This window comes from Patulibacter minatonensis DSM 18081, from assembly GCF_000519325.1.
Lineage (GTDB): Bacteria > Actinomycetota > Thermoleophilia > Solirubrobacterales > Solirubrobacteraceae > Patulibacter > Patulibacter minatonensis.
On sequence record NZ_KI912613.1, the window covers coordinates 5216239 to 5273045 of the forward strand.

A 56807-nucleotide genomic window follows, 5' to 3' on the forward strand; every position below is an offset into this window, starting at 1 on the left:
TCGCGCTCCAGCCGCGCGCCCGCCGGCCCGGCGGCCTCGCGGACGGCGACGGCGACGTCGTGCCACTCCAGCGCGAGCTCGTCGACGGCGGCCAGGAGCTCGTCGGCGAGGGCCTCGGCCTCCGCCCGCGCGCTGCCGCCCTCGACGAGCACGACGTCGTCGAGCGTGGCGTCCGGCGCCGGCCCGTCGTCGTCGCCCCGGGGCTCGAAGAGCCGGCGCTCGAGCCGGCCGCGACCGCCCTCGCCGCCGGGCGGCGCCAGCGCGACCTCGTGGGTGCGCAGCGCCGCGATCGCGACCTCCCGGAGCTCGGGGGACCCCGCGGTCAGCGGCAGCGCCCCGGTCGAGCCCTGGGCCCGGCCCGCCGACTCGGAGGCCACCGCCCGCAGCTCGGCCACGACCTCGCGGCGGGCGCTCGTGGCGACGCGGTCGTCCTCGTGCGGCAGCGAGACGACCACGTCGGCGGCCCGCGCCAGCGTCCGGACGAGGGCCAGCTGCGCGAAGGTCAGGTCGTCGAAGCCGTAGAACGCGACCGGCCGGCCGGCCCAGAGGCCGGGCTCACCGGCGAGGCGCAGGCGGACCGCCCGCGCCTGCGCCGCCGGGGACGGCAGCGGGTGCCCCTGTCCGTCGACGAGCCCCGCCGACGCGGAGGCGACCCCTTCGAGGACGGCCCGGAGGTCGTCGACCAGCTGGCCGTCGACGCCGTGCTCGACCGGGTCGAGCCGCTGGAGGTCGTCGTGCAGCTGCTCCGGGCCGAACCCGCGCTCGGCGAGCTCCTCGAGCAGCCCGTCGAGCCGCCGCCGGACCCCGGGCCGGTCGGCGGTGCGTCCCAGCGGCCGTCCGGGCGGGACGGCGGACAGGGCCGTGGCGAGGAGGCGCTCGCGGGCCAGCGGGCCCAGGGTGGCGGCCGGGATCCCGACCGCGCGGCGGACGAGCTCCGTCAGCCGGGCCGACGTGCCGACGGTCACGCCCACGGCGACGCCGCCGGAGACCCGCAGGAGCTCGCGCCGGTAGCGGTCCGCGTCGGGCCCCGTAGGGACGACGAGGACCGGGGAGCGGTTCTCCGCTCCCCAGCGCCGGACGAGGCCGAGCACGACGCCCGCCTTGCTGGCGTTCGTCGGCCCGGTGACGAGCTGCAGGGTCACCCGTGGACCGTCTCAGGGCGCCCGGACGGCGTGCACGGCCCGTTGCGGCGGGCGTTCCGGGGGTGCACGACGTCGGACGCCACCCCCGGGACGCGGCCTACGCCGCCACGTCGGAGCCGTCGGCCGAGGCGGCCTCCGCCGCGACCGCGACGGCGGCCTCCCCCGTCGCCGCGGCCGTCGCGGCCTCGGCGGCCTCCACCTCCTGCGGCGTCGGGGCCTTCAGGCCGTCCTGCGCCCACGGCTCGTCGAACTCGACGCGCCACTTGCCCTCGTCGGTCTGGTGCAGGGCCAGGCGGGACCGGAAGCTGCGGCCCGCGCGGCTCTTGAACCCGGTGACCGGCTTGACCGTGCGGCCCGTCTTGATGAGCTCCTTGGCCACCACGGGGGCGAGCGTCTTGCCCGCCTTGTTCTTCCAGATCACGAAGCCGCACCCCGGGTCGTCCTTCGACCAGCACGAGAAGCCCTTGCGGTTCTCGCTGATGTCGCGCCCGCACACCGGGCACGGCCCGAGGTTGGCGCGCGGGATCCGGACGTCCTTGAGCTTGGCGTCGAGCTCCTCCACCGTCGACTTGGCGAAGCCGGCGATGGCGTCCATGAACGCCTTCCGGGACTCCTCGCCCGACTCGATCTTCGCGAGCCGGTGCTCCCAGTCGCCGGTCAGGGACGGCGAGGTCAGCTGGTGCCCGTCGAGCAGGCGGATGACGTTCTGCCCCTTCTCCGTGACCATCAGGGCACGACCGTCGCGCTCGACGTAGCCGACGTCGATCAGGCGCTCGATGATCGAGGCGCGCGTGGCAGGCGTGCCGATCCCGGCGTCCTTCATCGCCTCGCGGGCCTCGTCGTCGTCGACGAGCTGGCCGGCGGTCTCCATCGCCCCGAGCAGCGAGGCGTCGCTGTAGCGCCTGGGCGGCTTGGTGACCTTCTCGTCCGACGTCGACTTCGTGACCTTCGCGTCCTCGCCCTTCGCGAGCTTCGGCAGCGTCTGGTTGGCGCCCTCGTCGTCGTCCGAGCCGGAGCCCTCCTCGAGCTCGCCGTAGACGCCGCGCCACCCGGGCACGAGCAGCACGCGGCCGCGGGTGCGGAAGACGTGCGGGCCCTTGGCGACCTCGGGGGCGTCCGGGGTCTCGACCGTCGTCTCGATCCGCGTGTTCTCGAACTCGGCCTCAGGGTGGAAGACCGCGAGGAAGCGGCGGACGACCATGTCGTAGATGCGGCGGTCGTCGTCGCCCATCTTGTCCAGCACGTGCTGGGCGTTGGTCGGGATGATCGCGTGGTGGTCGGCGACCTTCTCGTCGTTGACCACGCGCCCGAGCGGCAGCGAGTCGAGGCCCTGCACGTACTTCGCGGCCTCGCGGTACTCGGGGCGGGAGCCGACCTGCCCGGCCGTCGGCTTGATCTCGGGGATCATGTCCGTCGTCAGGAAGCGCGAGCTCGTACGCGGGTACGTGAGCGCCTTGTGCTCCTCGTAGCACCGCTGGGCGGCACCGAGGGTGCGCCGCGCCGTGAAGCCGAAGCGGCTGCCGGCCTCGCGCTGCAGCGACGTGAGGTCGTAGAGCATCGGCGCGCGCTCCTTGCGGCGCACCTTGTCGAGCTTCGTGATCGTGCCCGTGCGGCCCTTGACCGCCGCGGCGATCGCGTCGGCCTCCTCGGCGGTCTTCAGCCGGGGCTGCGTGCCCTGGTAGAGGCGACCGAGGTAGGTGCGGTTCTTCGTCGGGTGGGTGGGATCGCTTCCGACGCCGGCGTCGAAGCGGGCGTCCACCAGCCAGTACGGCTCGGGGACGAACGCCTTGATCTCCTCCTCGCGGCGGGCGAGGATCGCGAGCGTCGGCGTCTGGACCCGGCCGAGGGAGACGGCGCCGTCGAAGCTGGACCGCAGGCGGATCGTCGCGGCGCGGGTGGCGTTCATGCCGACGAGCCAGTCGGCCTCGGACCGCGACTGCGCGGCCTCGCCGAGGAGGACCAGCTCGTCGGGCGACCGGAGCTCGGCCAGCGCCCGGCGCATCGCGGCCTCGGTCATCGAGGAGAGCCACAGACGCTGCACGGGCTGCGTGCCGCCGCCGGCGGTGAACACCCACTTGAAGATGAGCTCGCCCTCGCGCCCGGCGTCGCAGGCGTTGATGACGTCGGAGACGTCGTCGCGGTGCAGCAGGTTCTTGATGACCGCCATCTGCTTCTTGGAGCTGTCGTCGCGCTCCACCAGCTGGAAGTCCTCCGGGACGATCGGGAGGTCCTCCATCTTCCACCGCTTGAACTTCTTGTCGTACGCGTCGGGCTCCGCGAGCTGCACCAGGTGACCGATCGCCCACGTGATGACGTGGTCGGGCCCCTCCATCCAGCGCGCGCTGCGCTCGCCGGTCGGCTTGCCGATGGCGAACGAGCCCGGGAGGACCTTGGCGAGGTCCCGCCCGACGGACGGCTTCTCGGCGATGACCAGCGTTTTGCCCACGGGCGGCAGCGTAGCGGGGTCGCCACCCCGGCCTCTCCCCCCGTCCGTGCCGACTCCGCGCCGGACCTGTGACGAAGCTCCTCAGTGGCTGCAGGGGCCCGTCGACACGCGGACGTCGCTCCGGGCGTCCTGGAGCGCCTTCGAGACGATCTCGTTCGGCACCGCGAAGCCGCGGCGCTGGCCGCCGCTCGTGGAGGAGGCGAAGACCGTCCCCACGACGCGCCCCCGACGGTCGACGAGCGGGCCGCCGCTGTTGCCCTGCTGGACGAGCCCGCGGAACGGCAGCACCCGCCGCCGGATCGGCCCGTTGCCGTAGGAGTCCTCGCCGCTGACCGTTTGGGCGGCGGCGATGCGGGCCGCCCGCGCCTTGAACGGGCCGGCGAGCGGGTACCCGAGGATGGCCGCGGACGTCCCGCTCTCCGGGTCCTCCACCACCCGCAGCGCCTCGGCGTCGAGCCCGGGAGCGGCGAGCACGGCGATGTCCTGCGCCCGGTCGGCGTAGACCGCGTGGGCCTCGACCCGCTGCCCCCCGACCTCGGCGATCACGTGGGTGTCGTCCTCCCCCGCGATCACGTGCTGGTTGGTGACGACGATGCCCGGGCGTGCCACCCAGCCGGTGCCCACGATGCCGACGCCGCAGGCGGAGCCCTCGATCCGGACGACGCCCTTGCGGCCGTCCGCGACGCCCGGTCGCTTCAGGATCTCCGGATCGGGGGCGTCGACGGCCGCGCGCGGACCGGCGAAGCCCGGCAGCGGATCGAAGCGGGAGAGCAGCGCCAGCGCGTCGTCGGCGGGCGGGAGCGTGGTGCGCAGCCGCTTGAGCACGGACGAGTGTCGGACCTCGGACCGCCACGACGCCGGGACACCGGGCGTCTGGAGGACCATCGCGGACACGAACCACGCCGCGATGATCACGAGCGCCGCGGTGAAGACGGCGCCGAGAGCGGCGTCGAGCGCCCGGCCGACCCGGAACCCCCCGTGCTCGCCGGCGTTCAGGCGGATCCGGAGGAGGTCGCCGACCCGTTGCAGCCCGACGCCGAGGAGCACGCCGAGGACCGCCGCCCCGACGATCGCCGCCGCCGCGCCGTTCGGTCCGTCGGCACCACCCGAGACGACCATCGGCGCCAGGCGGGCACCGGCGATCGCGCCGCCCATGAACCCGACGAAGCCGAGCGCGGAGGCGAGGAAGCCCTGCGTGGTGCCTCCCGCCGCGGCGAGCACCAGGATCACCACCAGTGCCCAGTCGAGGCCCGTCACGAGGGGATCCAGGCTACCCGGTCGATCGGGGAGCCGGGTGGCTACGCGTGAGTAGTATGGGCCGTCGCATGGCCGACCCCGGACGCCGACGTCCTCCGCAGCGCCGGGCCCCCGGAGGGTCCGCGAGGCCGATGACGCCCGTGACGCGTGCGCAGCCGCGCCGCTCCGGTGGTCGGGGCGGCCGTCCCGCTCCGCGCCGCTCCCGCCGGCGCCTCGTGCCCGTGGTGGCCGCCGTCCTGCTGGTCGTCGCGGGCGTCGCGGCGTACCTGGTGCTGCACGCGCGCTCGGAGCGGGCGGCGGAGCGCGATCTCGCGAAGGCGTACGTCAAGGCGTGGACCGCGCAGGACTTCGGGGCGATGTACGACGACCTCGGCGGCGTCGCGAAGGGGCGCGCCACGAAGGAGCGCTTCACCGAGATCATGCGCGGCACGCTCACGACCGCGACCGCCAGGTCGGTCGGGGCGACGGAGCCGAAGCGCGACGGCGACGGCTTCACGGTGCGCGTCGCCGTGCACACGCGGCTCTTCGGGACGCTGCGCGGGACGGTGGAGCTCCCGCTCGAGGGCTCCGGCAAGAAGGCCGGGATCGACTGGACGCGGCGGATGGCCCTGCCGGGCCTGCGCACCGGCGAGACCCTGAGCCGCACGACCCAGATGCCCGCGCGGGCCGACATCCTCGCCCGCGACGGCTCGACGGTCCTCGCCGGCGGCACGAACCGCACGTCGGACGTCCCGAACATCGCCTCCCAGGTCGTCGGGGTCCTCGGCACGGCGTCGAAGGAGGACGCCCCGGCCCTCCGGCGCCTCGGCGTCCCGGACGGGGCGAAGGTCGGGACCTCGGGCCTCGAGCGGCTCCTCAACCCCGAGCTCGTGGGCACCCCGGGCGGCACCCTGAGGGCGGGCGACCGCGTGCTCGCGAAGGTCGCGCCGAAGAAGGCGAAGGCCGTCCGCAGCTCGATCTCGATCGCGGTCGTCAAGGCCGCGGCGGCCGCCCAGGCCAACGCCCCGGACGTCAGCGGCACGACGGTGATCGACTCCCGGACGGGCGAGGTCCTCGGCTTCCAGGGCAGCGCCTGGTCCGCCCGTCAGCCCCCCGGGTCGACGATGAAGATCGTCACCGCCGCGGCCGCGCTCGAGGACGGCGTGGCGAAGACGACGTCGACCTACCCGCGCGAGACCGAGGCCAAGGGCTTCAACGTCCAGAACTCCAACGGCGAGGTCTGCGGCGGCACGCTGGTGGAGTCGTTCGCGCACTCCTGCAACTCGGTCTTCGTCCCGCTCGGCGCGAAGCTCGGGGCGAAGCGCCTGGTCGAGATGGCGGAGAAGTTCGGCTTCAATAAGGCGACCCCGGGGCTCCCGGGCGCCGCGACCTCGACGATCCCCGAGGCGTCGCAGATGCAGCTGCCCGAGGTCGCCGCATCCGCGATCGGCCAGGGGCGCGTCGAGGCCACGAGCCTGCAGATCGCCCTGATGACCGCCACGATCGCCAACGACGGCCGCCAGCCGACGCTGACGTTCCTGCGCACGAGCAAGGCCGCGAAGACGCGCCGAGTGATCAGCGCGAAGACCGCCGCGTCGATGCGGACCCTGATGAGCGCGGTGATCAGCAACGGCACCGGCGAGGACGCCCGGGTCGGGATCTCCGGCATCACGACGGCCGGCAAGACGGGCACGGCGGAGCTCGCCTCCACCCAGGGTGCCCAGTGCGACGCGGAGGCCGCCGCGAAGGCCGCCGCGGCGCAACCCGACTCGGTGACCGACGCCCCCGAGCCCGTCTCCGCCTGCGGCAACGCCGACGGCAAGTCGACGACGGCGTGGATGTCAGCGTTCGCGCCGGTCACCCGCCGCAACGGCGTGGATCCGATCGCCGTCGGCGTGCTCCGGGCCCGGAACTTCCAGGGCGGCGCCACGGCCGCTCCGGTCGCGCGGCAGGTCCTGACCGCCGCGCTCGGCGGCTGACCGGCGGGCAGCCCCTCGCGCGGCGGGTCCTGACCGGCCACTGTCCCGCGTGGCAGTCGACTAGCGCGAAGGCCCGTGAGCGGTCCGTTCCCGCACGTCCCGCGACGCGCCCACGGCCGGCGACCTACGGGCCGCTGACCGCGGTCCACCGCCCGCGCCCCCGGAACGACGACGGGGCGCCGGTGGGCGCCCCGTCGAGGAGACTGCTGCGTCGCCGGCCGCGGCCGGCGGGTGCGGATCAGACGTCGAGGTCGACCTCGGCCTCGCCGCCGGTCGGCCCCTTGATGTGCAGGACGAGCGGCCGGTTCTCGAGGTTCGCCTGGGGGATCTTGAAGACCAGGAGCTCGGCGGCGGTGGTGCTCGAGCCGGCGGGGCTGTTGGCGAGCGGCTGGTAGCCGCTGCCGGTGCCCGTGGCGGCCGGGACGATCGCCTGGCGGTAGAGGAAGGGATTGCCCGGGTCCTTCGGGCTGACGGCCGCGATCGGGAGGTAGACGTGCTTCTCGGCCTGGGGGTCACCCTCGGTCCACTGCGAGTCCTTGATCTCGAACCCGCTGAGCGCCGCGGACTGCAGCGGCTTCTTCGTGTCGTTCGCGACCTGGATGAACACGCCGAAGTAGACCTCGTCGTCGAGCGGCTTCTTCGGGTTCTTCGTGAGCTTGAGGGCGTCCTGGGGGATGCCCTTCAGGTACTCGGAGTCCTCGGGATCGATCTTCTCCTGGTCACCTCGCGCGGAGAGGTTCTCGAAGTCGCCGGGGTTCAGCTGCCGGGAGACCTGGACCTGGTACTTCAGGTATGGGCCGTCCTTGGGGCCGACGGAGACGTAGACCGCCTCGGTCTCGGCGTGGGTGACCACGTCCTCTTTCTCGCCGCACGCCGTGAGGGCGGTGGACGCGAGGGCGACGGCAAGCAGAGGGAAGAGCCTGTTACGCATCGGCGCGCAGTCTAGTCGAGCGCTCAGCGCGCCGCGTGCGCGCGCGAACCGTCGACCGGGTCGGCGCTCGTGGCGAGCTCCTGCGGGAGCCGGAAGCCGGACGCCGGCTTGCGGGCGCCGCCCGCGATCCCCACCGGTGCGGAGCCCTCCGCGCCGTCCTCCAGGATGGCCCGGAGGCGCTGCAGCCCCTTCTTCAGCGCGCGCTTGGCGACGCCCTTCTGCCCGGCGACGGCCTCCATGATGCCGTCGGACGGGAGCTGGGTCTCGGTCTCGATCGTCCACGTCAGCTTCGAGCCGTGGGCGCCCTCGTCGGTGATCGTGATCTCGGCGATCACGAGCGTGCGGTCGTACTTGCCGCCGCGGCCGACCATCGCCATCCGGTACGGCGGCTCCATCTCCGTGAAGGTCACGTCGTAGTAGGAGAAGCGGTTGAAGCGGAGCTTCGCCTTGACGCGGACGCCGGCGCCGAGGCCGATCGAGTCCTCGCGCGTGAGGTGCCAGTCGGTCAGCTTGCCGTCCAGGAACCGCCGGTGGTTGGCGATGTCCGAGAGGAACGCGAAGACCTCCTCACGGGGACGGTCGATGCTGATCGTGCTGCTCACCGGATCCACGGGGCGAAGTGTAGCCCCGCGGTGGCCGGTGGGACGCCTCTGTGGGTCAGGACCGCTCGGCGACCGGCGGCGTCAGGCGCTGGGCCCGGATCTCCTCGCCGTGGCGGACCGGGATCGAGGCGAGCGGGCGGTCCCGGCGGTACGGGACGCAGAGGGCGCAGATCGTGCGCTCGCGGGGGTAGCGGTAGACGACCTCGCCGACCAGCGGCGTGCGCTTGCAGCGGTCGCAGCGCAGGCGCTCGGCGTGGAGCGAGGAGACGGACCGCCGCAGCAGCTGGCGCTCGAGGTCGGCTTCGGAGATCGGCTGGCGGCGCATGTCGTCACCCCGTTCGCCCCCGGTTCCCCGGCTCCTCCCCCGCCGGACCCCCGCATACACTCCGCGCATGGCCCACCGGATCGCCGTGCTGTCCCAGAAGGGCGGCACCGGGAAGACGACCACCGTCCGCACCCTCGCCGACGCCTTCCGTCGCGGCGGGCTCCGCGTCCTCGTGATCGACCTCGACCCGCAGGGCAACCTCTCGGACTACTTCGACGTCCCACCGGACGCGACGCCGACGATCGCCGAGGTCCTGACCGGGCGTGCGACGGCCGCCGACGCGATCCACGACGGGATCATCCCGGCCAACCTCCAGCTCGCCGAGGCCGAGCTCGCCCTGGCCGGGAAGATGGGCCGGGAGCTGATCCTCCGCAAGGTCCTCCGCGGTGCCGACGACGACGTCGACGTCGTGCTGCTGGACTGCCCGCCGAACCTCGGCCTCCTGACGGTCAACGCGCTCGTCGCGGCCACCCACGCGCTGATCGCGTGCGAGGCCCAGTACTTCGCGCTCCAGGGCGTCGAGCAGGCGCTGCAGGTGATCGAGCTGGCCACCGACGGCCTGAACCCCGACCTCGAGTTCCTGGGCGCCGTCGTGACGAAGGCCGACCTGCGCACGGTCCACTCGCGCGAGGCCGTGGTCGCGCTGCGGGAGGCCCACCCCGGCAAGGTCTTCGACGCGGTCGTCCGGCACTCGATCGCGTACGCCGAGTCGTCGGAGCGCGGCGTGTCGATCCTCGACCACCGCCCGGGGCTCGGGGTCGACTACCTCGACCTCGCGGGCCAGATCGCCGCCGCGCTGGGCGAGGCCCCGGCGAAGCGCAAGCTCGGCACGCTGGCGAAGGCCGCCCGCGCCTGAGCCCGGGCGGCGGGGTCAGTCGCCGACGACGACGGCGACTCGGGCGCCCTCGCCCACGAACGGCGCGTGCAGCACCGTCGCCCAGCCGGCGGCGCGCTCGCGCGCCTGCTCGAGCACCGCGGGCGCGTCGGCGCTGCTCGTCCAGAGCATCACCGTCGGCCCGGCGCCGGACACGGTCGCCCCGATCGCGCCGAGGCTCGTCGCGTCGTCGATCAGCTCGGACGAACGCGGGAACAGCGCGGCGCGGTGCGGCTGGTGCAGGACGTCCTGGAGGCTGTGGGCGACGATGTCGAGGTCGCCACGCTCGAGGCCGATGGCGAGCGCCGCCCCCCACGCGACGTTCTTGGTGGCGTCCTCCAGCGGGACGTGCTGGGGCAGCACGGCGCGGGCGGCGGCGGTGCGCACGGCCTCGTGCGGGACGACGAAGACGGCCTCGAGCCCCTCGGGCGGCGCGATCCGGACGCACCAGCCGCCGTCCGTCAGCACGATGCCGCCGTAGAGCGCGGCGGAGACGTTGTCCGGGTGCCCCTCGACGTCGACGGCGAGCGGCAGGAGGGCGTCGGGTTCGGTGCTGCCACCGTCGAGCGCCGCGGCGGCGGCGAGGCCGGCGACGATCGCCGTCGCGCTCGAGCCGAGGCCGCCGGCCAGCGGGATCTCGGTCCGCACGCGGAAGGTCACGCCGTCGGCGGACCGCAGGCGCTCGAAGGCCTGGACGATGACGTTGTCGCGCCCCGTCGAGAGCGGGAGGTCGTGCTCGACCGCGAACGTGCCGGTCTCCTCGACCTCGACGTGCAGCCACAGTCCGAGCGCCGCGGCCATGCAGTCGAAGCCCGGGCCGAGGTTGGCGCTCGAGGCGGGGACGGAGACGGAGACGGTGCGACCCATGCCAGGCCTACCGTACCCGAGTGGCCCGGGAGACAAGCGGGCCGGGGCCGCGCTCCGGGGGACCCGTGTGGCAGGCTGGGCGCGTGTCTCCGGCGTCCCGTCGAGCGTCCCGCTCGCTCCTGCCCGTGATCGTCGTGCTGTCGGTCGTGCTGGCGGGCCTCCTTGCCGTGATCGTGCGCCGCGAGACGCGGTCGACGGGCACCGCGACGGTCGCCGCCGCGCGGCCGCTCCCGGCACCGGAGCCCACGGCCCGGCCGTCCACCGCGCAGGTCCGGCGCGCGACCGCCGAGCTCGACCGGCGCTCCCCGGGACGCGACACGTCGGCGTGGTCGGTGCGCGGGGCGAGGGCGCGCGCGACGAGCGTCCCGATCCTCATGTGGCACGTGGTCGCGACGCCGAAGCCCGGCACGCCGTACCCGGACCTGTGGGTCACGCCGGAGCAGTTCGCCGCCCAGGTCGACGCGCTGCGCGGCGCCGGCTTCACCGCCGTGACGACGGAGGACCTCTGGAAGGCGTGGCACGGGACCGGGACGCTGCCGCGCCACCCGGTCGTCCTGAGCTTCGACGACGGCGACCTCTCCCACGTCACGAACGCCGCGCCGGTCCTCGCCCGCGCGGGCTGGCCGGGGGTGCTGAACCTGGCCGTCAACCACCTGGGGCCCAAGGGCCTGCCGATGTGGGGCGCGCGGCGCCTGGTCCGGGAGGGCTGGGAGATCGACTCCCACACGGTCGACCACCTCGACCTGACGACGCTCGACGACGCCGCGCTCGCCGAGCAGCTGACGCGGTCGCGGATGCTGATCGAGCGCCGGCTGGGCGTGTCGACGCGGTTCCTCTGCTACCCCGCGGGGCGCAACGACGACCGGGTCCGGGCCGCCGCCCGGCAGGCCGGGTACGTCGCGGCGACGACCGTCGTCCCCGGGATCGCGGCCCCGACCGACGACCCGTTCCAGCTGCCGCGGATCCGGGTCGGCCCGACGACGACCCCGGAGTCGCTGGTCGACCAGGCGCGCGGCACCGCCGCCCCGCCGACGGTCGTCGGTCCGGCCTGAGCCACGCCGTCGACCCTGCGCGGCAGGCGGGTGCCCCGGGCCGTCCGACCTCCGACGTGACCCGACCCGAGACGCCCGGGGCGGGGCCCGCCCCGGTCTCCTCTAGCCGACGAGGATCTTCTCGAGCGCCTTGAGGTCCGGCTCGCAGGGGACGACCGGCGGTGACTCGTCGAGCGCCGTCTGCGGGTCCTTGAGGCCGTGGCCGGTGAGCACGCAGACGACGCGCTCGGCGTCGCCGACGCCGTGCTTCAGCAGGCCGGCCACCGACGTCGCGGACGACGGCTCGCAGAAGACGCCCTCCTCGCGCGCGAGGAAGCGGTAGGCGTCGAGGATCTCCTCGTCGGTGCAGTCGGCGACGGTGCCGCCCGATCCGGTCATCGCGGCCATCGCCTCCTCCCAGCGCGCCGGGGCGCCGATGCGGATCGCGGAGGCGATCGTCTCGGGCTCGGCGACGAGCTCGCCACGGACGAGCGGGTTGGCGCCGCGGGCCTGGAACCCGTGCATCGCCGGCAGGCTCACCGAGGGGTCCTCGGCGTGCAGCTCCTGGAAGCCCTTCCAGTACGCGGTGATGTTGCCGGCGTTGCCGACGGGGATGCACAGGGCGTCGAGCCGGCCGTCGAGGTCCTCCATGACCTCGAAGGCGGCGCACTTCTGGCCGGCGATGCGGAAGTCGTTGACCGAGTTGACCAGCGCGATCGGGTGGACCTGGGTGATCTCGCGGACGAGGCGCAGGGCCTCGTCGAAGTTGCCGCGCAGCGCCACGACCTCGGCCCCCTGCATCAGGGCCTGGGCGAGCTTGCCCGCGGCGATCTTGCCGTCGGGCACGAGCACGATGCCGCGGATGCCGGCGCGGGCGGCGTAGGCCGCCAGCGACGCCGCGGTGTTGCCGGTGGACGCGCAGATGACCGCGTCGGCGCCGTCGCGGACCGCCGCGGAGACCGCGCAGGTCATGCCGCGGTCCTTGAACGACCCGGTCGGGTTCAGGCCCTCGAACTTCAGGAAGACCTCTGCCCCGACGCGCTCGGAGAGCCGCGGCGCGGCGATCAGGGGCGTCGACCCCTCGTTCAGCGAGACGATCGGGTCTCCGGGCTCGAACGGCAGGCGGTCCATGTACCGCTCGATCAGGCCCATGCGGCGGATCGAGTCGGAGCCGGTGAGGCGGTGTCCGGGCTGGTCCATGCGGGCTCCGGCGGGGGGCGTCAGCAGGTCGTCGGTCGGGCTCACGACGCGAACTCCTCGTCGATCACGCGGATGGCGCGCGGGGTGGCCGTCACGAAGTCCTTCGAGGCGATCAGCTGGACCGCGCCGTAGAAGCGGGACTCCAGGACCGGGTGGACGACGAGCACGAGGCGCGCGCCGGTGCCGGTGCCCTTCTGGACGACGCTCTTGACGGAGACGCCCTGCAGGCCGAGGACCTGGGCGATCTGCGCGAGCACGCCGGGCCGGTCGGCGACCTCGACGTGCAGGTAGAAGCTGGACTCGACGTCCGCGACGAAGCCGAGCTTGTTCTGCGTCGGCGGCGTCTGGGCGGGCGGGATCATCGCGGAGATCACGTCGCCGATCACGGCGGTCGCGGTCTGCGGGCCGCCGGCACCGGGACCGGACAGGGTGATCTCGGTGATCGCGGGCGACTCGATCGTGACGGCGTTGAACGGTCCGTCCACGGAGGAGAGCGGGTGCCCGGCGTAGAGGAACGCCGGGTGGACGCGGACGGCGAGCTCGTCGCCGATCCGCTCGGCGGTGCCGATCAGGCGCAGCGAGAGGCCGAGCTCGCGGGCGTAGGCGATGTCCTCGGTCGTCAGGTGCTCGATGCCCTCGAACGGCACGTCGGAGAGGTGCACCGGCGTGTCGAACGCCAGGCGGGCGAGGATCGCCATCTTCGCCGCGGCGTCCTTGCCGGAGACGTCGTCGGTCGGGTCGGCCTCGGCGTAGCCCAGGTCCTGGGCCTCCTTCAGCGCCTCCGCGTACGACGCGCCGGTCGCCGCCATCTGGCTGAGGATGAAGTTCGTGGTGCCGTTGACGATGCCGTGCAGGCGGTCGATGTGCTGGCCCGTCAGCGACTCCTGGAGCACGCGGATGACCGGCACGACGCCGGCCACGGCGGCCTCGAAGCGCAGCTGGACCCGGTGCTCGCGGGCGAGCGCCCAGAGCTCCTCGCCGTGCTCGGCCAGGAGCTGCTTGTTCGCGGTGACGACGTGCTTGCCGGCCTCGATCGCCCGCGTGACGTACTCGTGCGCGGGGTGGATGCCGCCCATGACCTCGACGATCAGGTCGGACGAGGCGAGGATCTCGTCGAAGTCCCCGCGGCTCGTCGTCAGCACCCCCGTGACCTCCGGCCGCAGGCCGGTGACGTGGGCGATCGCGTCGGCGCGCTCGGGCAGCAGCAGGTCGACGGCGGAGCCGACGGTGCCGTGGCCGAGGAGGCCGACGCGGAACGGGGCGGGGGCGTCCGACATCGCGCGGGATCATCGCACGGGCCGGTGTGACGGCGGCCTCCGCTCGCGACCGCCGGCACCGTCCCCGCCGGTCACCGGGCGGGCCGTGCGACGCTGGGGTGCGATGCGGGCGATCCTCTCCGACCTCGACGGCACCCTCGTGGACTCGACGCCCGCGGTCCTCCGCGTGTGGCAGGGCTGGATGCGCGACCGGGGGCTGCGGGTCGTGCCGGCGGAGGAGCACCCGCACGGGATCCCCGCCCGCGAGGTCGTCGCGATGCTGGCCCCGCACCTCGACGCGGACGTGGAGGCCGGCGAGCTCGAGCGGCGCGAGATCGCGGACCTGGACGGCGTGCGGCCGCTCCCCGGAGCCACGACCCTGCTGTCGGCCGCCGCGACGTCGACGCTGGATCCGGCGTGGCCGCGCGTCGCGGTCGTGACCTCCTGCACCGGGCCGCTGGCGACCGCCCGCCTGCGCGCGGCCGGCCTGCCGGAGCCGGCGTCGATGGTCACGTCCGAGCGCACGGCGCGGGTGAAGCCGGACCCCGACCCCTACCTGCTCGCCGCCGCGGAGCTCGGGGTCGCGCCCGGGGACTGCGTCGTGCTCGAGGACGCGCCGGCCGGGATCGCCGCCGGGCGCGCCGCGGGGATGCGCGTCGTGGCGGTCCGCTCGGCGCACGAGGAGGGCGCGCTGCGGGACGCCCACGAGGTCGTCGACGACGTCGCGGCGTTCCTGCGCGGAGCCGGTCTCGGAGGCTGACCGGCTCCGGCCGCCGGGCGCGCCGACGGCCGGACGGCACGGTCGCCCCACGGCGGACGCCGACCGGCCGACCGCGCGGCGTCAGACGTCGCGCGACCAGAGCTCGTCGACGCGCTCGCGACGGACGACCACGCGCGACCGCCCCTCGCCGACGAAGACGACCGGCGGGCGGGGCACGCCGTTGTAGGTGTTCGCCATCGCGTACCCGTAGGCCCCGGTCACGGGCGTCACCAGGACGTCGCCCGGGGCCGGCGCGTCGAGCTGCGCGTCCGCCACGAGCACGTCGCTGCTCTCGCAGTGCTTGCCGACCACGCGGCAGGCGGTCGCGCCCGGGGTGCCCCCGACGACGAACCGGTCGGCGATCTGCGCCTCGTAGCCGGCGCCGTAGAGCATCGGGCGCAGGTTGTCGGCCATCCCGCCGTCGACGGCGACCCAGGTCGAGACGTTCCGCTTGACGGTCTGGACGGTGTAGAGCGTGACGCCGCTGCGTCCGACGAGCGACCGCCCGGGCTCGTCGGAGATCCGGACGCGGTCACCGATCAGGTCGCGCACCGCGGCGACCTTCACGCGGGCGTACTCGTCGACGCTCGGGAGCCCGGCCACCTGGTCGGCGGTGTAGGCGACGCCGAGACCGCCGCCGAGGTTGACCTCCCCCACGCCGTCGGCCAGCGGGGCGATCGCGGCGACCGCGCGCCGGAAGACGTCGAGGTCGAAGAGCTGCGAGCCGATGTGGAAGTGCAGGCCGTCGAGCCGCAGCGACGACGACGCCCGGATCCGGTCGATGGCCGCGCGGGTCTCGTCGAGGCCGAGCCCGAACTTCGAGTCGGCCTGGCCGGTCGAGATCCCGTCGTGCGTGTCGCCGCGGACATCGGGCGTGACGCGGATGCTCACGCCCTGGACCAGGCCGTGCTCGCCCGCGATCCGCTCGAGCCGCTCGAGGTCGTCGCCGTTGTCGATCACGACCTGCCGCAGCCCGTGGCCGATCGCGGCCTCCAGCTCGCCGTCGGACTTCGCGTTGCCGTGGAGGTGGATGCGGTCCGGCGAGAAGCCCGCGTTCAGCGCGAGCGCCAGCTCGCCGCCGGACGCGACGTCGCAGCCGAGGCCCTCGGACTCGAGGACGCGCAGCACCGCGGTGCACGGGCACGCCTTGGACGCGAACGAGACGTGCGCACCGGGCGCGTGGGCCTCGAACGCCCGCTGGTAGGCCCGGGCCTGCTCGCGGAGGTCCGGCTCGACGACGACGTAGGCCGGCGTGCCGTGCTCGCGGGCGAGGTCGACGGCGTCGCAGCCGCCGAGCACCAGGTGCCCGCGGTCGTTCAGGGCGCTGCCCCGGGGATAGACGGCGAGCTGGTCGGCGGACATCGCCGCCGGATGATGCCAGTGCCACCCCGACCGGCGGGGCGCGAGGCTACGGGGTGACGGCGGGCGCGGGGACCGTGGGCGTCGTCGGTGCGGTGGTCGTCGTCGGCGCCTGCGTGGAGCCGAGGACACCGGCGAGCCCGTTCCCGAGGCCGCGGAGCGTGTCGCCCAGCGCCTGGCCGAGGCCGGCGACGAGACCGCCGACCAGCGACTCGGGCCCGCCGACGGCGTTCGAGAGCCCGTCGGTCAGCGACCCCGTGACGTCGGCGAGGCCGTGGGTCGTGTCGTCGAGGCTCTTGCCGAGCGCGGCGACCGGGTCCGGTGCCGGCGTGCGGGGCGGGCTCGGCGCCGTCCTGGTCGGGGCCGACGGGCGGGGCGTCGACGGGGTGCGCTTCGTCGGCGTTGCGGTCGCCGTCGACCGCAGCGGGGCGGGGGTCGCGGTCGGCGTCGCGGCGCGGGCGGTGGGCGGCCGCGTGGTGCGCTCGGATGCCGTGCTCGTCGCGTCGCGGCGCGCGGTGCGGCGCACCGGCGCGGGCAGCGCGACGGCGGCGTCGCGGTCCGCCGCGGCGACGAGGCGGGTCGGTGCCTCCGCGGAGTCGCCGCCGACGACCAGCGGGGCGTCGGTGTCGGGCGACGGGACGCTGACGACGCCCGTGCCGCCGAGGACGCCCGCCGCACCGGCGGCGAGGACGACCGCGGCCACGACGGGGAGCGCTCCGAGGCTGACCCCGGGCATGACTGATCCGATCAGGCGCAGGCGGGCCACGTACGTCGCATCGGCAGGAGGAGCGTCCAGCGCGACCCCCACGGGGCCGGACTGGACGAACGTCCGATCAGGCGGCGGCCCGGGTCCGGGCGGCGCGGAGCCGCCACGCGAGCAGCGCACCGCCGACGACCATCATCGCGATGCTCGTCACCTGGGCGGTGGTGAGCCCGAGGTCGACCTCCGGGTTGCGCCGCCAGAACTCGACGACGAACCGCTCGACGCCGGCGAGCACGAGGTAGAGGCCGAACAGCGCACCGGCGGGGAGGCGGTCGCGGAGCTGCCACAGGAGCAGGGCGGCGACCCCCATCACCACCGTCTCGAAGATGGGCGTCGGTAGGACCTCGACGCCGGGGTCGGTCTTCACGGCGCCCTTCGGGTACCCCATCGCCCACGGGGCGTCGGACACGCGGCCGTAGTCTCCGTCGCCCGAGACCTGGCAGCCCACGCGGCCGAGGGCGTACCCCAGGGCCAAGGACGGTGCCGCGGCGTCGAGGAGCTTCGCGTTGAAGTGGCCGCGCCACTTCGCCCAGGCGAGCACGGCGAGCGCGCCGCCGGCCGCACCGCCGTACCAGGTGAGCCCCGAGCCGCCGAAGATCGAGCCGAAGACGTCGCCCTTGGCCTCGGACCAGTTGTCGATCAACCAGTACCCGCGGGCGCCGACGAGGCCGCCGAGCAGCGCGGCGAGCAGGGCCTCCGTGGCCTGGTCCCCGGGCCACCCGACCTCGCGGAAGCGCCGCGCGAGCACCGCTCCGGCCGCCAGGAAGGCGAGCGCGAAGCAGAGCCCGAAGGTCTTGATGGGGAGACCCAGGAGGTCGATCTCGGGCTGCACGCCCGGGAGGCTAGACGGTCAGGGCCTACAGGTAGCCCATCGGGTCCTTCTGGACCCCGTTCACGCGCGTCTCGAAGTGGATGTGGGGCCCGGTGCTGTTGCCGGTGTTCCCGGACGCGGCGATGACCTGGCCCTTGGAGACCTTCTGGCCGACGCTGACGCCGAGCCGCGAGTTGTGGCCATAGCAGGTGGACAGCGAGCCGCCGTGGTCGATGCAGACGTAGTTGCCGTAGCCGCCGACCCAGCCGGCGATGCGCACGGTGCCGGACGCCGCGGCGTGGACCGGCGTGCCGACGGGGACCGCGATGTCGATGCCGCCGTGCAGGCGGCCCCAGCGGTACCCGAACGGCGACGTGAACTGGCCGTTGGCCGGGTAGTCCAGGGCGCCGCTGCCCTTCTTGACCCCGCCCCCGCCGCTCGGCATGCCGGAGAGCTTCGCCTGGATCTTGCTCTCCTCCTTCTCCATGCCCGCGAGGTCCTCCTGGAGGTGGTGCCGGTCGCCGCGGACGCGCTTGAGCAGCGTCTTGCGGGCCGAGCGCGCCTCGTCGTAGGTGCTGCGGGCGCTCACGAGGCGGCCCTTGACCTGCACGACCTCGTCGCGGCGGGACTCGATGCGGTCGTTGACGACGCGCTGCCCCTTCTCGAGCTTCGCGAGCTTCGCCTCGGTGCCGACGGCGTCCGCCTTCGCGGCCTTGACCGCCTCCATCACGCGCTTGTCCTGCGCGCCGATCCGGGCGAGGAACTCGCCGCGCTCGACGAGGTCGGAGAACCCGCGCGCGGAGACGACGACGGAGACGAGGTCGGGCTTGTCCGCCTGGTACAGCTCGACCAGGCGCGCGGCGAGGACCTCGCGCGACTCCTTCAGGCGCGCTCGCAGACGCACGAGCCGTGCGCGCTCGGAGCGCAGGTCGGCCTGCGTCCGCGTCAACTCGGCCTGGCTGCGGTCGAGATCGGCCTGGACGGTGTCCTGCCGGGCCTGCAGCACGTCGATCTTCGACTGCAGCCCGCCGATCTGGGCGCTGTACTTCTGCACGTCCGCGGTGAGGACCCGCTCGCGGCGCTTCTTGGACTCGACCTTGCCCCGGGTCGCCCCGATCTTGCTGCGGAGCCGGTCGAGGCTCTGCTGGGAGGCGGCGTCGGCGTCCGACGGACCGCCCCCGGCGATCCCGGCCGTCGCCAGGCCCGCGGTCACGAGCAGGGCGACGCCCGCGGACGGACGGACGCGTGAAGGACGATGGGGCGCGGACCGGGGCACAGACGTCCGAAGGTACGGCGGACCTCCGGGTCGGGCGAGCGGTGCAACCGCCTTTGCGCACCTTGCCGTCCGGGGCGGGGGCCCCATCGCGGGTGGCGTCCGGGCGCTCGGCGCCGCGTGGCGCCCAAAAACCGGCCTGGCGCAATGCCGCTGGCCGCCGTCGGCGCGAAAGGGGCGCTGAGCGACGAGTAAATCTTGCGCTCCGACGGCGTTCCAGGGGCTCCGCGGGGTCGGCGGTGTGGGACGATGCCCCCATGCCTCGCGGTGCATCGTTCGGAAAGGACCCCGGCCTCCAGGCCCGGATGGTCGGAACCCTCTTCGCACTGGGCCTGCTCTACGTCGTGTTCATGGGCGTGCTGTTCGCCGCCCTCGGCAACGCGGGGCCCGTGATCATCATCTGCCTCGTCTTCCTGCTGTTCCAGTACTTCACGGCGGACAAGCTCGCGCTGCGCTCGATGCACGCCCACGAGGTCACGCCGGAGCAGGCGCCTGAGCTCCACGCCCTCGTCGACCGCCTGTGCCTGCAGGCGGACCTCCCGAAGCCGAAGGTCGCGATCGCCGACGACCGGATGCCCAACGCGTTCGCGATCGGCCGGTCGCGGAAGAGCGCCACGGTCGCCGTGACGACCGGCCTGCTCGAGCTCCTGCCGCCGGCCGAGCTCGAAGGCGTCCTCGCCCACGAGCTGGCCCACATCGCGCACAAGGACGTCGCGGTCATGACGCTCGCGAGCTTCTTCGCGTCGCTCGCCGCGATGATCGTCCAGAACGCCATCTGGTTCGGCGGCGGCGACTCGGACGACGACGACGGCCCCGGCCTGCTCGCGGTGATCGCGGTCTCGGCACTCGTCTACGCGGTCAGCTTCTTCCTCCTGCGCGCGCTGTCGCGCTACCGCGAGTACGCGGCCGACCGCGGCGCAGCCGTCGTGACGGGCCGCCCCAGCGCGCTGGCCGCCGCCCTCGTCCGGATCAGCGACGGGATCGAGCGGACCCCGCAGCAGGACCTCCGCGAGGTCGGTGCGGTCCAGGCCTTCTACATCCTGCCGCCGCGCGCCAAGAGCGCCATCAGCGGGCTGTTCTCCACGCACCCGTCGATGGAGAAGCGGATCGCGGCGCTGCAGAAGATCGAGACCGAGCTCCAGCTCGGCCGGACGGCCTGATCCCGTGGGCTTCCTCGACACCCTGTTCGGCCGGACGAAGACGGTCAAGCAGGTCCGCCCGGACCGCCTGTTCGCGCTGACGACCGCCTCGATCGACCTGGAGACCGCGCACCAGATCGTCACCACGGGCGAGGCCGCGATCGTCTTCCAGCCGCTGGCGACGGGCGACTTCAACGAGATCGCCGACGACGCCGAGGCGATCCTCCGCAGCTCGGGCGAGGACACCGGCACCACCGTCGTGCGCCGCGACGACGACTACGGCTACCGCTGGATGGTGCTCCAGGACCCCGACGTCGACGACCAGGTCATCGGCATCAACGCGGTGATGGAGTCGCTGCAGGCCAGTGGCTACGCCGACCGCGTGCTCTGCGCCGTGTTCGCGTTCCGCGACGAGCGCACGAAGAGCCCCGTGCACCTCGTGTACCTCGCCAAGCGGGGCACGTGGTACCCGTTCGTTCCGGTGCCCGGCCAGACGAAGGAGCGCGGCCGCGAGCGCGAGATGCAGCTCCGCGCGATCCTCGAGCCGATGATGGGCCTGGAGCCCGAGATGGATCGCTGGTACCCCCTCTGGGGCGCGCCGATCGGGGTCTGACCCCGAGGGCGACCCGCCCCGAGAAGCTCGGGGCGGGGCCCGCACCGCGGTCTACGCCTCGGCGGGGTCCGGGACGAGGCCCTCGCCCGTGAACTCCTTGCCGGCCTCCTCGAACGTGAAGTCGTCGGCGGGGATCAGCACGTCGCTGCCGATGAGCTCGTCGTCGGCCAGTGGGGTGCCCTTCTCGCGGACGAACGCCAGGAGCTTCGCGAACTCACGCGCGTAGCCGCCCTCGTCGCCGGCCTCGACGGCCGCCACGACCGCGTCGTCGATGTCGTTGAGCGCGGCGTGCGTGTCGTCCGCCAGGCGGTACTGCTGGTCCATGAAGATCCGGACGATCACGCCTCCTTCTCCTGCTTCTCGGGCGTCGCCGTCGGCTCGGTGGATGCGGTCTCGCCGGCGCCGAGGGCCCCGGCCGGCGCGCTGCCCTGGCCGAGCTCGGCCTTCATGCGCTCGAGCTCGGAGTCGACCTGCGAGCCGGCGGAGAGCTGCTCGAGCTGGCGGTCGATGTCGTCCTTGCCGTCGCCGAGCTCCATGACGTCGCCGAACGTGCCGGCCTCCTCGAGCTCCGCGACCGCGTCGGCGCGGGCCTTCATGTTCTCCGTCTTGTCCACGGCGCGCTGCATCGCCATGCCGACCTCGGCCATGGACTCGCCGACGCCGCTGGCGGCCTCGGAGATCCGGACCTGGGCCTCCGCGGCGTTGTACTGCGCCTTGATGACCTCCTTCTTGGTCCGGAACTGCTCGACCTTCGTGCGGAGCTTCTGCTCCGACGCGATCAGCTGCTGCTGCTGGTTCTCGAGGTCCTGGATCTGGCCGCTGAGGCCCTGCAGCTCGGTCTGGATCAGCGTCTTGCGCTCCAGGGCGACGCGGGCGAGCTCCTCGTTGCCGGCGGCCAGCGCCTGACGCGCCTGGGTGTCGAGCTTGACCATCGACTGCTGCTGCTTGTCGGTCTGCAGCTGGAGGCGCTTCTTCGCCGTGACGACGTCGGCGATGCCCTTCTTGACGTTCTGGAGGTTCTCCAGCTGCTTCTGGTAGCTGTAGTCCAGCGTCTCGCCGGGGTCCTCGGCCTTGTCCAGAACCCGGGACAGCTTCGCTTTGATGGTGGTGGACATGCGGGCGCCGAGACCCATGTGGTGCTCCTCGTGGCGTTCTTGGGGACGATCGCCGGTCAGCCTATCGGTCCTGGATCAACGGTCCGTGAAGTCGTCGCCGCGCCGGGTGTGGCGCGGCAGGACTCGCCCGGGGGCGGACGCGGGGCGTCCTCCCCGCAACGCCTCCGCGACGTGCACCCCGGAACGCCGAGAGGCGCCGCGGTCGCGGCGCCTCTCGGAGCGGGGTGGGCCCGTGGGCCCGGTCGGCGGCGCGGTCCGACGGGCGGACCGGGCGCTCAGAGACCGTTGGGGTGGGTGACGACGTACTTCTTCTCGTCGGTGCGGTTGTCCGGGCGCCACTGCGGGCCGGGCAGACCGCTCGGGTCCTTGGCCGCCGAGGTGTCCAGGCGCAGGCCGGCGATGATCGCGAACGCGTGGCCCGAGTTGCCGAAGACCGAGATCCACTGGCCCTCGCCCGGCAGGCCGTCGTCCCAGGAGTCGTCGAACTCGTAGGACGAGAGCGGCGTCTCGAGCGTGCCCGCGGCGATCAGCGCGTAGGAGACCGTGCCGGAGCAGTCGTAGGCCGAGTCCTCGACCCGGGCGTGGCCGCCGCCGAGGCGGTACGGCTTGCCGACGATCTTGTTCGCGGCGATGACCGCGTTCTGGACCGGGGCCGGGGCCTTGAGCGGGACGCGGGCGAAGTAGGCGGCGCGACCGTCGACGGTCTTGCCCTTGTACCGCTTGGCCTTGATGCCGTTGGTGGTGCGCATCCCGGCGGGGACGGCGACGGCACCGGGTGCCGCGGGGGTCGCCGGCGCGGTGGGCGCGGCCGGGGCCGTCGGCGCCACGCCGCCGGTGGCGGGCGCCGGGGTCGTGCTCTGTGCTGAAGCGGTCGCTGCGGCCCCGGTGAATCCGGTGGCGAGGACAGCCGTCAACGCTATGGCCCGTGAAGTCAAACGCACTGCGTGCTCTCTTTCGTCGGCCTACGGGGTTAGCTGACGGGCTGGCGCAGAAAGAGCAGCGCCCCGACCGGATGACCGGCCGATTAGCCCCAAGAACACGTGGTTCCCCCGCCCACCGGATTCGACTCCGGTGATTCGGCTCCGGGCAGAGTAGCAGGGACCGCGCAAGACGTCGCCCAACCGTGCAACCCGTGGTGCACCGAGCAGGTCATCCGTCACGGTGGGGCACGGCGACGCCCGTGGTGGTCGGAGATCCGTCCATGCAGCCGTGCGGGGCCGGGGTCCGTGTGCGGTCGCGCACGGACCCCGGCAGGACGGATACCGTGCGCCCGATGCGACCGGTCTCCTCCCGCACCCGCCGCGCCGCCACGGCCGTCCTCACGGCCGTCGTGACGGCGACCCTGCTCACCGGTTGCGGCAGCGACGACGACACCTCCCCCTTCACGCCCCCGAAGGGCGACGCCGACGACGCGGCCGCGCTGGGCTACCCGACCGCGGCGACGCGGAACACGACCCGCACCGCCACGAAGGATCCGCTCGTCGCCGCGGCCGCCGACGCCCGGGCCGCGTACCCGAACGGCTCGGACTTCAGCCGCGCGAAGGCCGTGACGCTCGTCGACCGGAACGACTGGCGCGCGGCGCTCGCGGCGACCGCGCTGACCGCGGCCCCGACCACGGCACCGCTCCTCTACACCGACGGGACGAAGCTCCCGGACGTCACGGACAAGGCGATCGCGGCGCTCAAGCCGTCGGGGAGCGACCCGTTCGGCGGGGCCCAGGCCGTCCTCGTCGGCAAGACCGCGCGGCCCGCCGGCCTGCGGACCGCGTCGATCGAGGGCGCGAACCCGTTCGAGCTCGCCCGCGCGATCGACCGTCGGACGACGCAGGCGCGCGGCCGCACCAGCGACCGCGTGCTGGTCGTCAGCGCCGACGACCCGGAGTTCGCGATCCCCGCCGCCGCGTGGCTGGCGAAGTCCGGGGACCCGGTCGCCTTCGTGACGAGCAGGGGGATCCCGGCGGCGACCGCGAAGCAGCTCGCCGCGCACCCGAAGGCCACGCTCTACGTCCTCGGGCCGAGCAAGGTGATCCGCCCGTCCGTCACGAAGCTCCTGCGCAAGTACGGCACGGTCGAGCGTCTCGGCGGGGTGACGCCGGCGGAGAACGCCGTCGGCTTCGCCCGCTACAAGGACGGCGCCTTCGGCTGGAACGTCAACCAGCCGGGGCACGGGTTCCTGATCGCCCGGCAGGACGACACGCTGGGCGCGATCGCGCTCGCACCGCTCGCCGCCTCCGGGCTCCACGGGCCGCTGCTCCTCGTCGACGGCGACCAGGGCGACCTGACCGTCCCCGTGCGCGAGTACCTCCGCGACGTGCGGCAGGGGTACTACCCCGACGACCCCAGCCTCGACGCCACCGGCGTGGCCCGGTACAACCGCGCCTGGCTGACCGGCGACTTCACGCAGATCAGCGCGAAGGTGCAGGCGCAGATCGACACCCTGCTCGAGGTCGCACCGGTCAGCGACTCCGCGAAGGGCAGCCCCGACGGCCTCCCGACGGGCGCGAAGAAGGCCCCGACGCCGACCACGGCCAAGCCGACGACGACGGCACCCACGCCGTCCGCGTCCCCCGCCCGCCCGGGGACGACGACCTCCTCCGGCGCCCCGACGCCGAAGGCGCCGTAGGCGGCGGACCCGCTCCGGCCGCGCGCGCGAGGCCGGAGCGGTACAACAGGGGCATGAGCGAAGCCCAGCGTCCCGACCAGCGCGATCCCGGCGCCGCCGTCACGATCGACGACATCCGCGAGCTCACCGGCGCCGCGACGCCGCACTTCGCCCAGCAGATCCGCAACCGCGTCGCGCGGCTGATCAGCGGCCTGCCGGCCGGGCACCCGGCCCGCACCTTCGGGGAGTCCGAGGTCCGTCGTCTGACCGCGCTGGGGACGAGCGGCGAGGTCCGCGGCGGGCTCGCCCAGCCCGGCATGCCCGGCCTGCCGTCGACGGCCCTCCCCAAGGGCTGAGCCGGCCGCCGCGCCGCCCGCCCCCTCCCGGCCGCCATGCCCGCTCCCGTCCCGCCCCCCGCTCCCGGCCCGACGCTGTGGGAGGCCGTCTCCGGCCTCGCGCTGCAGGTCGACGAGCTCGAGCTGGAGACCCTCGAGCGCCCCACGAAGATGGGCGTCCGCCTGACCACCGTCGTCCACCTGCGGGGTGGCGGCCACGAGGGCGTGGGCGAGGACGTCACCTACGACCCGTTCTCGCACTCGGCGCTGCTCGAGTGGGACGGGCTCCCCGACGTCCGCGGGTCGTGGACGATCGCGTCGTTCAGCGCCGTCTTCGACGGCATCACGCTCTTCCCGACCACGCCCGAGCACGACGTCGACGAGCGGTACCGCCGCTGGGCGTTCGAGTCCGCGGCGCTGGACCTCGCGCTGCGCCAGGCCGGGACGGACTGGAGCACCGCCGTCGGGCGTCCCGTCGGACCGCTGACCTTCGTGTCGTCCCGCGGCGTCGGCGACCCGCCGGACGCCGGGACGATCGACGACCTCCGCCGGCGCTCCCCGGGCCTCGGCATGAAGCTCGACCTGGGCCGCGAGTGGGACGCCGCGTCGATCGCGGCGCTGGCGGACACCGGGGCCGCGACCACCGTCGACCTGAAGGGCCTGTACCGCGGGACGCCGGTGGACGCCCCGATCGACGCCGACCTCTACGCCCTGATCGTCGACGGCCTGCCGGACTCGTGGTTCGAGGACCCGTTCGTCGACGACGCCACGCGTCCCGTGCTGGAGCCGCACGCCGACCGCATGACGTGGGACGTCCCGCTGCACGACGTGGCGGACCTCGACGCGCTGCCGTTCACCCCTGCCGCCGTGAACCTCAAGCCGTCGCGGATCGGGTCGCTGCGCGAGCTGTCCGCCTTCTACGCCGCGTGCGAGGAGCGGGGGATCGGCACGTACTCCGGGGGGCAGACCGAGCTCGGTCCCGGGCGGGGCCAGGCGCAGCTGCTGGCCGCGACCTACCACCCCGACGGCCCGAACGACCTGGCGCCGATGCCGTTCAACGACGTGGACCTCCCCGAGGAGCTCCCCGCCTCCCCGCTGACGCTCGACGTGACCCCCAGCGGCTTCCGGCTCGCGCAGGACGGCTGACCGAGCCCACCGGGGCGGCGGCGGGCGGGTCGCGGTCGCCGCATCCGGCGCGGCGGCGCCGGGCAGCAGACGGGTCGCATCGCGCACCGGAGCGGGCGGATCCACCGTCCGGCACGGGCCCGCTGTCCGGCGCCACAAGGGTGGCGCGGACGTCGGGCCCCCGGAATCCGACGGTCAGTAGGATGCCGCGCTTCCCCGTCTTCGTTCAGCGAACCTGGAACCCCATGTCTGAGACAGTCGCCGTCGCCGGATCCGGCACCATCGCCACCGGCATCGCGGTCACCGCCGCCAAGACCTCGCCCGTGCTGCTCTGGGCGCGCTCGCCCGAGAGCGCCGCCCGCGCGCAGAAGGCCATCGACAAGCAGGCCGCGAAGCTCGAGATCGACGTCTCCGGCGTCACGGTCACCACGAACATCGAGGACCTCGCGAAGGGGACCTACCTGATCGAGGCCGTCTCCGAGGACCACTCCACCAAGAGCGAGGTCTTCGACAAGCTCGAGTCGATCATCCACGAGGGCGCGATCCTCGCCACGACGACGTCGTCGCTCTCGATCGAGAAGCTCGCGGAGGCCTCCGGCATCCACGAGCGCTTCGTCGGCCTGCACGTCTTCAACCCCGTCACGAAGATGGAGCTCATCGAGCTGATCTTCCCGGCGGCGGCCAGCGAGGACACGAAGGAGCGCTCGCGCGCCCTCGCGACGGCCTGGGAGAAGACGGCCGTCGAGATGCCCGACATGCCGGGCTTCGTCGTCAACAAGCTCCTGTTCCCGTTCCTGTTCTCCGCCGTGGAGCTCAAGGAGGAGAGCGGCCTCTCCGCCAAGGACATCGACGCCTGCATGCAGCTCGGCGCCGGCCAGCCGATGGGGCCGTTCGCGCTGCTCGACTTCGTCGGGCTCGACGTCTCGAAGGCCATCGGCGAGGTCATCGGCGCGGACGTCCCGCCGGCGCTCGAGGCGCTCGTCGCCGAGGGCAAGCTCGGCCGGAAGTCCGGCGAGGGCTTCCTCGACTGGTCCCGCTGAGGGACCACCCGTCCAGCCGGCCCGGCCGGTCGCAGCAGCCGAGGGCCCGCACCGCGGGCCCTCGCTCGTTCCGGGCCCCGGACGAACAAATGACCCCGAGGAGCGAGCTCCTCGGGGTCATCCGTGCGTGTGTGTGGTGGTCGGGCGACGAATCGCCCTTCCTATGTTGGTACAGCGCCGTCCCGGGCACTGCACCATGTTGTCCCGTCCAGCCGCACCAGGATCGGCTCGGACAGGGACATAGTGACGGATTCGCCGCGGTCGCCACTCCCCGGGAGCGCCGTTTGGCGGCAATCCACCGATGTCCTTAGGTTCCGACCACTCCGATGGCCGAAACGGCCCATCTCACGACGGACACGGTCTGGACGGCCCCGCACGCCCTGGACGGATGACTCACTGCAGCTCGTCGACGCGTTCCGCCAGCTCGAGATCGTTCTCGGTGATCCCGCCGGAGCTGTGGGTGGTGAGCCGCAGGCGGACCTTGTTGTAGCTGTGGAGCGCGATGTCCGGGTGGTGGCCCTGGGACTCCGCGAGGCCCGCCACGGCGTTCACGAACTGGACGGCCCCGGCGAAGTCGTCGAGCGTCCACTCGCGCTGGAGCGCACCGTCCTCCCGGGTCCATGCGTGCGCCCCCAGCCACGTCTCGAGCCGTCCCTCACCGATCAGGTCTGCCATAAACAGGGATAGTGGACCACCTGCCGCCCGCACGCCACCAGACCCGCGGTCCGCGGCGCGTCGTCTCGCTCGTCCCGCACGCGACGGAGCTCCTGTTCGCGCTCGGACTGGGCGACCGCGTGGTCGGCGTCACCCACGAGTGCGACCACCCCGCCGCGGCGCGCGACCTGCCGCAGGTGACCTTCAGCCGACTCGGCGGCGAGCTCGACGCGCGCGGCATCGACGAGGCGGTCTCCGCCCTCGCCCGCGACGGCCGGTCGCCGAACGGCCTGCACGCGGAGCTGCTCCGGGAGCTCCGCCCGGACCTCGTGATCACGCAGGAGCTCTGCGCCGTCTGCGCCGTCTCCCACGAGGACGTCGTGGCGCTGACGGCCGACCTCCCCGGGCCCCCGGACGTCCTCGCCCTCGACCCGCACACCTTCGGGGAGACCCTGGACGACGTCCGAACCGTCGCCGGGCTGTGCGGCGTCCCCGACGCGGGACGGGCGCTGCTGCGGGAGATCGGGTCCCGCACGGACCGCATCCGGGTGGCCGTGCGGAGCGCCCCGCGCCCACGCGTCGTCGCGGTCGAGTGGCTGGACCCCGTCTACGTCGCCGGGCACTGGACGCCGCAGCTGATCGACCTGGCCGGCGGCGTCGACCTGCTGGGTCTGCCCGGGGAGCACAGCGCCCGGGCGCGCTGGGAGGATCTCGCGATGCTGCGTCCCGACGTCGTCGTCTGCATGCCCTGCGGCTACGACGCCGAGCGGTCCCTCGTCGAGGCCACGCCGCACGCCGCACGCCTGTGGGCGACGGGTGCCCGTCGGGTCGTCGCCGTCGACGCGAACGGGCTGCTCACGCGACCCGGTCCCCGGCTCGTCGCCGGGATCGAGACCCTCGCGCACGCGCTGCATCCCGCCCTGGTGCCGGACGCCCCCGGCGCCGTCCTCGACGTCCCGCGGAGCACCGTCCCGGTGGCCACCCGGTGAGCGCCCCCCGGCGGGTCCTCTACCTGCACAGCTCGGCCGGCCGCTACGGCGCGGACCGCCAGCTGGTCGCGATGGCCGGCGGGCTCGATCCCGACCGCTGGCGGGCCACGGCCGTCCTCGCCGAGGACGGGCCGCTCGTCGACGACCTCCGCGACGTCGGCGCGGAGGTCCTCGTCCGGCCGCTCGCGGTGCTGCGCCGCGAGCTGTTCTCCCCCGCCGGCCTCGTCCGCGTGGGGCGCGAATGGGGCTCCGACCTCGTCGGGCTCGGGCGGATCGCCCGGCGCCGCGGCGTCGCGGTGCTCCACAGCAACACGTCGGTGACCCTCGGCGGCGCCCCCGCCGCCGCCGCCCTGGGGATCCCGCACGTGTGGCACGTCCGGGAGATCTACACCGGGTTCGAGCGGTTCTGGCCCGCCTACGGCCGCATGCTGACCACGGCGTCCGTGCTCCCGTGCGTCAGCGAGGCCGTGCGCGCGCAGTTCGCGGGCCTCGGTCGCGCCGACCGCGCGCGGGTGCTCCACGACGGCCTCGCGCTCGCGCCGGACCCCGTCGACCGGGACGAGGCCCGGGCCGCCCTCGGGATCCCTGAGGACGCGTTCGTCACGGCGCTCCTGGGGCGGCTGTCGGCGTGGAAGGGCCAGGAGCTCCTCGTCGAGGCCCTCGGTCGCCCGGCGCTGCGGGACGACCGCCGGTCCCTCGTCCTGCTCGCGGGCGCCGCGTGGCGGGAGGACCCGACGCTCGGGGACGCCCTCCGGACGCGCGCCGCGGAGCTCGGCGTCGGGGACCGCCTGCTGCTCCCGGGGTTCGTCGACCGCGTCGGCCTCGTCTACGCCGCCGCCGACGTCGTCGCCGTCCCGTCGACGCACCCCGACCCGCTGCCGAACGCCGCGCTCGAGGCCGCCGCCGCGGGCTGCTGCGTCGTGGCCGCCGACCACGGGGGCCTGCGGGAGATCCTCGACGGCGGACGCACCGGGGTGCTCGTCCCGCCCGGGGACGCCGGGGCCCTCGCGTCGACCCTCGCCGGGCTCCGCGACGACCCCGGTCGCCGGGAGGCCCTCGGGGCGCTGGCCGCCGACGACGCCGCGCGGCGGTTCGGCGCGGCCCTGCTCGCGGAGCGCCTGCAGGCGCTCTACGACGAGCAGACGGCGGGCGGCCGGGCGGCCCCCGCGGTCAGCTGATCGCGCCGCACTCCCGGAAGCCGAGGGCCATCAGCGCGTCGAGCGAGCTCTGCTGCGCGAGGTCGAGGTCGGCGGCGGCGCCGTCGCTGGTCTCCCCCGTCCGCTGCACCTGGTCGGCGAGGCTGTCGGCCAGGGTGGCGACCGCCTGCCCCGAGCGCACCGCGTCGGCGCGGACGGGCTCGAGCATCGGCACGTCGCCGAGGTCGATGCGCCCGACCCGGGTGCTGATCTGCCGCCACGCGCCGGCGAGCGCCCGGAAGCCCTCGGCGACCTCGGCGTTCGTGACACCCCGGCCGACCCGGCGGTACCCGTTGTCGACCTTCTGGCGGTACACGGCGCAGACCGCGTTGCCCGCGCTCAGCGCGGACGGGGAGCTCGGACCGCCCAGGCACGGCGCGCCGAGCTCGCGCAGGGACGCGAACGCCTCGAGCAGCTGGAGGACCGACGGGAGCTGGGAGCTGTCCGGCGCGTTGCGGGCCAGCGTCTCGCCGTCACCCGTCTCCGTCGCCTGCAGCGCGCTGCGGAGGCCGTCGCGCAGCTCGACCAGTCCGCTGCGGGGCTCGCCGACCAGACCGTCGAGCGCCTTCGGCAGCTCGTCGTCCTGCAGCATGTCGAGCACCTCGGTCACGCCGCGCAGGCGCACCGTGACGGCCTGCCGGTAGCCCGCGGGGTCCGTGGTCAGCGGCGCGAGGCGGCTGGTCGTCAGCGCGCGGGAGCACCGGCGGGAGGTCTCCAGGCGCCACTCGCCGAGCCCGCCGACGCCCGGGTCCGCCCGCCAGGCCCCCGCCGTGCGGGTCGCGCGGGTGACCTCCGGGCCACCCGCGATGCGCACGGTCGCGACGTCGCCGTCGACCTCCGCCTCCAGCGGCTTCCCGACCGCGGCGGGCAACGGCTCGAGCGCGGCGCGCAGCAGGCGGTTGGGCACGTTCCGGCACTCGGTCCGCGGCTTCGGGAGGAAGCGGGCGAGGGCCGCGAGGTCCTGCTGCGTCTGCGCGCCCAGGGCCGCGCACAGGCGCCGCGACGACGGGGTCGGCCGGGACGTGACCGAGGCGGTCAGGCGCTCGGCGGCCGAGACCGCGGCGCGGCGCTCCTCGGGCGAGCCCTTGCCGCCGCCGAGCAGCAGCAGGGCCCCGGCGGCGACGAGCACCACGACGAGGACGGCGCCGCCGATCAGCGGCAGGCGGGCTGGGAGGCGACGGCGGGAACCGCCGGACGACAGGGGTCCGCGGCTCATCCGAACCTCACGGTCTGCTCGGACGAGCCGGCCACGACGATCGAGCCGATCACCGCGACGACGCAGAGCCCACCGCACAGCGCGGGCCCGAGCCACCGGGGACCGCGCCGCGAGCCCTCGTACAGGACGAAGGCCGCGAGGGCGCCGAAGACGAGCCCGCCGAGGTGCCCGCCCCAGCTGACCCCGGGCCGGAACGACAGCACGAGGTTGATCAGCAGCAGGAACCCGAGCTGGCTCTGGAACGGGTTCTCGCCCCGTCGGCGCATCTCCACGAGCAGGTAGCCCGCGAGGCCGAAGACCGCCCCGGAGGCGCCGACGGTGCCCTGCAGGGGGTTCGTCGTCTGGATCATCGCGCCGAGCGAGCCGCCCAGGAGCGCCACGAGATAGAGGAGGGCGAACCGCGGACCGCCGAGCTTGCCCTCGATCTCGCTGCCCAGGAACCAGAGCAGCAGCATGTTGAACGCGATGTGGATGAGCCCGGCGTGCAGGAAGCCGCTGGTGACCAGACGCCAGTAGTCGTGCTGCTCGATGCCGGCGCGGAACAGCACGCCGTTGCGGTCGATCCACGAGCCGTTCGTGCCCTCGAGGCCGAAGTTGCCGCCGGCGAGGAACGCGACGATGCAGATCCCGATGATCGCCTGCGTCACCCGCGGCAGGTGCCCGCCGCCGACGGAGGAGATCGTGTGGACCTTCGTGCGCTGCTTGGCGCACTCCGGGCATCGCATGCCGACCGGGGTCGACGTCATGCAGTCGGGGCAGATCGGACGGTCGCAGTTCGAGCACGACACGCCCGTCTCGCGCGCCGGGTGGCGGTAACAGGTGGCCATCGACGGCGGAGCGTATCGGTCGCGCCTCAGGCGACGATCAACGCCTGCCGAGGCGCTGGGCGCCCCGACGGACGACCCCGGCGACGTCCTCCGCCGCGCGGTCGATCGTCCGCCCCGCCTGGGCGCCCCGCGAGCGGCTGACCTGCTTCCACCGCAACGCGGCGAGGCCGGTGCCGGCGACCCCGCCGACGGCGACGGCGATCGCGGGCCGGACCCAGTTGCGCGGGTCCTTCATGGCGCGGAGCTCCCACGACTCGAGCTCGTCGGCCGCCATCTCGGAGAGGTTCCGCAGCGTCGACTCCACCCGGGTGCCGAGGCGCTCCGGCGGCTCGACGGGGGCCATGGCCTCCCGGAGCAGGCGCTCGATGTCGACCGCGGACTTGTCGACGGACCGGCTCACGACGGCAGCCCCGGCGTCGGCTGGTCGGCCACGAGGCCCTCCAGCTGCTTGATCGACCGGTGGATCAGCACCTTCGTCGCGCCGTCGGACCGTCCCATCGCGCGGGCGATCTCGCGGTTGTCCATCCCGAGGGCGAAGCGCATGATCAGGGCCTCACGGCGGTCGTCCGGCAGGTGCTGCACGGCGGCGAGGATGCGGCCCAGCTCGTCGCGCTCCTCCACGAGGTCCTCGGTCGTGTGGGTCGCCCGCAGGATCGTCGTCGACTCGTCGTCGTCGATCGAGGTCTGCGGGCGCCGTGACCGGTCCCGGAAGAGGTTGGCGGCGAGGTTGTGGGCGATGCGGATCAGCCAGGGCCGCAGGGGCCGCCCGTCCGATTCGCGGAGCGCACGCTCGAAGTGCCGGTACGCCTGCAGGAACGTCTGCTCGGTGAGGTCCTCCGCGTCGTGGTGGTTGCCGACCCGGTAGTAGGCGAAGGAGTAGACGTCGCGGAGGTGGTCCCGGTAGAGCTCGGAGAACCTGTCGTCGAGCTCGGCCTTTTCCACGCGGAGCACCTTACCGCCGGTAGGCGGTGGCGGCGGTCCGCGCCTCGCGTCGTCCTCAGGCGCCTGCCGAGCGGGCCTTCCGGTCAGGGTCGCCCGCGGGGAGCGCGGCGACGGGCTGCAGGCCCTCGGGCGCGAGCTCGGGACGGAGGTGCGCCGGGTCGACCCCGATGCCGGTCTCCGTCGTGTGCCCGCCGAGGCTGTTCCAGCCGAGCTCGACGCACGGCCAGATCCGCTCGGTGACGGCGTTGGCCAGCTCGCCCGTCGGCTGGTCGACCTGCGGGAAGGTCAGCGCGCGACCGGCGCGGACGATGACCTTGTGCGGTCGGATCCGCCAACCCGTGCGGACGTGGGTCGTGCCGTGAATCGAGATCGGCACCACGGGGACGCCGGTCTCCAGCGCCAGGCGCCCGACGCCGCGCTTCGGGCGGCCCAGACCGCCGGGGCGGACCCGGGTGCCCTCCGGGAAGATCACGACGCAGTCCCCGCGCTCGAGGATCTCGCGCGCCGTGCTCATCGCGTCGCCGTCGGCGTTGCCACGGTCGATCGGGAAGGCGCCGAGGCTGTTCAGGAACCAGCGCTGCAGCGGCTTGCGGAAGAGCTCCTTCTTCGCCACGAAGTACAGCGGACGACGACTCATCGCGCCGATGATGAACGGGTCGAGGAAGCTGCGGTGGTTCGCCGCGAAGATCACCGGGCCGGTGGCCGGCACGTGCTCGCGGCCGATCCGCGCCAGGCGGAAGTACACGTGGAAGAACGGCTGGAAGAACGCCCGGACCGTCCAGTACACGAGCGGGTTGACGCCCTTGCCCACCCGCGCGTGCAGGGCGAGCCGCTGATCCCGGTCGAGATCCGGCCGCTCGGCCTTGGCGGGCAGCGAGCGCACCGCGGGCAGCGGGGTCTCGTCGGGGCGGTGCTCGGGGGCGGGTGACTCGCGATCCATCTGTACTGCAAGACCCCGTGCGGGGCCCGCGGTTACATCCGGCGGCCCGCGACCTGCGCCAAGCCCACGGTCAGATTCGAACTGACGACCTTCGCTTTACAAGAGCGCTGCTCTGGCCAACTGAGCTACGCGGGCGGGCTGCCGCCATCGTAGCGACGCCCGTGACCCTCGACGTCGACGGTTCACTCCGCCCCGCCGGTGGGTGTCCGCCCCCGCTCACCTACCCTGGAGCCATGGCCGGCGACGCTCCCACGGACCCCGCGACCGACGAGCCACACCCCCTGCGGCGGCTCTGGGACCGCGCCACGCGCTTCCGTCCACGGATCGTCCTGGCGGTGGTCTCGACGGTCCTGAACAAGCTGTTCGACATCGCGCCGGAGCTCCTGATCGGCGTCGCGATCGACGTCGTCGTGCGCAAGGACGAGTCGTTCGTCGGCCAGCTCTTCGACGTGGCCGACCGCGAGGACCAGCTGCTGATCCTCGCCGGCCTGACCGTGATCGCCTGGGTGCTGGAGTCGGCGAGCGACTACCTGTCCGCCCGGCTCTGGCGCGGGCTCTCGCAGGACCTCCAGCACGACCTGCGCCTCGACGCCTACCGGCACGTGCAGGACCTCGACACCGCCTGGTTCGAGGACCGCGAGTCCGGCCGGCTGCTGACGGTGCTCAACGACGACGTCAACCAGCTCGAGCGGTTCCTGGACATCGGCGCCAGCAAGATCATCCTCACGGCGACGAACGTCGTCGCCGTCGGCGCGGTCTTCGTCGTCATCTCGCCGGTCCTGGCGCTCACGGCCTTCCTACCGATCCCGGTGATCATCGCGGGATCGCTCCTGTTCCAGCGGCGCCTCGGCCCGCGGTACGAGGCGGTCCGCGACCGGGCCGGGCGTCTCGGCGGCCTGATCGGCGGCAACCTCGGCGGCATCGCGACGATCAAGGCGTTCGGCGCCGAGGACCGCGAGGCCGCGCGCGTCGAGGAGGCGTCCGCCGCGTACGCCACAGCCAACCGGCGCGCGATCGCCTACAGCTCCGCGTTCGTCCCGCTGATCCGCATGGCGATCCTCGCGGGCTTCATCCTCACGCTCGTCCTCGGCGGACGGGCGGCGCTCGACGGCTCGCTCGAGATCGGCCTCTACTCCGTCCTCGTGTTCATGACGCAGCGCCTGCTCTGGCCGCTGACCGAGCTCGGCGAGACGCTCGACCTCTACCAGCGCGGCGTCGCCTCGATCCGGCGCATCCTCGATCTCCTGGACACGCCGATCACGATCCGTCCCGGCGCCACCGAGCTCCCGCGGGGAGCGACCCTCACCCCGTTGCCGGTCCGCTTCGCCGACGTGCGCTTCTCCTACGGCGGGCGTCCCGGCGCCGTCGTCGCCGACGAGGACCGCATCCCCGTCCTCCACGGACTCGACATCGACGTCCCCGCCGGCCAGACGCACGCGATCGTCGGTGCGACGGGCGCGGGCAAGTCGACCGTGGTCAAGCTCCTCCTCCGGCTCTACGACCCCGACTCCGGCGACCTCACGGTCGGGGGCGTCCCCGCCGAGGACCTCTCGTTCGCGTCCCTGCGCGGCGCGATCGGCTACGTCGGCCAGGACACGTTCCTGTTCGACGGGACCGTCGCGGACAACCTCCGGTACGGCGCCCCGGACGCCGACCGGGACGCGCTCCGCCGGGCCGCCGAGCTCGCCGAGGCCCACGACTTCGTCTCGGCCCTCCCCCACGGCTACGACACGCCGGTCGGCGAGCGCGGCATCAAGCTCTCCGGCGGCCAGCGCCAGCGGCTGACGATCGCCCGAGCGCTCGTCCGCGACCCCGCGATCCTCGTGCTCGACGAGGCCACCAGCGCGGTCGACAACGAGACGGAGGCCGCGATCCAGCGCTCGCTGCTGCGGGTCGCGCACGACCGGACCACGATCGTGATCGCCCACCGGCTGTCGACGATCCGGCACGCCGACCGGATCCACGTGATGGACCGCGGGGTCGTCGCGGAGGCCGGCACCCACGAGGAGCTCGTGGCCGCCGGCGGGCGCTACGCGGCGCTGTGGTCGGTCCAGACCGGCGAGGTCGCCGAGGGCCTGATCGGCCGCCCGGGCGCCTGACCCCCGGGGCGGCCGGGGTCGTCCAGGCGCCCGCGACCCGCGCCCGTCCGGCCGCCGCCGGCCGACGGGCGGAGGACGAGGCCGGTCGCCCGGCGTGGCCGGGCCCGGCGGCGGAGCGTCAGACGGGGAGCCAGGCGCCCTCGGCGTTGCGGCCGAGGACGATCTCGTGGGTGCGCTCGCCGTCGGCGACGGTGAAGGTGGCGCGGTCGTTCGCGACACCCGGCTGGTCGTCGACGGAGACGAGGCTGAGGCCGACCGCGGACGGGTCGCTGATGCCCAGCGAGCGCGCCGCGTCGAGCGCGGCCGCGCGCAGCACCGCCGGGTCCCACCCCTCGTCGGCGGCGTGCGCCGCGGCGAGGGCCGAGTTGGCGGAGCGGATGCGCTCGTCGGTCAGGGCGCGCTGGGAGTCGTCGCGGCGGCGGCCGGCCACCCACCCGGTGAGGGCGAGGAGGCCGACGGCCGCCACGACGACGAGGAGCACCACCCCCACCACCGACACGGCCAGTGGCACGTGGCCGGTCGGATCGAGGAGGGTGGTGGACAGCGCGGCCGACATGGCGCGCATGCTAGACGGCGGACGCGCCCGACGTGGCGCGTTGCCGCTCGGCCCGTGGGCGCGGGACGACGCTCAGGCGACGACCCGGAGCGGCACGCGCTCGCGCTCGCGCAGGAAGTCGCCGATCTTGCGCTTGACGCGCTGGAGGGCGTTGTCGACCCGCTTGGTGTCGGAGCCGAGGCGCTCGGCGATCTCCTCGTAGGAGCGGCCGCGCAGGTACAGGGCGAGGACGCGTGACTCGAGGTCCGACAGGAGCTCGGGGACGGAGGACACGAGGGCACGGAGCTCGTCGCGGTCCACCGCGAGCCGGGCTGGGTCGTGCTTCTGCGGGCCCGGGATGACGTCGTGCATCGTGCTCTCGCCCTCCGACGCCCCGGGGGGCGGCGAGGACAGGGACACGGCGTCGTTGAGGAGCTTCGCCTTGTGCCGGTTGTCGGCCTTGATCGCGGTGATCATCCGCCGCGTGATGCAGAGCTCCGCGAAGTTCCGGAAGCTCGACTCGCGGTCGGTCCGGAAGTCGCGGATCGCCTCGTACAGGCCCATGAGCCCGTACTGGATGAGGTCGTCGCGGTCGCCGCCGCTCAGGAAGAAGGAACTCGCCTTCATCCGGACGAATCCCTGGTACCGCTTGATCAAGCGGGTCGTTGCGACCTCGTCGCCACGCTTCGCACGGGCGATGAGGAACCCATCCTCAACCTGACGCTGAGAGTTAGGGTTGGTCTTGAGTTGTGCCACGAGATGCCTTTCCGACCGCCTCCACGCGGTCTTGAAGCCTCGTAACGCGCGCCTCCCTCGGCGCTATGAGCTGACTTGGTGCTGCTGTCCTCGTCGTGATCGGTTTCCCCGAGGGCCCGGTCTAGACCTGAGGTCGACGGTCACGACGCGGTGACTGTGACAGAACTTATGTCCCCCTGTCAACCCGATCTCGCTGTTGCAAGATCGCGTACAGGAGGGCGGCGCTCGCAGCCCCCACGTTGAGGCTGTCCAGGCGGCCCCGCAGGGGCAGTGCGACGAGCGCGTCGCAGGTCGAGGCTACTCGAGGCCTGAGGCCGGTGCCCTCGGCGCCCATCACGAGCACCATCCCGCCCGTGTAGTCGGGCTGCGTGTAGTCGACGGCGCCGGCCTCGCGCCCGGCCGCGCCGTAGACCCAGGCGCCTCCCTCTTTGGCCTCGGCGAGCGCGTCGGCCAGGTTCCGCGCCTGGACCACCTTGAGGTGCTCGGTGGCGCCCGCGGACGCCTTCACGGCGGCCGGGGTCACCTCGGCGGCGCGATGGCGGCAGATGATCATCCCCGTCGCCCCCACGCACTCGGCGGTGCGGGCGATCGCCCCGAGGTTCTGCGGGTCCTGGACCTCGTCGAGCGCCACGATCAGCGGCGACGGGACGGCCAGGAGCTCGGCGAGCTCGACGTACGGGTACGGATCGACGGCCGCCACGACGCCCTGGTGGTCCGGGGAGCCGGCCAGCGTCGTCAGCGCGTCGGCGTCCGCGAGGCGGACGTCCTCGCCCTCGAGCCACTCCTCCGCCGACGCGGTCGCCGAGGTGGCGTAGAGGGCCCGGACGGTGCGGCGGTCGGCGCGCAGGACCTCGTGGACCGCGTTGCGGCCGTAGAGGAGCTGGCCCTCGAGGGCCATGTCGCGTGGCAGCGGCGGCGCATCGGCCCCCGCGCGGTCCTCCCGGCGCGGACCGCGATCGTCGCGGCGCGGACCGCGGTCGTCGCGGCCGGACGAGGCGCCACCCTTCGGCGGGCGACCGCCAGGCTTCCCGCCCGGTCCGCGTCGGCGGCCGGGGCCCGCCGCGTCGTCACGACCTGCGGCGGACGGCGGCGGGATCTTCCCGGCCTTCCGCGCCTTCCAGTAGTCCGGCCCGCGCTGGTCGCCCCAGTACCCCTCGCCGCGAGGATCCGGTGCACCCGGCGCCGGCGGCTTGTTGCCCTTCCGGCCACCCTCGGCGCGGCGCGCGTCACGCGCGGCCTTGCCGCCCTTGAGGTTCGCCGCGCGGCGGGCGTCGCGCGACTCGGCGCCCGACCCCTTGCCGCCCGGCCGGTCGCCGCGGGATCCCCCGCCGCCCTTCGGCTTCGGTGCCATGGTGGTCAGCCTTCCGTTCGTACGAGTTCGGCGCCCGAGGCGCCGTCGCGGACGGTCCAGCCGTCCGCCGCGAGCGCGTCGCGGATCTCGTCCGCACGCGCCCAGTCCTTCGCCGCCCGCGCCGCGCCGCGCTCGCGCAGGAGCGCCAGCGCCCGGTCGTCGGGCCCGTCCTCGGTGGCCGGGTCGAGCAGGCCGTCGAGCGCCAGCACCGCGAGCATCTCGCGCAGCCGGTCGTCCCCGACGGTCTCCCCCGCGGCGGTCCGCCGGTTGGCCTCGCGCACCCAGGACCACAGGTGGCCGAGCGCGCGGGCGGTGTTGAAGTCGTCGGCGAGCGCCGCGAAGAACGCGTCGGACTCGCCCTGCAGGTCGTCGGGGGACGGTCCCGGCTCCAGCACGCGCCCGATCTCCCGAAGTCGCCGCACGCCGGCCCGGGCCTGCGCGATCGAGTCGTCGGCCCAGTTCAGCGGCTGCCGGTAGTGCGAGGACGCGAACAGCAGCACGAGTGCGTCGCGCCCGATCTCGTCCAGTGCCTCGTGGAGCGGGGTGATGTTGCCGACGGACTTCGACATCTTCGCGCCGCGCAGCTCGATCATGCCGGTGTGCATCCACAGGGCGGCGAGCTCGGCGTCGCGGGCGCAGCGGGTCTGCGCGGCCTCGTTCTCGTGGTGCGGGAAGACCAGGTCGTTGCCCCCGCCGTGGATCTCGAACCCGACGCCGAGGGCCTCCTCGGCCATCGCGGAGCACTCGATGTGCCAGCCGGGCCGGCCGCGCCCCCACGGCGTGTCCCACGCCGTGTCCTCGCCCGGCTTCGTGGCCTTCCAGAGCGCGAAGTCCAACGGGTCCTGCTTCAGGCGCAGGCCGACCGGATCGTCTCCCTCGCCCTGGTCCATCCGGTCGACGTCGCGGCGCGACAGCGAGCCGTACCGGGTGTCGGCGCGGACCCGGAAGTAGACGTCGCCCTCGGCCACGTAGGCGGCATCGCGAGCGATCAGGTCCTCGATCAGCGCGACGATCGCCGGCATCGACGTCGTTGCCAGCGGCTCGAGGTCCGGGCGCCCGAGCTGCAGCCGGTCGGTGTCGGCGCGGTAGTGCGCCCCCATCTCCTCGGCGAGCGCGGTCGACGCGACGCCCTGGCGGGTCGCGGCCGCGTAGATCTTGTCGTTGACGTCGGTGAGGTTCGCGACGAGCGTGACCGCGTAGCCCTCGTGGACGAGGAACCGCTTGAAGAGGGCGAAGACCACGAACGGCCGCGCGTTGCCGACGTGGATCCGGTTGTAGACCGTCGGCCCGCAGGCGTAGATGCCGACCGCGCCGGGCACGCGCGGACGGAGTTCCTGGAGCTCCCCGCTCGCGGTGTCGTGGATCCTGATCGTGCGCACGACCACCCAGGGTATCCGGCGCCGTGCGCGCCCACCCCCGCGGTCGCCGGGCACCCGTCCCGGAACGACGACGACCGCCCGGAGGGCGGCCGTCGAGGACCTGCGTCGCGGTGCCCGGCGACCGCCGGACCGCGACGGCGGAGGATCAGTCGCCGGAGACGCTCTCGGACGTCTTGATGGCGACCTCGTCGTGGGCCCCGATCTCGCCCGACGGGGTCTTGCCCGCCTGGTACGGGTACGGCGACTGCTTCGTGTCGCCCTCCTCGAGGTACTCGTCCTCGGCGTTGACCTCCCAGAGGTCGTGGTCCTCGCCGTAGAGGTTGTCGACGGCACGCATCGACGTGAGCATCGAGTGGTCGGAGTTGTTGTAGCGGTGCAGCCCGTTGCGGCCGACCTGCTGCAGGTTCTCGATCGAGGAGACCCAGCGCTTGATCGTCTGGACGTTCTCGGCGTACCCGTCGACGTAGTCGGGGTAGGCCTTCGGGACGCGGACGACGTAGCCCTTGACGACCTGGCCGGGCTTCGAGAGCCCGATCTCCTGGAGCTCCTTCGTGGCGAGCTTCACGAGGTCCTCGTCGGACGACGTCCAGAGGTCGTCGCCCTCGAAGCAGAAGTACTCCATGCCGACGCAGGCCTTGGTCTCGTCCGGGACCATCCAGGGGCTCCACGAGCGGAAGTTCTGGACGCGGCCGACGATGACGCCGGGCTCGTGGATGTAGATCCAGTTGTCCGGGAACGGGTCCTCGCCGTCCAGGATCAGGGAGACCGTCAGGAAGTCGCGGTAGCGGAGCGCCTCGGCGGCGGCGACGACCTCGGCCGGCGCGCCCTCCGTCATGCGCAGCAGGTTGCGCAGCGGCAGCGAGGAGACGACGTTGCCGAAGTCGGTGATGGTCTCGCCGTTCACCGTGATCTCGGTGATGCGGTTCCCCTCGAGCTTCATGCGCTCGATCGGGCTCTCCATCTCGATGGACCCACCGCGCGACTCGATCGCGTTGGTCATCTTCTCCCACATCTGGCCGGGGCCGTAGCGGGGGTAGTCGAACTCGGTGATCAGCGTCTTGATCTCGCCGTTCTTCGACGGGAAGAACGCGTCCTTGGCCGCCGTCATGAACGACAGGCCCTTGATGCGCTGGGCGGCCCAGTCGGCCGTCATCTCGCTGGCCGGCCGGCCCCAGACCTTCTCCGTGTACGTCTTGAAGAAGTGCTCGTAGAGGCGCTTGCCGAAGCGGGCGGACACCCACTCCTCGAGCGAGGCCTCGGGCTTGCGGCGGAACGGCTTCTTGACGAGCGCCCAGAGGTACGAGAAGCCCGAGCGCGTCAGCTCGACGGGGCCGAGCTTCTTGATGACGTCCATCCCGTTGAGGGGGTAGTCGAGGAACTTGCCGTTCCAGAAGATGCGGGACATCCGCGGGCGGCGCAGGAACTCGTCGCCCATGATCTCGTACCAGAGGTCCTCGACCTCGCGCACCTTCGTGAAGAAGCGGTGCCCGCCGAGGTCGAAGCGGTAGCCGTCGCGCACGACGGTCATCGCGATGCCGCCGACCTGGTCCGCGGCCTCGTAGACGACGACGTCCGCATCGCGCTTGGCGAGGAGGTAGCCGGCCGTCAGGCCGGCCGGGCCACCGCCGATCACCATGGTGCGCCCCTCGGGCGCGGTGGGGGTGTTCGAAGGCGATGTGGTGCCGTCGTGCATCGGGACTCCTACGGTCGGGGTGCGTTCAGCAAGGTCTAGGACCTCTACCCGCAACCCGAGGAAAGGTCACGGCCGAACGGTGAAGAGTACGCCAAAATCGCCCGCACCCGGTCCGATGACGGGTCGACGACCCACCATCCGGAGTCGCGGGTCGGCCAGGAGCAGCGATCTCCACGCTCGTGTGCGATCGGCCACGAGGCGCGTCCACGGGCCCGTCCAGTTGCCGCGGGAGACCACCGGGAGCACCAGGAGGATCGACGATCCCGGCTTCTGCGCGCGGATCAGACGGTCGGCGACGACCCACGGCTCCGCGGCCTTCAGGCGGTCGAGCCCGTGCCGCCAGTCGAAGATCCGGACGTCCTTCTGCGGCCCGATCGACGTGGCGTAGTTGACGCCGGACGGGACCCCGTTGTGCCGCAGGCCGTAGGCGATCACCGGCAGCTGCTCCGGGTGCACGCTGATCACGAGGTCGCCGGACCGCAGCTCCGGTGCGGTCGCCTTGACCATGGCCTCCGGCGTCGCCTTGTTGTTCAGGCGCGTGCCCTGGGTGCTCGTGCCCCAGACGACGAGGAGGATCAGCAGCACCGCGAGCGGTGCCCGTCCCGAGCGCGTCAGGAGCAGCCCGCCGAGGATCACGGCAGGGCCGATCAGGACCCCCATGTAGCGGCTGGCCCACGCCGGGCTGATGAGCGACGCCACCCAGGCGAAGAGCAGGGTCGAGACGAACATCACGCCGAGCACGACCGCGTGCTGCAGGAGCGTCCCGGCCTCGGCGGGCTCGGCGACGGCGGGGCCCGTCGTCCGGCGGCTGCGGGCGGCGATCAGGACGCTCGCGCCGAAGATCCCCGTGCAGAGGAAGATCGCGGCGGGGACGCTCGGCTGGGCGATCGACGCGGCCCCCTCGACCGCCATCTGGAACGTCGGCTTCAGCGACCACGGCGCGCCGGTCTCGCTCGCCTGCTTGGCGAGGATCGGGACCCACGGGGCCCACGCGATCGCCGCGGCGAGGTGGACGAGGAAGCCGATCTTCACGACGCGGACGCGCGCGGCACGGTCGGACTGCATCAGGGCGCGCGTGCCGACCGCCAGGACGCTGCCGCCGACGAGGAAGACGCCCCACGTGTGGGTGTAGAGGAGGACGATCAGGACGCCGGCGGTCGCGATCTGGACCTTCCGGGCGCCCTCGTCGAAGAGCCGCAGGTGGAGCCCGGCCACCAGCACGGAGAGGAACGCCACCAGCGAGTACATCCGGGTCTCCTGCCCGAAGTACGTGAGGTACGGCAGGGTGGCGGCCACCGCGGTCGCGCCGAGCGCCACGCGGATGCCCAGCGGCCGGCGCGTCAGCAGGTACGTGGCCGGGATCGTCAGCAGCGAGAACAACGTCGACAGCGTGTGCGCCGCCGCGACGGAGTCGCCGAACAGCGACAGCCAGACGTTGAGCAGCAGGTAGTAGACCGGCGGGTTCCCGTCGAGGCGCAGCGCCGACGGGATCTCGGTGAACGGGAAATGCGCGACGCCGACGCTGATTCCCTCGTCGATCCAGAACGGCGCGTCGAGGTTGCGGGTCCGCAGGTACGCGGACCACAGGAACAGCAGGAGGACGGTGACCGGCGCTCCCCGGCCGACGAACCACGCGACCGTGCGCGAGGCCTTCCGGCCGGCCACGCCGAGGTGGTCCGACGAGGGCGGGGTCCCGGTGGCGTCGGGCGTCGTGGAGCTCATCGCGAAGGTCCTCCCGGCGCGGGGCATCCCGCGGCCTCGATCTGCCAGTACTTCGTGGTCGCCAGGGTCGGCATCGCGGGGACGCGTCGCCCGTCCGGCGTCGGGTCGGTGCCCTTCCGGATGCGGACGCGGAACAGCACCCGCTGCCCGGGTCCGAGCGCGTTGCGGACGTCGACGGCGTGCTCGTCGAGCGCCCAGGCGACCTGCGGGACCATGATGTTCAGCGTGCCGGCCCCCCCGCACGCCTTGAGGCGGTCGGCGCCGCCGGCGTCGTCGATCGCGGTCGGGAGGTTCTCGACGAGCCGCCCCTCGTACACGAGGTTCCGCAGGAGCCCGGGCATCTGGGACACCGCGGTGACGGCGATGACGACGAGCGCCGCCCCCGCCAGCCCCAGGCGCGGCCCCGCGGGGAGGTCGCGGAGGACGAGTCCGGCGGCGGCCGCGGCGGCCACCATCAGGAGGCCCGCGGGCTGGATCAGGTAGCGCTCGTTCCCCGAGTACCCGCGCTCGGTCATGATCACGACGAGGACGAGCCAGGCCAGCCCGAGCAGCGCGATGCCGCCGACGGCCTGCCACGCCGTCGGGGTCCCGCCGCGCCACCACGCGGGCTCGCCCGGCACGGCGGTGTCCGGGGTCCAGCGCCGCGGGCCGGAGGGTGCGGAGGGCCGGGCGGGCGGACCGGTGGCCTCGGCGGGCGACATCGGGTCGGTCGACGGCGTGCCGGCCGTCGGTGTCGCAGCGCCCGACGGCGCATCGCCCCCCGCCGCAGAGGACCCGGACGCCGACGCACCGGCCGACGGGCCCGCCGTGCGGCTCCGCCCGGCGACCACCACGAGCAGGATCCCGACGACCGCGGCGGCGGCCCAGGTCACCGTCGGGACCATGTCGGCGAAGTTGCGGACGATGGTCCACCACGGGTGGGCGGTCAGCGACGCGGAGCCGGGGTCGGGGTTCTGGGCGCGGGACGAGGCGCGCCAGAAGTCGCCGGAGCCCCACTTCTCGGGCAGGAGCCACGCCGGCGGCAGGATGACCAGGCCGCCCAGGACCGCGAGCCGCCCGCGAAGGTCGGAGCGCCACGCGACCCAGCCCGCGTAGACCAGCAGGAACGGCCAGGCCTCCGGGCGCAGCAGCGCGGCGGCGACCCAGCAGGCCATCGCGACGCCCCGCCGGCGGTCGAGCTCGGCGAGGACCGCCGAGAAGACGAACAGCACGAGGATGCCCTCGCTGTTCGCGAACCAGCCGTGCTTGAAGAACCAGGGGGCGAACAGGAGCGGCGCGGCGGCGACGACCCCGGCGGCGGTGCCGGCGATCCGGCGGGCGAGCACGAACGCCGCCACGACGCCGGCGAGGGTGCCGGCGCGGGCGACCACGATCCAGAGGTCCGGGGCGGCGGAGCCGAACAGCGACGCCACGGAGGTGACGACCACGGGCAGCGGCTTCCAGGACGGCCCGGAGACGGTGTTCAGGTCGCCGTGGACCACCTCGCGGCCCCACACGATCCAGGACCACGGATCGTAGGTCGCCGTCGAGGGCGCCAGGAGGGAGAGCGCGGCCAGGGCGAACAGCGCCCCGGCGACGATGGCCACGGGCGTGCGTACGGAGGCGCCCATGCCGGCGACATCGTATCCGCGGGCGGGTCCCGCGGTGCCGCCCCGCCCGCCGGGCCCCGGGTGGGTGCTGCGCCGACCGGGGACGTCGCGGGACGGCTCGGCCGGCCGCGTGCCCGCGCTCACTGTCCCCGGACGATCGTGGCGACGGCCTGGGCGACGGCCCCTTCCCCGCGTCCGACCGCGTCGAGCCGCTCGGCCGTCGTCGCCTTCACGTTGACGCGGTCCGGCGCGATCCGGGCGGCGTCGGCGAGGCCCGCCGCCATGGCCTCCTTGTGCGGCTTCAGCTTGGGCCGCTCGAGGATCACGGTCGCGTCGATCGACGTCGTCGTCCACCCGGCGTCGGCCACGAGGCCCGCGACGTGGCGCAGGAGCGCGATCGAGTCGGCGCCGCGCCAGCGCTCGTCGGTGTCGGGGAAGTGCTCGCCGATGTCGCCCATCCCGGCGGCCCCGAGCAGGGCGTCGATGACCGCGTGGGTGAGGACGTCGGCGTCGCTGTGCCCGTCGAGGCCGAGCTCGCTCTCGATCCGGACGCCGCCGAGGATCAGCGGGCGTCCCGCGACCAGCCGGTGGCTGTCCCAGCCGAGCCCCGTCCGCACGTCGAACGCGGTCATCAGCCCGGCCGGCCGGTCTCGGGGTCGATCGCCGGCGGCGGGGTGTTCCCGTGGCGGTGCGCGGTCTCGCGGTCGGCGTCCTCGATCGGGATCGCGCGCGGCGTCCGGCGCTCGAACGTCGTCAGCTCGGTGATCCCGACGGCGTCGAGGGCCTCCAGGGCCTCGGCGTAGCCGTACCCGAGGTGCTCGGTGGTGTGGGCGTCGCTGGACAGCGCGACCGCGTTGCCGGCGTCGGCCACCATCTCGAGGAACGCGGTCGCCGGGTAGAGCTCGCCCGCGGGCTTGCGCAGCCCCGCGGTGGAGATCTCGACCACGATCCCGGACTCGGCGATCGCCTCGATCGCCGGCTCGTAGAAGTAGCGCGGGTCGATCTCGGGCGCCGGCCGGTTCCGGCCCCAGACCTTCACGAGGTCCGGGTGCGCCAGGATGTCGTAGAGGCCGCTGCGCGCGCACTCGGCGAGCGTCTCGAAGTACTTCCGCCAGACGTCGTCGGCGCTGCGGGCCCCGTCCCAGACGTCCCAGTTCGTCCCGGTCTCGGAGTACTCGGCGTCGACGCCGCGGTCCGCCAGGAAGTGGACCGAGCCGATCACGTAGTCCCAGTCGCGGGCCCCGAGGAGCTCGGCCATCCGGTCCTCGCGGCCGGGGATGAAGTCGGCCTCGATCCCGAGCTTGAGGTCGGTCTCCTCGCGCACGAACGCGCAGTAGGCGTCGAGGTCGTCCCGCGCGGAGAACTTCCAGAACGGGTGCTGCCACACGTCGAGGGCCTGCTCGAAGCGATGGATGTGCTCCGAGGCGCCGAGCTCCGTGATCCCGCGGGCCGTCGCGGCGGCGCGGTAGGCCTCGCCGTTCTTCCCCGTGAAGTACTGGTCGGGCTCCGACGGATGGGCGTCGGGACGCAGGTGCACGTGGAGATCGCTCAGCACGGGGCGGGATTCTGCCCGACTTCGCGCAGGAGCAGCCCGGCGAGGTGCAGGTCCTCGGGCACGGTGACCTTCAGGTTGGTCCGCGGGGCCGGGACCAGACGGACGTCGCCGCCCGCGGCCTCGACGAGCGAGGCGTCGTCGGTCGCGGCGGCGAGCTCCACGTCCGGGCGGTCCATGGCGGCGGCGAGGATGCCACGGCGGAAGACCTGCGGCGTCTGGATCGACCACAGCAGCGAGCGGTCGATCGTGCGGTCCACGCGCGGCAGCCCCACGGGGTCCCCCGGCTCGGGCGGGGCGCCGTGCGGCGCGCGCGCGGACTTGACGGTGTCGGTCACCGCGGCGGCGGCGATGGCGGCGTCGGCGCCCGCCGCGACGCCCAGCAGGCAGGCACGGACGAGGTCCACGGTGACCATCGGGCGGGCCCCGTCGTGCACGAGCACGGGCTCCTGGGGCGGCCCGTCGCCGGCGGCGCGGAGACCCGCGCGCACCGAGTGCGACCGCTCGGCGCCGCCCGGGACCGCGACGACGCGTCGCCCGTCCGGCCCGTCCCACGCGCCGGGCGCGAGGCCCCACGCGGTCGGGTCGTCCGGGAGCTCCTCCCCCGCGGGCAGCACGACGACGATGCGCCGCAGCAGCGCGACGGCGCACAGGACCTCGAGGGACCAGGCCACGAGCGGGCGCCCCGCGAGCGGGACGAGGGCCTTGGGGAGGACGTGACCGAGGCGCGTGCCGGCGCCGCCGGCGACGACGACGGCTACGGCCACGGGGACGGCCGTGCGGTGGACACGACGGGAGGCATCACGCCGGACCACGACCCGCCGGCAGCCCGGAGCGTCGACGCTCCGGGCTGCCGGCGGGCACGGACCTCAGTCCTGGAGGGCGAGCTCCGCGTCGGTCTCGTCGGCCGACTCGTCCTCGTCGTCCGCCTCGTCCTCGGCGGCGGCCGCGGCGGCGGCGGCGTGGGCGGCGAGGGCGATGGCCTGCGGCGAGCCCTCGGCGGGCGGGGCGAGGATGCCGTCGAGGTACTCCTCGGCCTCGTCCTCGGTCTTCTCGAGCGCGTACATGAGCTCGGAGGCGAGCACCTTCTTGGTACGCGTGAACATCTGCTTCTCGCCCGTCGAGAGGCCCTTCTCGTTCTCGCGCGTGGCGAGGTTGCGGACGACCTCGGCCAGCTCGTAGATGTTGCCGGTCTTGATCTTCTCGCGGTTGTGCTTGAAGCGCCGGTTCCAGTTCTTCGGCATGTCCGTGCACGGACCCTCGAGCACGCCGAGGACCTTGCGGACCGTGTCCTCGTCGATGACCCGGCGCAGCCCGACCGCGTTGGCCTGGTCGCACGGGACGTGGACCGTCATGTCGTTGTGCAGGATCCGGATCCGCAGGTACTCGCGCTCCTCGCCGAGCACGGTGCGCGGAGCACGGGACTTCACGACTCCCGCACCGTGGTGCGGGTACACGACGTTGTCTCCGACCTGGAAGTCGCAGTCGGTGCTGATCGGGATCTCGAACAGATCGTCGTCGATGGTCTCAGTCATGTGGTCCCTCCTGGGATGGGCCGCGCTCGGGCGCGGCGGAACGATCGCCTTCGGCAGGCGCGACGCGGTGAGGCGTCACGTCTGCAGGTAGCGATCGACGAGGTTGATCTCCTGCAGGCGGCGAAGGCCCTCGCGGATGTCCTTCGCCCGGATCTCGCCGACGCCCGGCACCGATTCCAGCTCGGTGTCGGTTCCGACGAGCAGCTCGTCCAGGCCACCGAACCGTTCGATGATCTGTTGGACGACGAGCTTGGGGAGGCGCGGGATGCGCCCCAGCACCCGGTGCCCGCGAGGGCTGACCGGGTAGTCCAGCGTGTTGAGCTTCCGGTTGAAGCCGAGGAGCTCGGCGAGTCGACCGAAATCGAGAAGATCGGGGTGCGGGAGCCGCGGCAGGAGGTCGAGCGCCTCGGCCACCGCCTCCTCGCCGGGGTCCGTGGAGTAGTCGCGCACGAGCGCGGCCTTCTCCCCCGCCGTGCCGACGGTGGTCTCCTCGAGCTGCATCTCGATGAGCCGGCCGTCGGTGCCGAGCTCGACGATGTAGCGCTCGATCTCGACCGCCATGCGGGAGACGAGCTCGGCGCGCTGGAGCACGGTGAGGACGTCGTGCAGCGACGCGCCCCCCTCGAACTCGAGCGCCGAGAGGCGGGTGGAGACCTGGTCCAGGCGGGCGCGGTACTTGTCGAGCGTCGCCAGCGCCTGGTTCGCCTTCGCGAGGACCACCGGGATCTGGTCGAGCTGGTACCGCATGCCGTCGACGTAGAGGGAGACGACCTCGCGGCGCTGCGAGACGGCGATCACGAGCGCGGCGGTCTGCTTGCTGACGCGCTCCGCGGTGCGGTGCCGGGTGCCGGTCTCCTGCGTGAGGATCGTGGGATCCGGCACGAGCTGGACGTTCGCCATCGCGATCTTCGTCGCGTTGGCGTTCAGCGTGATCGCGCCGTCCATCTTCGCCAGCTGGTAGAGCAGCGCCGGCGTGTAGTCGATGTCCAGGCGGATGCCGCCCGAACAGAGGTGCGTGATCTCCTCGGGCTCACCGATGGCCAGGAGCCCACCGGTGTGCGCGTTCAAGATCGAATCGATGCCCTCCCGCAAAGCGGTACCGGGCGCAATCATCTCGAGCGCCTTCACCAGCCGGGGTTCCTGACGACCTTCGAGTTCTTGGAACTCTTCGCCGGGGCGCTGGACCATCGCAACGATTGTATCAAGGTCGTAGCCGTTGCTCGACGGTCGTTTTGGGTGGGCGAACACGTTCGCTCACGGTCGCCGAAGACCCCGTTTCCCGCGTCCACGGGCGGTCCCGGCCCCGTCACGGCGGACGGACGGGCGCGAGCGGCCTTCCGGGCGGGAGCCGCGTGTCCGTTCCTGATCGGTCAGGTCGAACGCTTCGGCAACGCCGCGCGGAGGGCCTCCCGGAGCGTCGCGTGCCGCTCCGGGGCGATGACGTCCCGCAGCCCGAACTTGCGGGCCTCGGCGAGCCTCCGATCGGCGTGGCCGACGCCCCGGAGCTCCCCGGTCAGCCCGACCTCGCCGAAGCACGCGACCGGGAGGTCCGCCCCGGCGTCGCCGCCCGGGACGATCCCGCGGGCGGCGGAGGCGACCGCGAGGGCGACGGCGAGGTCGGCCCCCGGCTCGTCCGCCCGGACGCCGCCGACGACGTTGACGAACACGTCGTGCGTGCTCGTCGACAGCCCGGCGTGCCGCCCCAGCACGGCGAGCACCAGGGCCAGGCGGTTGCGGTCGATCCCGTTGCAGACGCGACGCGGCGGCACGAGCTCGCTCGGGGAGACGAGCGCCTGGACCTCGACGAGCAGTGGCCGGGAGCCCTCCATGGCGCAGAGCACCACCGACCCGGCCGCCTTCGTCGCCTCGCCCACGAACCGCGCCGACGGGTCCAGGACCTCGACGAGGCCGACGCCGCGCATCTCGAAGACCCCGGCCTCGTTCGTCGAGCCGAAGCGGTTCTTGCTCGCGCGGAGCGTCCGGTACGTCCGCTCGCGCTCGCCCTCGAACTGCAGCACGCAGTCCACGAGGTGCTCGAGGACGCGGGGACCCGCGAGCGAGCCCTCCTTCGTCACGTGGCCCACGAGCACCGTCGCGACGTCCAGGCGCTTGGCGACCTCCATCAGGCGCCCCGCGACCTCCCGCACCTGGCCGACGGACCCCGGGGCACCCGTCAGGTCCGGGTCGTGCATCGTCTGGACCGAGTCGATGACGCAGACCTCGGGGCGCAGCTCCTCGATCGTCGCGATCACCGTGGCGAGGTCGGTCTCCGCGAGGATCGGGACGTCGAGCGCGGCCTCGAGCCCCCGCGGGTCGTGCGACCCGATCCCGGCGGCGACGTCCTCCGCCTTCGGTGGCGCCGCGAGCCGCTCGGCGCGCAGCCGGACCTGCGCGGCCGACTCCTCCCCGGAGACGTAGAGCGTGCGCGTCCCCGCACCCTCGAGGTGCCCGAGGACGGTGTTCAGGAGCGTCGACTTGCCGATGCCCGGCGAGCCGCCGAGCAGGACGAGCGACCCGGGCACCAGGCCGCCGCCGAGCACGCGGTCGACCTCCCCCAGCCCCGTCCGCAGCCGTGGCACGCTCGGGGCGCTGACGTCCCGGAGCCGGGTCGGGACGCCCGCCGGCACGCCCCCGCGGGCCTTGGCGGAGGGGCCGGCGGCGGGTGCGGTGCCGCCACGTCCTCCCGTCGGTCGGTTCGCGCGCTCCTCGGTGATCGTGCCCCACGCGCCGCACCCCGGGCACTGGCCGAGCCAGCGCGGGGACTCGTGGGCGCAGGCGGTGCAGACGTGGACGGTCGCGGCACGGGCCATGGACGGGGCAACGCTACGCCCGCGACCGGCGGACGGTCCAGCCCGCTCCCGTGCCGATCCGGTGACGATCCACCGTCGACCGGCCGCCGCCAGGCCCGTCAGCCCGTGGCGTCGAGCGCGCGGACGAGGTCGGCGACGACGTCGCCCGGCGTCTCCAGCCCGGCGGAGAAGCGGATGTACCCGGGGCCGACCTGCCCGTCGCCGAAGCGGTCGCGCCGCTCGGCCGTCGAGTGCATGCCGCCGAAGCTCGTGGCCTCTGCCACGAGCTCCAGCGTCGCGAGGAAGCGCTTGGCGCGGGCCATCGACCCGAGGTCGAACCCGACGACGCTGCTGAACCCGGGGTACCGGACGTCCTCGAGGTCCTCGCGGGCCGCGAGGGTGCCGTGGACGGCCACGGCCACGGCCTCCTGGCGTCGGAGGCGCACGTCGAGCGTCCCGAGCGAGCGGTGCGCCAGCCAGATCTCGAACGGTCCCGGGACGGCACCCGCGAGGGTCCGCCACCGCCGGAGCTGCTCCACGAGGTCCGCGTCCGTGCCCGACACGTGGCCGAGGATGAGGTCGCTGTGCCCCGTGAGGTGCTTGGAGTCCGAGGAGACCACGAGGTCCGCCCCGAGGTCGAGCGGCCGCTGCCGGAGCGGCGTCGCCAGCGTGTTGTCGACCACCACGCGGGCCCCGGCCTCCTGGCACGCCGCGATCGTCGCGCCGAGCTCCAGGACCTGGAGTCCCGGGTTCGCCGGCGTCTCGATCCAGACCAGGGCGGCGCCCTTCGCCGCGCGGCGGATCGCCTCGTCGGTCGTCGGCACCGTCCGGACCCCGACGCCGCGGGTGGCGAGGTGCTCGCGGGCGTACTGGAGCACGCCGGGATACCCGTCGTTCGGCGCGACGAGGAGGTCGCCGGGACCGAGGAGCGTCTGGAGGACGGCCGTCGCCGCAGCCATCCCGGATGCGAAGACGACCGACCGGCCCCCGTCGAGCGTGGCGAGCGCCTGCTCGTAGCGCTCGAACCCGGGGTTGCTCATCCGCCCGTACAGGTGCGGTGCGTCGCCGACGTCCCCGGCGGCGTGGTACGGGCCCGCGAAGACCGGGCCGCGGAGGAACGGCTCGCCCTGGACGGGGGCGGCGATCCCGGCGGTCACGACCTGCGTCGCGAGACCCAGGACGTCGCCCTGCGCCGGTGCGGGCTCCGGGTCCGCCTGCGGGCGGGCGTCGGGCTCCGCGCGCCGGGCCCGGGCGGGCGCGGGCCGGGCCTCGGCGTCGCGCCCCCCCGTGGACGAGGTCGGCGCCGCGCTCGCGGCCGACGACGGCCGAGGACGACCCGATGGCACGCGATCCGGGGCGGACGCCTCGTCGGGCGACCGCCGGGGAGCCGGCCGGTCGCCGTCCGGCGTCGCGGCGTTCCCGCCACCGCGCGCCGCGGCGATGCGCTCGCGCTGCTGGTCGAGCCGGGCCCGTGCGGCTGCGGCGAGCCCCTTGGGCAGGACCCCGGCCTCGCCCTTGACCCAGGCGTCGCCCGTCGGCTCGTCCTGCTCGTCGCTCACGAGCGGCCCCCGGTGGGACGCACGTCGGCGCCGGACCGGCGCGGTCGCAGGGATGGCTTGCGGATCACGCGCCGTAGCCTAACGACCGAGGGCGGGGCCGAAGGCCCGCCCTCGCGGTCGTCACACGGGTGTCCGGCGGGCGATCAGGCGTCCGAGGCCGCGACGTCGTCCGCGGAGCCCTCGGCGGGCTTCTCGTCCGTCGCGGCGTCCTCGTCCGTCGCGCCGACCGTGGCGGGCACGGGGACGGCACCCTCGACGATCGAGAGCACGACCTTCTCCTCGGCGTCCTCGTCCGGGTTCACGTCGACCTTCACGAGCGCGTTCGGCGGGACCTGGTTGGCCAGCACGAAGTCCGCGAGCGGATCCTCGATGTAGCGCTGGATCGCCCGGCGGAGCGGACGGGCGCCCATGGCGGGATCCCAGCCCTTCTCGACCAGGAGGTCCTTGACGCCGTCCGACAGCTCGAGCGTGAGCTCGCGATCCTTCAGCGACTTGCGGACGCGATCGATCATCAGCTCGACGATCGTCGTGATCTGCGGCTTCGTCAGCTTGTGGAAGACGATGACCTCGTCGATGCGGTTCAGGAACTCGGGCTTGAAGGCCTTCTTGAGCTCACCGGTGACCCGCTGCTTCATGTCCTCGTACGTGATGGCCTCGTCCTCGTCGCCGAGCTGGAAGCCCAGCGGCGTCGACTTGGCGATCTCGGACGCGCCGATGTTCGACGTCATGATCACGATGGCGTGCCGGAAGTCGACCGTGCGGCCCTGGGAGTCGGTCAGGCGACCGTCCTCCAGGATCTGCAGCAGCAGGTTGAAGACGTCCGGGTGAGCCTTCTCGATCTCGTCGAGCAGCAGCACCGAGTACGGCTTGCGCCGCACGGCCTCGGTCAGCTGGCCGCCCTCGTCGTACCCGACGTAGCCCGGGGGCGAGCCCACGAGCCGCGAGACGGCGTGCTTCTCCATGTACTCGGACATGTCGACGCGGACCATCGCGTCGGCGTCGCCGAACAGGAAGTTGGCCAGGGACTTGGCGAGCTCCGTCTTGCCGACGCCCGTGGGGCCGGCGAAGATGAACGAGCCCGTCGGGCGCTTCGGATCCTTCAGGCCGGCGCGGGAGCGCCGGATGGCCTTCGAGACGACCTTGACGGCCTGCTCCTGGCCGACGACGGCCTCGTGGAGCTCCTCCTCCATGCGCATCAGGCGGCGCGTCTCGGCCTCCGTCAGCTTGAAGACGGGGATGCCGGTCCACATCGAGACGATGTCGGCGATCTCCTCCTCGCCGATGGAGAGGCGCGGCTGGTCGCCCTCGCCCTGCTCCCACTTCTCGACGAGCTCGCGCTTCTTCTGCACGAGCTTGCGCTCCTCGTCGCGCAGCGACGCGGCGGTCTCGTACTCCTGGGCCTCGATCGCCGCGTCCTTCTTGCGACGGGCCTCGGCGATCTGCTCCTCGACCTCCTGGAACACCGGCGGCGAGCTCATCGAGCGGATGCGCTTGCGCGACGCAGCCTCGTCGACGAGGTCGATGGCCTTGTCCGGCAGCTGGCGGTCGGAGATGTAGCGGTCGGCGAGCTCGACGGCGGCCTCGAGGGCCTCGTCGGTGATCTCGATCTTGTGGTGCTGCTCGTAGCGGTCGCGCAGGCCCTTCAGGATCTGCACGGCCTCCTCCGTCGACGGCTGCTCGACGCGGACCTGCTGGAAGCGACGCTCCAGCGCGGAGTCGCGCTCGAGGTACTTGCGGTACTCGTCGATCGTCGTCGCGCCGATGGTCTGCAGCTCGCCACGGGCCAGCGCGGGCTTCAGGATCGAGGCGGCGTCGATCGCACCCTCGGCGGCGCCGGCGCCGACGAGGTTGTGGATCTCGTCGATGAAGAGGATGACGTCGCCCTTGTTGGCGATCTCCTTCATCACCTTCTTGAGGCGCTCCTCGAACTCACCGCGGTACTTCGACCCGGCGACCAGGGCGGCGAGATCGAGCGTGTAGATCTGCTTGTCGCGCAGGAGCTCCGGCACCTCGCCGGAGGAGATCTGCTGGGCGAGGCCCTCGACCACGGCCGTCTTGCCGACGCCCGGCTCGCCGATCAGCACCGGGTTGTTCTTGGTGCGCCGCGAGAGGATCTGCATGATCCGCTCGATCTCCTTCTCGCGCCCGACGACCGGGTCGAGCTTGCCCTCGGCGGCGAGCTTCGTCAGGTCGCGACCGAACTGGTCGAGGACCTTCGAGGAGCGCTTCTGGGGCGTGCCCTCCGCGGTCTGGCCTGCGCCGGAGACCGACGAGCCCGCCGTCTGCCGCCGGCCACCCGGGCCGGACAGCATGCGGATGACCTCGTTGCGGATCTTCTCCGAGTCGGCGTCGAAGTCGAGGAGGATGCGGGCGGCGACGCCCTCGTTCTCCCGGACCAGGCCGAGCAGGATGTGCTCGGTGCCGATGTAGTTGTGGCCCAGGCTCAGCGCTTCGCGCAGCGCGAGCTCGAGGACCTTCTTGGCGCGGGGCGTGAACGGGATCTGGCCGGACGTGACCTCCTCACCCGACCCGACGATCCGCACCACCTGCGCGCGGACGCGCTCGACGGTGATGTCGAGGCTCTCCAGCACGCGCGCTGCGAGCCCCTCCTCCTCGCGCAACAGACCGAGGAGGATGTGCTCCGTCCCGATGTAGTTGTGCTTGAGCGTCCGCGCCTCTTCCTGGGCGAGAACGACTACCTGCCTGGCTCGTTCTGTGAATCGCTCGAACATCCCTGGGTCCTTCCGTGGCTCGAGAAGAATCCTACCAGTGGCCCAACCGGACCCCTCCAGGCTCCCTGTCTTCAACAGGTTCTACGGCACCTCGCGGCGGACGGATGCGCCAGGGCGTACGAAGACCGACCGGATGTCCAGGCCATCCGTACGACGCGCGTTGACGCGCCCGTCCGCCCGGACGCCCGTCCCGGCGCCGGACCCCGGGCATCGTGGCACGCCCGTCGTCCGCCGTCACGGCACGAGCGGCCGGCCCGGTGCCGGGTCGCGGCAGGACTCGAACCGGACGACCACCGACTTCGACGTCGGCGTGTTGCTGCCCTCCGCGACGCTGTCGAGCGGGATCAGCGAGTTCGTCTCGGGGTAGTACGCGGCGGCGCACCCGCGGGCCGTCGGGTAGCCCACGAGCTTGAAGCGCGGCGCCCGGCGCTCCACGCCGTCCCGCCAGACGGAGACGAGGTCGACGACCGCGCCGTCCTCGAACCCGAGCCGGTCCAGGTCCTCCGGCCGGACCAGCACGACGCGGCGGCCGGCCTTGATCCCCCGGTAGCGGTCGTTCAGCCCGTAGACGGTCGTGTTGTACTGGTCGTGCGAGCGCAGGGTCTGCAGCAGCAGGTGCCCGTCGGGGACGACGATCGGGTCGAGGACGTTGACCGTGAGGCGCGCCTTCCCGGTCGCCGTCTCGAACCGCCGCTCGTCGCGCGGCGGGTGCGGCAGCTGGAACCCCTCGGGCCGCTGGGCGCGCGTCCCGTAGTCGTCGAACCCGGGGACGACCGCCTCGATCTGGCGGCGGATCAGGTCGTGGTCGTCGGCCATCGCCTCCCACGGGAGGTCCTCCGCGCGGCCGGTCGGCGTGCCGAGCCCGCGGTCGCCGTCGACGCCCGAGTCGTGGCCGTCCGGCATCGACGAGCTCCCGGACGGCGTGTGGTGGCCCTCGGCCTCGCCGCGCTGCGTCGGGGGACCGAACACGGCCCGCGCCAGCCCGCAGACGATCCGCGTCTCGCTGCGAAGCTCGCGCGACGGCGGCTCGAGGTGCCCGTGCGAGGCGTGCACGACGCTCATCGAGTCCTCCGTCGTGACGAACTGCGCCGTGCCCCGTCGCGGGCCGTCGGGGACGACGTCGCGGTCGGTGCGCCCGAGGGTCGGGAGGATCAACGCCTCGCGACCGGTGACGAGGTGCGAGCGGTTGAGCTTCGTCGAGACCTGCACGGTGAGCCGTGCGCGCCGGAGCGCGGCCTCGGTGACCTCGGTGTCCGAGACGGCGGAGGCGAAGTTGCCGCCGAGGGCGAAGAAGACCTTCAGGCGCCCGTCGCGGAAGGCCCGGACGCTGTCGACGACGTCGAGGCCGTGCTCGCGCGGGGGCTCGAACCCGAGGGCCTCCTGCAGGCGGTCCAGGAACGCCTCGGGCGGCTGCTCCCAGATGCCGACGGTGCGGTTGCCCTGCACGTTGCTGTGGCCGCGCACCGGGCAGAGGCCGGCGCCCGGGCGGCCGACGTTCCCGCGCAGCAGGAGGAAGTTCACGACCTCCTGGATGATCGCCACCGACTGCCGGTGCTGGGTCAGCCCCATCGCCCAGCAGACGACGATCCTCTCCGCCGGGAGGACCAGCGCCATCGCCTCGTCGATCTCCGCGCGGGTGAGGCCGGTCTCGTGCTCGAGGTCCGCCCAGTCCAGGCCGCGGAGGTGGGCCTCGAGCTCGGCGAAGCCGTCGGTGTGGGTCGCGATGAACTCGTGGTCGAGCACCGGCGGACGGCCGGCGGCGCGTGCCTCGTCGTCGGCCTCGAGGAGCAGGCGCGAGAAGGCCTGGAAGAGCGCGCCGTCGCCGCCGAGGCGGAGCTGGACGAGGAGGTCCTGGAGGTGCGTGCCGCGGCCGGCGAGCTCGAGCGGGCGCTGCGGGTTGTCGAACCGCTGGAGCCCGGCCTCGGGGA

At 73.6% G+C, this 56807-nt stretch carries 51 protein-coding genes, 1 tRNA gene and 1 riboswitch (1 of these 53 running past the window's edge); of the genes, 13 read left to right on the plus strand and 39 right to left on the minus strand.

From position 1 onward, the window contains the following. From PATMI_RS33085 to PATMI_RS0124580, 3 genes are all read right to left on the minus strand, one after another. A partial coding sequence (locus tag PATMI_RS33085; RefSeq protein ID WP_036726385.1) for a PD-(D/E)XK nuclease family protein occupies positions 1 to 1142 on the minus strand: 1142 nt, incomplete at its 3' end. Between the two features lie 97 nt (positions 1143 to 1239). Next, complete coding sequence (locus PATMI_RS0124575) at positions 1240 to 3588, minus strand: type IA DNA topoisomerase (protein ID WP_026912822.1); 2349 nt, start codon at positions 3586 to 3588, stop codon at positions 1240 to 1242. 81 nt (positions 3589 to 3669) lie between these two features. Continuing rightward, positions 3670 to 4845: a MarP family serine protease gene (locus tag PATMI_RS0124580; RefSeq protein WP_026912823.1), complete on the minus strand. Its 1176-nt coding sequence runs from the start codon at positions 4843 to 4845 to the stop codon at positions 3670 to 3672. Between the two features lie 224 nt (positions 4846 to 5069). Between PATMI_RS0124580 and PATMI_RS35450 the strand changes: the two genes are divergently transcribed. Then, positions 5070 to 6803: a penicillin-binding transpeptidase domain-containing protein gene (locus PATMI_RS35450; protein WP_211241788.1), complete on the plus strand. Its 1734-nt coding sequence runs from the start codon at positions 5070 to 5072 to the stop codon at positions 6801 to 6803. Positions 6804 to 7041: 238 nt separating this feature from the next. Here the strand turns inward: PATMI_RS35450 and PATMI_RS0124590 are convergent, their stop codons facing one another. The 3 genes from PATMI_RS0124590 to PATMI_RS0124600 are packed head-to-tail and all read right to left on the minus strand — an operon-like array spanning position 7042 to position 8661. Further along, positions 7042 to 7734, minus strand: a complete 693-nt coding sequence (locus tag PATMI_RS0124590; protein WP_157260966.1) for a hypothetical protein — start codon at positions 7732 to 7734, stop codon at positions 7042 to 7044. Positions 7735 to 7757: 23 nt separating this feature from the next. After that, positions 7758 to 8345: an SRPBCC family protein gene (locus PATMI_RS0124595; protein WP_026912826.1), complete on the minus strand. Its 588-nt coding sequence runs from the start codon at positions 8343 to 8345 to the stop codon at positions 7758 to 7760. 46 nt (positions 8346 to 8391) lie between these two features. Then, a complete protein-coding gene (locus PATMI_RS0124600; RefSeq protein WP_026912827.1) occupies positions 8392 to 8661 on the minus strand; it encodes a hypothetical protein in 270 nt (89 codons plus the stop codon). A 67-nt stretch (positions 8662 to 8728) separates the two neighbouring features. Here PATMI_RS0124600 and PATMI_RS0124605 point away from each other — a divergent pair, with 67 nt between their 5' ends. Further along, positions 8729 to 9517: a ParA family protein gene (locus PATMI_RS0124605; protein ID WP_026912828.1), complete on the plus strand. Its 789-nt coding sequence runs from the start codon at positions 8729 to 8731 to the stop codon at positions 9515 to 9517. 15 nt (positions 9518 to 9532) lie between these two features. Here PATMI_RS0124605 and thrB read toward each other — a convergent pair whose 3' ends face one another. Then, positions 9533 to 10402 carry a homoserine kinase gene (thrB, locus tag PATMI_RS0124610; protein ID WP_026912829.1) on the minus strand — a complete coding sequence of 290 codons (870 nt, stop codon included), beginning with the start codon at positions 10400 to 10402 and terminating at the stop codon, positions 9533 to 9535. 83 nt (positions 10403 to 10485) lie between these two features. On the opposite strand from thrB, the gene PATMI_RS33100 reads away from it, so the two are divergent. Further along, a complete protein-coding gene (locus tag PATMI_RS33100; protein WP_157260967.1) occupies positions 10486 to 11454 on the plus strand; it encodes a polysaccharide deacetylase family protein in 969 nt (322 codons plus the stop codon). 102 nt (positions 11455 to 11556) lie between these two features. Here PATMI_RS33100 and thrC read toward each other — a convergent pair whose 3' ends face one another. Beyond that, positions 11557 to 12633, minus strand: a complete 1077-nt coding sequence (gene thrC, locus PATMI_RS0124620; protein WP_211241833.1) for a threonine synthase — start codon at positions 12631 to 12633, stop codon at positions 11557 to 11559. A 41-nt stretch (positions 12634 to 12674) separates the two neighbouring features. Beyond that, a complete protein-coding gene (locus tag PATMI_RS0124625) occupies positions 12675 to 13910 on the minus strand; it encodes a homoserine dehydrogenase (protein WP_026912831.1) in 1236 nt (411 codons plus the stop codon). Between the two features lie 103 nt (positions 13911 to 14013). On the opposite strand from PATMI_RS0124625, the gene PATMI_RS33105 reads away from it, so the two are divergent. Beyond that, the gene (locus PATMI_RS33105) at positions 14014 to 14649 is read left to right on the plus strand and encodes an HAD-IA family hydrolase (RefSeq protein ID WP_036726390.1); all 636 of its coding nucleotides are present in this window, start codon (positions 14014 to 14016) and stop codon (positions 14647 to 14649) included. 81 nt (positions 14650 to 14730) lie between these two features. On the opposite strand, the gene lysA is transcribed toward PATMI_RS33105, so the two are convergent. The 4 genes from lysA to PATMI_RS38050 form a co-directional block, all read right to left on the minus strand. Continuing rightward, positions 14731 to 16011, minus strand: a complete 1281-nt coding sequence (gene lysA, locus PATMI_RS0124635) for a diaminopimelate decarboxylase (RefSeq protein WP_026912832.1) — start codon at positions 16009 to 16011, stop codon at positions 14731 to 14733. Between the two features lie 46 nt (positions 16012 to 16057). Beyond that, positions 16058 to 16744 carry a hypothetical protein gene (locus PATMI_RS0124640; RefSeq protein WP_157260968.1) on the minus strand — a complete coding sequence of 229 codons (687 nt, stop codon included), beginning with the start codon at positions 16742 to 16744 and terminating at the stop codon, positions 16058 to 16060. 97 nt (positions 16745 to 16841) lie between these two features. After that, positions 16842 to 17603, minus strand: coding sequence for a prolipoprotein diacylglyceryl transferase (locus tag PATMI_RS33110; protein WP_036726392.1), 762 nt, complete (start codon positions 17601 to 17603; stop codon positions 16842 to 16844). Between the two features lie 25 nt (positions 17604 to 17628). Beyond that, the gene (locus PATMI_RS38050) at positions 17629 to 18858 is read right to left on the minus strand and encodes a murein hydrolase activator EnvC family protein (protein ID WP_051472251.1); all 1230 of its coding nucleotides are present in this window, start codon (positions 18856 to 18858) and stop codon (positions 17629 to 17631) included. Between the two features lie 254 nt (positions 18859 to 19112). Here PATMI_RS38050 and htpX point away from each other — a divergent pair, with 254 nt between their 5' ends. Together htpX and pspAB are read left to right on the plus strand one after the other, a co-directional pair. Next, positions 19113 to 20015 carry a zinc metalloprotease HtpX gene (htpX, locus tag PATMI_RS0124655; RefSeq protein WP_026912834.1) on the plus strand — a complete coding sequence of 301 codons (903 nt, stop codon included), beginning with the start codon at positions 19113 to 19115 and terminating at the stop codon, positions 20013 to 20015. A 4-nt stretch (positions 20016 to 20019) separates the two neighbouring features. Continuing rightward, a complete protein-coding gene (gene pspAB / locus PATMI_RS0124660; RefSeq protein WP_026912835.1) occupies positions 20020 to 20607 on the plus strand; it encodes a PspA-associated protein PspAB in 588 nt (195 codons plus the stop codon). Positions 20608 to 20658: 51 nt separating this feature from the next. On the opposite strand, the gene pspAA is transcribed toward pspAB, so the two are convergent. The 3 genes from pspAA to PATMI_RS33120 all read right to left on the minus strand — a co-directional run bounded on the left by pspAA (position 20659) and on the right by PATMI_RS33120 (position 22636). After that, on the minus strand, positions 20659 to 20949 hold the full coding sequence (gene pspAA / locus PATMI_RS0124665; RefSeq protein WP_026912836.1) for a PspA-associated protein PspAA: 291 nt from the start codon (positions 20947 to 20949) through the stop codon (positions 20659 to 20661). Then, on the minus strand, positions 20946 to 21740 hold the full coding sequence (locus tag PATMI_RS0124670; RefSeq protein ID WP_026912837.1) for a PspA/IM30 family protein: 795 nt from the start codon (positions 21738 to 21740) through the stop codon (positions 20946 to 20948). The genes pspAA and PATMI_RS0124670 overlap by 4 nt, the downstream gene beginning before the upstream one ends. A 257-nt stretch (positions 21741 to 21997) precedes the next feature. Continuing rightward, on the minus strand, positions 21998 to 22636 hold the full coding sequence (locus PATMI_RS33120; RefSeq protein ID WP_157260969.1) for a C40 family peptidase: 639 nt from the start codon (positions 22634 to 22636) through the stop codon (positions 21998 to 22000). A 30-nt stretch (positions 22637 to 22666) separates the two neighbouring features. Further along, a riboswitch (cyclic di-AMP (ydaO/yuaA leader) is annotated at positions 22667 to 22814 on the minus strand. A gap of 181 nt (positions 22815 to 22995) precedes the next feature. Here PATMI_RS33120 and PATMI_RS0124680 point away from each other — a divergent pair. The 4 genes from PATMI_RS0124680 to PATMI_RS0124695 all read left to right on the plus strand — a co-directional run bounded on the left by PATMI_RS0124680 (position 22996) and on the right by PATMI_RS0124695 (position 26824). Continuing rightward, positions 22996 to 24345, plus strand: a complete 1350-nt coding sequence (locus PATMI_RS0124680; protein ID WP_026912838.1) for a hypothetical protein — start codon at positions 22996 to 22998, stop codon at positions 24343 to 24345. A 53-nt stretch (positions 24346 to 24398) separates the two neighbouring features. Further along, a complete protein-coding gene (locus tag PATMI_RS0124685; protein WP_026912839.1) occupies positions 24399 to 24680 on the plus strand; it encodes a hypothetical protein in 282 nt (93 codons plus the stop codon). A 36-nt stretch (positions 24681 to 24716) separates the two neighbouring features. Beyond that, complete coding sequence (locus tag PATMI_RS0124690) at positions 24717 to 25805, plus strand: enolase-like domain-containing protein (RefSeq protein WP_026912840.1); 1089 nt, start codon at positions 24717 to 24719, stop codon at positions 25803 to 25805. A gap of 224 nt (positions 25806 to 26029) precedes the next feature. Continuing rightward, complete coding sequence (locus PATMI_RS0124695) at positions 26030 to 26824, plus strand: 3-hydroxyacyl-CoA dehydrogenase family protein (protein ID WP_026912841.1); 795 nt, start codon at positions 26030 to 26032, stop codon at positions 26822 to 26824. A gap of 393 nt (positions 26825 to 27217) precedes the next feature. Here PATMI_RS0124695 and PATMI_RS0124700 read toward each other — a convergent pair whose 3' ends face one another. Then, positions 27218 to 27499 carry a 4a-hydroxytetrahydrobiopterin dehydratase gene (locus tag PATMI_RS0124700; protein WP_026912842.1) on the minus strand — a complete coding sequence of 94 codons (282 nt, stop codon included), beginning with the start codon at positions 27497 to 27499 and terminating at the stop codon, positions 27218 to 27220. Positions 27500 to 27510: 11 nt separating this feature from the next. Here PATMI_RS0124700 and PATMI_RS0124705 point away from each other — a divergent pair, with 11 nt between their 5' ends. Together PATMI_RS0124705 and PATMI_RS0124710 are read left to right on the plus strand one after the other, a co-directional pair. Next, a complete protein-coding gene (locus tag PATMI_RS0124705) occupies positions 27511 to 28467 on the plus strand; it encodes an ABC transporter substrate-binding protein (RefSeq protein ID WP_245604280.1) in 957 nt (318 codons plus the stop codon). After that, on the plus strand, positions 28464 to 29645 hold the full coding sequence (locus PATMI_RS0124710) for a glycosyltransferase (protein WP_026912844.1): 1182 nt from the start codon (positions 28464 to 28466) through the stop codon (positions 29643 to 29645). The genes PATMI_RS0124705 and PATMI_RS0124710 overlap by 4 nt, the downstream gene beginning before the upstream one ends. On the opposite strand, the gene PATMI_RS0124715 is transcribed toward PATMI_RS0124710, so the two are convergent. The 6 genes from PATMI_RS0124715 to PATMI_RS0124740 all read right to left on the minus strand — a co-directional run bounded on the left by PATMI_RS0124715 (position 29638) and on the right by PATMI_RS0124740 (position 33723). Further along, positions 29638 to 30879 carry a hypothetical protein gene (locus PATMI_RS0124715; RefSeq protein WP_026912845.1) on the minus strand — a complete coding sequence of 414 codons (1242 nt, stop codon included), beginning with the start codon at positions 30877 to 30879 and terminating at the stop codon, positions 29638 to 29640. The genes PATMI_RS0124710 and PATMI_RS0124715 overlap by 8 nt on opposite strands. Continuing rightward, positions 30876 to 31706, minus strand: coding sequence for a rhomboid family intramembrane serine protease (locus PATMI_RS33125; protein WP_084270229.1), 831 nt, complete (start codon positions 31704 to 31706; stop codon positions 30876 to 30878). The genes PATMI_RS0124715 and PATMI_RS33125 overlap by 4 nt, the downstream gene beginning before the upstream one ends. 37 nt (positions 31707 to 31743) lie before the next feature. After that, positions 31744 to 32106, minus strand: coding sequence for a hypothetical protein (locus tag PATMI_RS0124725; RefSeq protein WP_026912846.1), 363 nt, complete (start codon positions 32104 to 32106; stop codon positions 31744 to 31746). Next, entirely contained in the window at positions 32103 to 32657 is a 555-nt protein-coding gene (locus PATMI_RS0124730; protein WP_245604282.1) for an RNA polymerase sigma factor, read from the minus strand. The genes PATMI_RS0124725 and PATMI_RS0124730 overlap by 4 nt, the downstream gene beginning before the upstream one ends. 46 nt (positions 32658 to 32703) lie before the next feature. Continuing rightward, a complete protein-coding gene (locus PATMI_RS35460) occupies positions 32704 to 33588 on the minus strand; it encodes a lysophospholipid acyltransferase family protein (protein WP_051472254.1) in 885 nt (294 codons plus the stop codon). 61 nt (positions 33589 to 33649) lie between these two features. Then, positions 33650 to 33723 (minus strand) — tRNA-Thr (locus PATMI_RS0124740). 98 nt (positions 33724 to 33821) lie between these two features. Between PATMI_RS0124740 and PATMI_RS0124745 the strand changes: the two genes are divergently transcribed. Beyond that, positions 33822 to 35687 (plus strand): ABC transporter ATP-binding protein, encoded by a 1866-nt coding sequence (locus tag PATMI_RS0124745; protein WP_026912848.1) that lies wholly within the window; start codon positions 33822 to 33824, stop codon positions 35685 to 35687. A 118-nt stretch (positions 35688 to 35805) separates the two neighbouring features. Here the strand turns inward: PATMI_RS0124745 and PATMI_RS0124750 are convergent, their stop codons facing one another. The 16 genes from PATMI_RS0124750 to PATMI_RS0124825 form a co-directional block, all read right to left on the minus strand. Next, a complete protein-coding gene (locus tag PATMI_RS0124750) occupies positions 35806 to 36243 on the minus strand; it encodes a hypothetical protein (RefSeq protein WP_026912849.1) in 438 nt (145 codons plus the stop codon). A gap of 72 nt (positions 36244 to 36315) precedes the next feature. Continuing rightward, positions 36316 to 36978: an RNA polymerase sporulation sigma factor SigH gene (gene sigH / locus PATMI_RS0124755; RefSeq protein ID WP_026912850.1), complete on the minus strand. Its 663-nt coding sequence runs from the start codon at positions 36976 to 36978 to the stop codon at positions 36316 to 36318. Positions 36979 to 37144: 166 nt separating this feature from the next. Beyond that, a complete protein-coding gene (rlmB, locus tag PATMI_RS38455; RefSeq protein WP_245604284.1) occupies positions 37145 to 38329 on the minus strand; it encodes a 23S rRNA (guanosine(2251)-2'-O)-methyltransferase RlmB in 1185 nt (394 codons plus the stop codon). Positions 38330 to 38334: 5 nt separating this feature from the next. Further along, positions 38335 to 39708, minus strand: coding sequence for a cysteine--tRNA ligase (gene cysS, locus PATMI_RS0124765; protein WP_026912851.1), 1374 nt, complete (start codon positions 39706 to 39708; stop codon positions 38335 to 38337). A gap of 145 nt (positions 39709 to 39853) precedes the next feature. Continuing rightward, positions 39854 to 41401 (minus strand): NAD(P)/FAD-dependent oxidoreductase, encoded by a 1548-nt coding sequence (locus tag PATMI_RS0124770; protein WP_026912852.1) that lies wholly within the window; start codon positions 41399 to 41401, stop codon positions 39854 to 39856. A 66-nt stretch (positions 41402 to 41467) separates the two neighbouring features. Beyond that, positions 41468 to 43123 carry a glycosyltransferase family 39 protein gene (locus tag PATMI_RS0124775; RefSeq protein ID WP_169738414.1) on the minus strand — a complete coding sequence of 552 codons (1656 nt, stop codon included), beginning with the start codon at positions 43121 to 43123 and terminating at the stop codon, positions 41468 to 41470. Next, a complete protein-coding gene (locus PATMI_RS0124780) occupies positions 43120 to 44733 on the minus strand; it encodes a hypothetical protein (RefSeq protein ID WP_026912854.1) in 1614 nt (537 codons plus the stop codon). Before PATMI_RS0124780 ends, PATMI_RS0124775 begins: the two co-directional genes overlap by 4 nt. Positions 44734 to 44852: 119 nt before the next feature. After that, entirely contained in the window at positions 44853 to 45344 is a 492-nt protein-coding gene (gene ispF, locus PATMI_RS0124785; protein WP_026912855.1) for a 2-C-methyl-D-erythritol 2,4-cyclodiphosphate synthase, read from the minus strand. After that, positions 45344 to 46267, minus strand: coding sequence for a histidinol-phosphatase (locus tag PATMI_RS0124790; RefSeq protein WP_026912856.1), 924 nt, complete (start codon positions 46265 to 46267; stop codon positions 45344 to 45346). Before PATMI_RS0124790 ends, ispF begins: the two co-directional genes overlap by 1 nt. Beyond that, positions 46261 to 47031: an IspD/TarI family cytidylyltransferase gene (locus PATMI_RS0124795; protein WP_026912857.1), complete on the minus strand. Its 771-nt coding sequence runs from the start codon at positions 47029 to 47031 to the stop codon at positions 46261 to 46263. Before PATMI_RS0124795 ends, PATMI_RS0124790 begins: the two co-directional genes overlap by 7 nt. A gap of 102 nt (positions 47032 to 47133) precedes the next feature. After that, positions 47134 to 47799, minus strand: coding sequence for a CarD family transcriptional regulator (locus PATMI_RS33140; RefSeq protein WP_051472255.1), 666 nt, complete (start codon positions 47797 to 47799; stop codon positions 47134 to 47136). Between the two features lie 75 nt (positions 47800 to 47874). Further along, positions 47875 to 48987, minus strand: a complete 1113-nt coding sequence (gene disA, locus PATMI_RS0124805; RefSeq protein ID WP_051472256.1) for a DNA integrity scanning diadenylate cyclase DisA — start codon at positions 48985 to 48987, stop codon at positions 47875 to 47877. Between the two features lie 182 nt (positions 48988 to 49169). After that, positions 49170 to 50609 carry a DNA repair protein RadA gene (gene radA, locus PATMI_RS0124810; protein WP_036726397.1) on the minus strand — a complete coding sequence of 480 codons (1440 nt, stop codon included), beginning with the start codon at positions 50607 to 50609 and terminating at the stop codon, positions 49170 to 49172. A gap of 98 nt (positions 50610 to 50707) precedes the next feature. After that, positions 50708 to 51766: a PLP-dependent transferase gene (locus PATMI_RS0124815; RefSeq protein WP_036729968.1), complete on the minus strand. Its 1059-nt coding sequence runs from the start codon at positions 51764 to 51766 to the stop codon at positions 50708 to 50710. 524 nt (positions 51767 to 52290) lie between these two features. After that, positions 52291 to 54879, minus strand: a complete 2589-nt coding sequence (locus tag PATMI_RS33145) for an ATP-dependent Clp protease ATP-binding subunit (protein WP_036726400.1) — start codon at positions 54877 to 54879, stop codon at positions 52291 to 52293. Positions 54880 to 55113: 234 nt separating this feature from the next. Next, on the minus strand, positions 55114 to 56807 hold the 3' portion of the coding sequence (locus tag PATMI_RS0124825) for an FdhF/YdeP family oxidoreductase (RefSeq protein WP_084270431.1). 697 nt of this gene lie beyond the right edge of the window; 1694 of the gene's 2391 nt are visible here — the last part of the coding sequence; its start codon lies off the right edge, out of view; it ends in the stop codon at positions 55114 to 55116.

What these genes read in the sequence shown, in the direction of transcription:
- PATMI_RS0124590 (WP_157260966.1), bottom strand. Translation starts at nt 7,734, where the DNA reads ATGCGTAACAGGCTCTTCCCTCTGCTTGCCGTCGCCCTCGCGTCCACC.
- PATMI_RS0124600 (WP_026912827.1), bottom strand. Translation starts at nt 8,661, where the DNA reads ATGCGCCGCCAGCCGATCTCCGAAGCCGACCTCGAGCGCCAGCTGCTG.
- PATMI_RS0124605 (WP_026912828.1), top strand. Translation starts at nt 8,729, where the DNA reads ATGGCCCACCGGATCGCCGTGCTGTCCCAGAAGGGCGGCACCGGGAAG.
- thrB (WP_026912829.1), bottom strand. Translation starts at nt 10,402, where the DNA reads ATGGGTCGCACCGTCTCCGTCTCCGTCCCCGCCTCGAGCGCCAACCTC.
- thrC (WP_211241833.1), bottom strand. Translation starts at nt 12,633, where the DNA reads ATGGACCAGCCCGGACACCGCCTCACCGGCTCCGACTCGATCCGCCGC.
- PATMI_RS0124625 (WP_026912831.1), bottom strand. Translation starts at nt 13,910, where the DNA reads ATGTCGGACGCCCCCGCCCCGTTCCGCGTCGGCCTCCTCGGCCACGGC.
- PATMI_RS33105 (WP_036726390.1), top strand. Translation starts at nt 14,014, where the DNA reads ATGCGGGCGATCCTCTCCGACCTCGACGGCACCCTCGTGGACTCGACG.
- lysA (WP_026912832.1), bottom strand. Translation starts at nt 16,011, where the DNA reads ATGTCCGCCGACCAGCTCGCCGTCTATCCCCGGGGCAGCGCCCTGAAC.
- PATMI_RS0124640 (WP_157260968.1), bottom strand. Translation starts at nt 16,744, where the DNA reads ATGCCCGGGGTCAGCCTCGGAGCGCTCCCCGTCGTGGCCGCGGTCGTC.
- htpX (WP_026912834.1), top strand. Translation starts at nt 19,113, where the DNA reads ATGCCTCGCGGTGCATCGTTCGGAAAGGACCCCGGCCTCCAGGCCCGG.
- PATMI_RS0124670 (WP_026912837.1), bottom strand. Translation starts at nt 21,740, where the DNA reads ATGGGTCTCGGCGCCCGCATGTCCACCACCATCAAAGCGAAGCTGTCC.
- PATMI_RS0124680 (WP_026912838.1), top strand. Translation starts at nt 22,996, where the DNA reads ATGCGACCGGTCTCCTCCCGCACCCGCCGCGCCGCCACGGCCGTCCTC.
- PATMI_RS0124685 (WP_026912839.1), top strand. Translation starts at nt 24,399, where the DNA reads ATGAGCGAAGCCCAGCGTCCCGACCAGCGCGATCCCGGCGCCGCCGTC.
- PATMI_RS0124690 (WP_026912840.1), top strand. Translation starts at nt 24,717, where the DNA reads ATGCCCGCTCCCGTCCCGCCCCCCGCTCCCGGCCCGACGCTGTGGGAG.
- PATMI_RS0124695 (WP_026912841.1), top strand. Translation starts at nt 26,030, where the DNA reads ATGTCTGAGACAGTCGCCGTCGCCGGATCCGGCACCATCGCCACCGGC.
- PATMI_RS0124700 (WP_026912842.1), bottom strand. Translation starts at nt 27,499, where the DNA reads ATGGCAGACCTGATCGGTGAGGGACGGCTCGAGACGTGGCTGGGGGCG.
- PATMI_RS0124715 (WP_026912845.1), bottom strand. Translation starts at nt 30,879, where the DNA reads ATGAGCCGCGGACCCCTGTCGTCCGGCGGTTCCCGCCGTCGCCTCCCA.
- PATMI_RS33125 (WP_084270229.1), bottom strand. Translation starts at nt 31,706, where the DNA reads ATGGCCACCTGTTACCGCCACCCGGCGCGCGAGACGGGCGTGTCGTGC.
- PATMI_RS35460 (WP_051472254.1), bottom strand. Translation starts at nt 33,588, where the DNA reads ATGGATCGCGAGTCACCCGCCCCCGAGCACCGCCCCGACGAGACCCCG.
- PATMI_RS0124745 (WP_026912848.1), top strand. Translation starts at nt 33,822, where the DNA reads ATGGCCGGCGACGCTCCCACGGACCCCGCGACCGACGAGCCACACCCC.
- PATMI_RS0124750 (WP_026912849.1), bottom strand. Translation starts at nt 36,243, where the DNA reads ATGTCGGCCGCGCTGTCCACCACCCTCCTCGATCCGACCGGCCACGTG.
- rlmB (WP_245604284.1), bottom strand. Translation starts at nt 38,329, where the DNA reads ATGGCACCGAAGCCGAAGGGCGGCGGGGGATCCCGCGGCGACCGGCCG.
- PATMI_RS0124770 (WP_026912852.1), bottom strand. Translation starts at nt 41,401, where the DNA reads ATGCACGACGGCACCACATCGCCTTCGAACACCCCCACCGCGCCCGAG.
- PATMI_RS0124775 (WP_169738414.1), bottom strand. Translation starts at nt 43,123, where the DNA reads ATGAGCTCCACGACGCCCGACGCCACCGGGACCCCGCCCTCGTCGGAC.
- PATMI_RS0124780 (WP_026912854.1), bottom strand. Translation starts at nt 44,733, where the DNA reads ATGGGCGCCTCCGTACGCACGCCCGTGGCCATCGTCGCCGGGGCGCTG.
- ispF (WP_026912855.1), bottom strand. Translation starts at nt 45,344, where the DNA reads ATGACCGCGTTCGACGTGCGGACGGGGCTCGGCTGGGACAGCCACCGG.
- PATMI_RS33140 (WP_051472255.1), bottom strand. Translation starts at nt 47,799, where the DNA reads ATGACTGAGACCATCGACGACGATCTGTTCGAGATCCCGATCAGCACC.
- disA (WP_051472256.1), bottom strand. Translation starts at nt 48,987, where the DNA reads ATGGTCCAGCGCCCCGGCGAAGAGTTCCAAGAACTCGAAGGTCGTCAG.
- radA (WP_036726397.1), bottom strand. Translation starts at nt 50,609, where the DNA reads ATGGCCCGTGCCGCGACCGTCCACGTCTGCACCGCCTGCGCCCACGAG.
- PATMI_RS33145 (WP_036726400.1), bottom strand. Translation starts at nt 54,879, where the DNA reads ATGTTCGAGCGATTCACAGAACGAGCCAGGCAGGTAGTCGTTCTCGCC.